Annotated in this window: 43 protein-coding genes (1 of these 43 only partly in view); 28 read left to right on the forward strand and 15 right to left on the reverse strand. The window is 75.0% G+C overall.

The genetic code is table 11. The annotated features are described in order from the left end of the window. Positions 1–748: 748 nt before the first annotated feature. The gene (locus ACZ6KO_RS19025) at positions 749–2,239 is read left to right on the forward strand and encodes a M16 family metallopeptidase (protein ID WP_469305138.1); all 1,491 of its coding nucleotides are present in this window, start codon (positions 749–751) and stop codon (positions 2,237–2,239) included. Positions 2,240–2,405: 166 nt separating this feature from the next. Here the strand turns inward: ACZ6KO_RS19025 and ACZ6KO_RS19030 are convergent, their stop codons facing one another. Next, positions 2,406–2,879: a MarR family winged helix-turn-helix transcriptional regulator gene (locus ACZ6KO_RS19030; RefSeq protein WP_469305139.1), complete on the reverse strand. Its 474-nt coding sequence runs from the start codon at positions 2,877–2,879 to the stop codon at positions 2,406–2,408. A 134-nt stretch (positions 2,880–3,013) separates the two neighbouring features. Here ACZ6KO_RS19030 and ACZ6KO_RS19035 point away from each other — a divergent pair, with 134 nt between their 5' ends. From ACZ6KO_RS19035 to ACZ6KO_RS19065, 7 genes are all read left to right on the forward strand, one after another. Further along, positions 3,014–3,427 carry an organic hydroperoxide resistance protein gene (locus ACZ6KO_RS19035; RefSeq protein WP_469305140.1) on the forward strand — a complete coding sequence of 138 codons (414 nt, stop codon included), beginning with the start codon at positions 3,014–3,016 and terminating at the stop codon, positions 3,425–3,427. A 48-nt stretch (positions 3,428–3,475) separates the two neighbouring features. Next, positions 3,476–4,489: a phosphotransferase family protein gene (locus tag ACZ6KO_RS19040; RefSeq protein WP_469305141.1), complete on the forward strand. Its 1,014-nt coding sequence runs from the start codon at positions 3,476–3,478 to the stop codon at positions 4,487–4,489. After that, complete coding sequence (locus ACZ6KO_RS19045) at positions 4,486–5,427, forward strand: nucleoside hydrolase (protein WP_469305142.1); 942 nt, start codon at positions 4,486–4,488, stop codon at positions 5,425–5,427. The genes ACZ6KO_RS19040 and ACZ6KO_RS19045 overlap by 4 nt, the downstream gene beginning before the upstream one ends. 215 nt (positions 5,428–5,642) lie before the next feature. Then, positions 5,643–6,347: a hypothetical protein gene (locus tag ACZ6KO_RS19050; protein ID WP_469305143.1), complete on the forward strand. Its 705-nt coding sequence runs from the start codon at positions 5,643–5,645 to the stop codon at positions 6,345–6,347. 65 nt (positions 6,348–6,412) lie between these two features. Continuing rightward, positions 6,413–6,940 (forward strand): toxin-antitoxin system, toxin component, encoded by a 528-nt coding sequence (locus ACZ6KO_RS19055; RefSeq protein WP_469305144.1) that lies wholly within the window; start codon positions 6,413–6,415, stop codon positions 6,938–6,940. A 24-nt stretch (positions 6,941–6,964) separates the two neighbouring features. Next, entirely contained in the window at positions 6,965–8,155 is a 1,191-nt protein-coding gene (locus ACZ6KO_RS19060) for an MAB_1171c family putative transporter (RefSeq protein WP_469305145.1), read from the forward strand. Next, complete coding sequence (locus ACZ6KO_RS19065; protein WP_469305146.1) at positions 8,152–9,621, forward strand: NAD(P)/FAD-dependent oxidoreductase; 1,470 nt, start codon at positions 8,152–8,154, stop codon at positions 9,619–9,621. The genes ACZ6KO_RS19060 and ACZ6KO_RS19065 overlap by 4 nt, the downstream gene beginning before the upstream one ends. A gap of 61 nt (positions 9,622–9,682) precedes the next feature. Here the strand turns inward: ACZ6KO_RS19065 and ACZ6KO_RS19070 are convergent, their stop codons facing one another. The 3 genes from ACZ6KO_RS19070 to ACZ6KO_RS19080 form a co-directional block, all read right to left on the reverse strand. After that, a complete protein-coding gene (locus tag ACZ6KO_RS19070; RefSeq protein WP_469305147.1) occupies positions 9,683–10,597 on the reverse strand; it encodes a phosphatase domain-containing protein in 915 nt (304 codons plus the stop codon). Positions 10,598–10,602: 5 nt separating this feature from the next. Continuing rightward, entirely contained in the window at positions 10,603–11,811 is a 1,209-nt protein-coding gene (locus ACZ6KO_RS19075; protein WP_469305148.1) for an RNA ligase, read from the reverse strand. Positions 11,812–12,098: 287 nt separating this feature from the next. Then, a complete protein-coding gene (locus tag ACZ6KO_RS19080) occupies positions 12,099–13,313 on the reverse strand; it encodes a threonine synthase (protein ID WP_469305149.1) in 1,215 nt (404 codons plus the stop codon). A gap of 81 nt (positions 13,314–13,394) precedes the next feature. Here ACZ6KO_RS19080 and ACZ6KO_RS19085 point away from each other — a divergent pair, with 81 nt between their 5' ends. The 13 genes from ACZ6KO_RS19085 to ACZ6KO_RS19145 all read left to right on the forward strand — a co-directional run bounded on the left by ACZ6KO_RS19085 (position 13,395) and on the right by ACZ6KO_RS19145 (position 32,764). After that, on the forward strand, positions 13,395–14,387 hold the full coding sequence (locus tag ACZ6KO_RS19085; protein WP_469305150.1) for a DUF1996 domain-containing protein: 993 nt from the start codon (positions 13,395–13,397) through the stop codon (positions 14,385–14,387). A gap of 97 nt (positions 14,388–14,484) precedes the next feature. Then, complete coding sequence (locus ACZ6KO_RS19090) at positions 14,485–15,066, forward strand: sigma-70 family RNA polymerase sigma factor (RefSeq protein WP_401447079.1); 582 nt, start codon at positions 14,485–14,487, stop codon at positions 15,064–15,066. Then, positions 15,063–15,779: an anti-sigma factor family protein gene (locus ACZ6KO_RS19095; protein WP_469305151.1), complete on the forward strand. Its 717-nt coding sequence runs from the start codon at positions 15,063–15,065 to the stop codon at positions 15,777–15,779. The genes ACZ6KO_RS19090 and ACZ6KO_RS19095 overlap by 4 nt, the downstream gene beginning before the upstream one ends. A gap of 364 nt (positions 15,780–16,143) precedes the next feature. Then, positions 16,144–18,072, forward strand: a complete 1,929-nt coding sequence (locus ACZ6KO_RS19100) for an AfsR/SARP family transcriptional regulator (RefSeq protein ID WP_469305152.1) — start codon at positions 16,144–16,146, stop codon at positions 18,070–18,072. A gap of 168 nt (positions 18,073–18,240) precedes the next feature. Further along, positions 18,241–20,487 (forward strand): TOMM precursor leader peptide-binding protein, encoded by a 2,247-nt coding sequence (locus ACZ6KO_RS19105; protein ID WP_469305153.1) that lies wholly within the window; start codon positions 18,241–18,243, stop codon positions 20,485–20,487. After that, positions 20,477–22,375 carry a TOMM precursor leader peptide-binding protein gene (locus ACZ6KO_RS19110; RefSeq protein ID WP_469305154.1) on the forward strand — a complete coding sequence of 633 codons (1,899 nt, stop codon included), beginning with the start codon at positions 20,477–20,479 and terminating at the stop codon, positions 22,373–22,375. Before ACZ6KO_RS19105 ends, ACZ6KO_RS19110 begins: the two co-directional genes overlap by 11 nt. Before the next feature lie 41 nt (positions 22,376–22,416). After that, positions 22,417–24,027 (forward strand): SagB family peptide dehydrogenase, encoded by a 1,611-nt coding sequence (locus tag ACZ6KO_RS19115; protein ID WP_469305155.1) that lies wholly within the window; start codon positions 22,417–22,419, stop codon positions 24,025–24,027. Between the two features lie 17 nt (positions 24,028–24,044). Continuing rightward, on the forward strand, positions 24,045–26,825 hold the full coding sequence (locus tag ACZ6KO_RS19120; RefSeq protein WP_469305156.1) for a lantibiotic dehydratase: 2,781 nt from the start codon (positions 24,045–24,047) through the stop codon (positions 26,823–26,825). After that, positions 26,813–27,904 (forward strand): lantibiotic dehydratase C-terminal domain-containing protein, encoded by a 1,092-nt coding sequence (locus tag ACZ6KO_RS19125; protein ID WP_469305157.1) that lies wholly within the window; start codon positions 26,813–26,815, stop codon positions 27,902–27,904. Before ACZ6KO_RS19120 ends, ACZ6KO_RS19125 begins: the two co-directional genes overlap by 13 nt. After that, a complete protein-coding gene (locus tag ACZ6KO_RS19130; protein WP_469305158.1) occupies positions 27,901–29,004 on the forward strand; it encodes a peptidase M50 in 1,104 nt (367 codons plus the stop codon). Before ACZ6KO_RS19125 ends, ACZ6KO_RS19130 begins: the two co-directional genes overlap by 4 nt. A 108-nt stretch (positions 29,005–29,112) precedes the next feature. Then, a complete protein-coding gene (locus tag ACZ6KO_RS19135) occupies positions 29,113–30,075 on the forward strand; it encodes an ABC transporter ATP-binding protein (RefSeq protein WP_469305159.1) in 963 nt (320 codons plus the stop codon). Continuing rightward, positions 30,072–30,827, forward strand: coding sequence for an ABC transporter permease (locus ACZ6KO_RS19140; protein WP_469305160.1), 756 nt, complete (start codon positions 30,072–30,074; stop codon positions 30,825–30,827). Before ACZ6KO_RS19135 ends, ACZ6KO_RS19140 begins: the two co-directional genes overlap by 4 nt. Further along, a complete protein-coding gene (locus ACZ6KO_RS19145; protein ID WP_469305161.1) occupies positions 30,824–32,764 on the forward strand; it encodes a TOMM precursor leader peptide-binding protein in 1,941 nt (646 codons plus the stop codon). Before ACZ6KO_RS19140 ends, ACZ6KO_RS19145 begins: the two co-directional genes overlap by 4 nt. Positions 32,765–32,841: 77 nt before the next feature. Here ACZ6KO_RS19145 and ACZ6KO_RS19150 read toward each other — a convergent pair whose 3' ends face one another. Continuing rightward, complete coding sequence (locus ACZ6KO_RS19150) at positions 32,842–33,015, reverse strand: thiazolylpeptide-type bacteriocin (protein WP_007268044.1); 174 nt, start codon at positions 33,013–33,015, stop codon at positions 32,842–32,844. Positions 33,016–33,171: 156 nt separating this feature from the next. On the opposite strand from ACZ6KO_RS19150, the gene ACZ6KO_RS19155 reads away from it, so the two are divergent. The 5 genes from ACZ6KO_RS19155 (at position 33,172) to ACZ6KO_RS19175 (ending at position 38,894) form a co-directional block, all read left to right on the forward strand. Beyond that, a complete protein-coding gene (locus ACZ6KO_RS19155; protein ID WP_469305162.1) occupies positions 33,172–34,413 on the forward strand; it encodes an amidohydrolase in 1,242 nt (413 codons plus the stop codon). A gap of 155 nt (positions 34,414–34,568) precedes the next feature. Next, the gene (locus ACZ6KO_RS19160) at positions 34,569–35,318 is read left to right on the forward strand and encodes a 3-hydroxybutyrate dehydrogenase (protein WP_469305163.1); all 750 of its coding nucleotides are present in this window, start codon (positions 34,569–34,571) and stop codon (positions 35,316–35,318) included. A gap of 130 nt (positions 35,319–35,448) precedes the next feature. After that, positions 35,449–36,795 carry a ricin-type beta-trefoil lectin domain protein gene (locus ACZ6KO_RS19165; RefSeq protein ID WP_469305164.1) on the forward strand — a complete coding sequence of 449 codons (1,347 nt, stop codon included), beginning with the start codon at positions 35,449–35,451 and terminating at the stop codon, positions 36,793–36,795. A 163-nt stretch (positions 36,796–36,958) separates the two neighbouring features. Then, on the forward strand, positions 36,959–37,789 hold the full coding sequence (locus ACZ6KO_RS19170) for a helix-turn-helix transcriptional regulator (protein WP_469305165.1): 831 nt from the start codon (positions 36,959–36,961) through the stop codon (positions 37,787–37,789). Positions 37,790–37,847: 58 nt separating this feature from the next. Next, a complete protein-coding gene (locus ACZ6KO_RS19175) occupies positions 37,848–38,894 on the forward strand; it encodes a methyltransferase (RefSeq protein ID WP_469305166.1) in 1,047 nt (348 codons plus the stop codon). A 2-nt stretch (positions 38,895–38,896) separates the two neighbouring features. Here the strand turns inward: ACZ6KO_RS19175 and ACZ6KO_RS19180 are convergent, their stop codons facing one another. Both ACZ6KO_RS19180 and ACZ6KO_RS19185 read right to left on the reverse strand, forming a co-directional pair. Then, positions 38,897–39,400, reverse strand: coding sequence for a hypothetical protein (locus ACZ6KO_RS19180; protein WP_469305167.1), 504 nt, complete (start codon positions 39,398–39,400; stop codon positions 38,897–38,899). Between the two features lie 129 nt (positions 39,401–39,529). Next, on the reverse strand, positions 39,530–40,537 hold the full coding sequence (locus ACZ6KO_RS19185) for an NAD-dependent epimerase/dehydratase family protein (RefSeq protein WP_469305168.1): 1,008 nt from the start codon (positions 40,535–40,537) through the stop codon (positions 39,530–39,532). Between the two features lie 160 nt (positions 40,538–40,697). Between ACZ6KO_RS19185 and ACZ6KO_RS19190 the strand changes: the two genes are divergently transcribed. Beyond that, positions 40,698–43,391, forward strand: a complete 2,694-nt coding sequence (locus ACZ6KO_RS19190; RefSeq protein ID WP_469305169.1) for a SpoIIE family protein phosphatase — start codon at positions 40,698–40,700, stop codon at positions 43,389–43,391. Between the two features lie 30 nt (positions 43,392–43,421). Here ACZ6KO_RS19190 and ACZ6KO_RS19195 read toward each other — a convergent pair whose 3' ends face one another. After that, a complete protein-coding gene (locus ACZ6KO_RS19195; RefSeq protein WP_469305170.1) occupies positions 43,422–44,384 on the reverse strand; it encodes an aldo/keto reductase in 963 nt (320 codons plus the stop codon). A gap of 151 nt (positions 44,385–44,535) precedes the next feature. Between ACZ6KO_RS19195 and ACZ6KO_RS19200 the strand changes: the two genes are divergently transcribed. Then, entirely contained in the window at positions 44,536–47,034 is a 2,499-nt protein-coding gene (locus ACZ6KO_RS19200; protein WP_469305171.1) for a SpoIIE family protein phosphatase, read from the forward strand. 16 nt (positions 47,035–47,050) lie between these two features. On the opposite strand, the gene ACZ6KO_RS19205 is transcribed toward ACZ6KO_RS19200, so the two are convergent. The 7 genes from ACZ6KO_RS19205 to ACZ6KO_RS19235 form a co-directional block, all read right to left on the reverse strand. Next, complete coding sequence (locus ACZ6KO_RS19205) at positions 47,051–48,553, reverse strand: serine/threonine-protein kinase (protein WP_469305172.1); 1,503 nt, start codon at positions 48,551–48,553, stop codon at positions 47,051–47,053. 105 nt (positions 48,554–48,658) lie between these two features. Continuing rightward, a complete protein-coding gene (locus ACZ6KO_RS19210) occupies positions 48,659–50,593 on the reverse strand; it encodes an ABC transporter ATP-binding protein (protein WP_469305173.1) in 1,935 nt (644 codons plus the stop codon). Further along, positions 50,590–52,275 (reverse strand): ABC transporter transmembrane domain-containing protein, encoded by a 1,686-nt coding sequence (locus ACZ6KO_RS19215; RefSeq protein ID WP_469305174.1) that lies wholly within the window; start codon positions 52,273–52,275, stop codon positions 50,590–50,592. Before ACZ6KO_RS19215 ends, ACZ6KO_RS19210 begins: the two co-directional genes overlap by 4 nt. 72 nt (positions 52,276–52,347) lie before the next feature. Then, the gene (locus tag ACZ6KO_RS19220) at positions 52,348–53,865 is read right to left on the reverse strand and encodes an AMP-binding protein (RefSeq protein ID WP_469305175.1); all 1,518 of its coding nucleotides are present in this window, start codon (positions 53,863–53,865) and stop codon (positions 52,348–52,350) included. A 99-nt stretch (positions 53,866–53,964) separates the two neighbouring features. Then, positions 53,965–55,758, reverse strand: a complete 1,794-nt coding sequence (locus ACZ6KO_RS19225; protein ID WP_469305176.1) for a condensation domain-containing protein — start codon at positions 55,756–55,758, stop codon at positions 53,965–53,967. After that, positions 55,755–57,488 carry a carbamoyltransferase family protein gene (locus tag ACZ6KO_RS19230; RefSeq protein WP_469305177.1) on the reverse strand — a complete coding sequence of 578 codons (1,734 nt, stop codon included), beginning with the start codon at positions 57,486–57,488 and terminating at the stop codon, positions 55,755–55,757. Before ACZ6KO_RS19230 ends, ACZ6KO_RS19225 begins: the two co-directional genes overlap by 4 nt. A 94-nt stretch (positions 57,489–57,582) precedes the next feature. Further along, positions 57,583–57,671: the 3' end of an XRE family transcriptional regulator gene (locus tag ACZ6KO_RS19235; RefSeq protein WP_469305178.1), read on the reverse strand. It continues 436 nt past the right edge of the window; 89 of the gene's 525 nt are visible here — the last part of the coding sequence; its start codon lies off the right edge, out of view; it ends in the stop codon at positions 57,583–57,585.

Genomic DNA, 57,671 nt, shown 5'->3' on the forward strand with positions numbered 1-57,671 from the left:
CGCGGGCCCGGCAGCGCCCGCGTCCCGCCTCGCCGCCAGCCCCGGCGGCACGGGCACCGCGGACACCGCGGGCAGCACGGACGGCACCGGAACCGCGGGTACCGCACGCGGCTATGCCGACGCGAGCGAGGCACCGGTCGCGGCCATCGCAGCCAGCATGGCCGGCACAGCCGCCACAGGCGGCGCGGCCAGCACGGGCACCTCGGACGGCACCGGAACCGCAGGCCCCGCACGCGGCTGTGCCGGCTCGGGCACTGCAGCCGACGCAGCCGGGGCAGCGGTCGCAGCCGGCACGGCCGGCACGGCCGCTACAGGCCGGCGCGGGCACCGCGGGCAGCACGGCCTGCCCGGGCACCTCGGAAGCCAGGTGAACCGCAGGCACCGCACGCGGCTGTCCCAGCTCGGGCACTGCGGCCGACGCGGCCGGGGCAGCGGCCGGGCCGTCGCAGCCAACAGGGCCGGCACGGCCGGCAGAGACAGCGCGGGCGGCGCGGCCGCCAGAGGCGGTGCGGGCGGCGCGGGCAGCACGGACACGCCAGCAGTGCCGCCGGGTGCCGGTGGCGCCGCGGCCGGTGTGGGCACCCGTGGCCTGCGGGCAGGCGGGCCGATGCAGGCGCCGCCGCCTGCACACGCGGCGTGGGCGGTGTGGGCCGTGGGGGGTGGGTGCTCGCCTGCCGGGGCGGTGTCGTGGCAGGGCTCGGGGGACCCCGGCTTCGGGGGCGGGGGTGCCGTAGGTAGGGTCTGCCGCATGCAGCGCACCCTCGTCGACGGCGTCACCGTTCTCTGGGCCCCCGGCCCGGCTCCGCTCCGTGCCGAGCTGGTCTTCGGATGCGGGGTCCGGGACGAGACGTTCCGTACGCTCGGCGTCACCCATCTCATCGAGCACCTCGCGATGAGCACGCTGCCCCGGCTGCACCACGAGCACAACGCCTCCGTCGACCTGGAGGCCACCCGTTTCGCGGCCTCCGGCCGTCCCGAGCAGATCGTCGCCTTCCTCGCCACGGTCTGCGCGGCTCTCTCCGACCTGCCCCTCGACCGCATCGAGCACGAGGCCGGGGTGCTGACCGCCGAGGCCTCCTCCCCCACCTTCATGGCCGCCGCCGTGCTGCTCAACCAGCGGCTCGGTGCCCAGGGGGCGGGCCTGGCGCCGTACGTGGGGCCCGGGTACGACCGGCTCGACGCGGACATCGTGCGCCGGCACGCCGCCGCCCACTTCACCCGCGGCAACGCCGTCCTGGTGCTCACCGGCCCGCCGCCCGAGGGCCTGCGGCTCCCGCTGCCGGAGGGCCGGCCGCCCCGCCGTACGGCCCCGGCCGTGACCGTCGGCCCCGACGGCGCGTCCTGGGACGAGGCGCCGATCGAGGGCGCCGCCCTCGCGCTGGCGGGTCCCGTGGACTCGGCGGCCGCCGCCCTCGGCTACGCCGTCCTGGAGCACCGGCTCACCGAACTCGCCCGCCACCGCCGCGGCCTGAGCTACGCCGTGCAGTTCGACTCCAGCCTGCGCCACGACCTGGTGACCGACACCGTGGTCTGGCTCGACGCCCGCCCCGGCCGGCACGCGGAGATCGCGGAGCTGCTGTGGACGGAGGCCCTGCGCCTGAGCCGTGAGGTGCCCTCCGCCGAGGAGCTCGCCGAGGAGATCGAGGGCTTCCGGGAGGCATTCGAGGATCCGCGCGCCGTCGAGGCCGAGCTGGACCGGGCCGCCGCGGCCGAGCTGTTCGGGCTGCCCTTCCGCGACCACGCGGCCCGGCTGCGGGCCCTGCGGGCCGTGACGCCCGAGGATGTGCGCGACGCCTTCGCGCGGGCCATGGCCTCGGCACGGCTGGCGGTGGCTCCGGAGGTCGAGCCGCGGCTGACCGGTCCGGACGGGAACCCTCTGCCGCGGGGCGGCTGCTGCGCGGACGCCGCGCTGCCGGCCGGCGAGGTGTTCCGCCCGCCGCTGCTGGCCCGCGCCCTGTACGGCGGGGCACGCCGGTCCCGGCTGGTCCTGACCGCGTCCGGGATCGCGGAGACCGACGGTGACGGACGGCTGCACGTCATACCGTTCGACGAGGTCGTGGGCGTGGAGCGGGACGGGACGGACCGGACGCTGTTCGGGGCGTCCGGCTGCGTGATCGCGCTCTCGCCGGAGAAGTACAGCGGATGCGACCGGGTCGTCCGGGCCGTGGACACCACGGTCCCGGCCGCCCTCGCGTACGAGGTCTCGGCGCTCACGCCGAAGGACGGCGACGACGACTGAGGGCCGCCGCCCTCGCCCCGCCCGGGCCGTCCGCCGGACCCACCGGCCCGGTCCGACCCACCGGCCCGGTCCTACCCGTAGGCCCGGCCAGGTCCGCCGGACCACCGGCCCGGCCACTCCGTCGAACCCACCGGCCCGGTCGAACCCACCGCCCCCGCCAGCCCCCTCAGAGCTCGGCCGCCGCCGCGTCCAGGGCTGCCGTCAGGCGGTCCAGCCGTGTCTGGAGGTCGCGGATCTCCTCCAGCTCGTAGCCGGTGGCCGCCGCGATGCGGCGCGGGACCCGGGCGGCCCGCTCGCGCAGGGCCACGCCCTCCTCGGTCAGCCGGGCGTGCACCGACCGCTCGTCCTCGGTGCTGCGCTCACGGCGGACCAGGCCGGCCGTCTCCAGGCGCTTGAGCAGCGGGGACAGGGTGCCGGAGTCGAGCCGCAGGTGGCCGCCGATGTCCTTGACCGGCAGCTCGCCGTGCTCCCAGAGCACCAGCATCACCAGGTACTGCGGGTAGGTGAGCCCGAGGTCCTTCAGCACGATCCGGTACAGACCCCCGAAGGCGCGTCCCGCCGCGTTCAGCGAGAAGCAGATCTGCCGGTCGAGGCGCAGGAGGTCCTGGTCGGTGAGGGGGATGGTCCGCTGCTCGGTCATGCGCTCCAGTCTACCTCGAGCACACTGCGAGCCATTCAATTGCGCACAACTCAATTGTGTGCTCTTATTGAGGAGCGGCAGCCGACCGGCCGCCGCCGGAACCCCCGGCTCCCCCTGCGAGAGGAACACCTCCGATGGACGCGCTGTACACCGCTGTCGCCACCGCCAACGGCCGCGAGGGCCGCGCCGTCAGCTCCGACGGCCAGATCGACCTCGCCCTCGCCATGCCCCCGGCCCTCGGCGGCAACGGTCAGGGCACCAACCCCGAGCAGCTCTTCGCCGCCGGCTACGCGGCCTGCTTCGCCAGCGCGCTCGGCCTGGTCGGCCGGCAGGCCAAGGTCGACACCAGCGAGGTCTCGGTCACCGCGGAGACCTCCATCGGCAAGGACGCCACCGGCGGCTTCGCGCTCGCCGTCACCCTGCGCGTCGAGCTCCCCGAGTCCCTCGCGGGCGAGACCGGCGCCCTGCTGGTCAAGCAGGCCCACGAGGTCTGCCCCTACTCCAAGGCCACCCGCGGCAACATCCCCGTCGAGCTGGTGATCGAGTAGTCGGCGGTACGCCCGTGAATCCGCCCGGCCGCCCGGTATGTTCGCCCCATGGAATCCAACGGATTACTGGACGCGCGACCTACGGAAGCGGACGGCTGGGCGGACACGCTCGCCTGGGCCGGGACCCGGCTCCGGCCCGGTGAGCGGATCGTGGCGGCCGAGCCGCTGCGCGGCGGCTGGACCTCACGGATGCGCCGGCTGCGCCTGACCGGCCCCGACGGCCCGCGCGCGCTGGTCCTGCGCTCCTTCGTCAAACCCTTCTACGCCGCGCACGCGCCCGCGATGCTCGGCCGCGAGATGGCCGTCCTGGACCTGCTGCACCGCACGCCGGCGGGCATACCCGCCGCCCGTCCGGTGGCCCTCGACGCCCACGCCGCGCACTGCGACCACCCGTCGCTGCTGATGACCGAACTGCCCGGCTCCGTACGTCTGGACGCCGCGGACGCCGAGCGGCGCGCCGGGCTGCTGGCCCGCCAGCTGGTCCGCGTCCACTCGCTGGACGTCGCACCGCCGGACCGGCCGCGGGCGTACGAGGCGTGGACCGCGCCCGATCGCGTACGGATCCCCGCGGGGACCGACCGGCCCGGGACATGGCGGCGTGCCGTGGACGTGATCCGGCGCGAACCGCCCGCCCACCGCCCGCAGTTCCTGCACCGTGACTTCCACCCCGGCAACGTGCTGTTCACCGGCGCCGGCGCGGACCTGGCGATCAGCGGGGTCGTGGACTGGGTCGAGACCTCCTGGGGCCCGGCCGACCTCGACGTGGCGCACTGCGCGACCACCCTGGCCCTGCTGCACGGCGTCCCGGCGGGCCTGGCCTTCGCGGACACCTACCGGGCGGCCGGCGGACAGCTGTCCGCACGTGCCCGCGACCACCTCCACTGGCGGCTGCTGGACGCGCTCGCCTTCGCGCCGGACGCCGAGAAGGTGGCCGTGCCATGGCGGGAACTGGGGCGCACGGACCTGACCCCCGCGGTGCTCACGGCCCGCCTGGAGGACTACCTCGCGGCGCTCCTCGACCGCTACGACCACGACGGCGCCACCACCGGAGGCGGGCGGTGAACGCACCCGTCCCGGTCGTCATCGACTGCGACCCCGGCCACGACGACGCGCTCGCGATCATGCTGGCCGCCGGCGATCCGGCCGTCGACCTGCTCGCCATCACCACCGTCGCGGGCAACCAGACCCTGGCGAAGACCACGCTGAACGCCCGCCGGGTGTGCACCGTCGCCGGCATCACCGGGGTGCCGATCGCGGCCGGCTGCGACCGGCCGCTGGTGCAGCCGCTGCGCGTGGCGGACGACGTGCACGGCGAGAGCGGCCTGGACGGCCCGGGGTTCCCGGAGCCGACGGTGGACGTGGTGCCCGAGCACGCCGTCGACCTGATCCACCGGATCCTCACCCGGCACCCCGAACCGGTCACCCTGGTGCCGACCGCGCCGCTGACCAACATCGCGCTGCTGCTGACGCGCTATCCCGAGGACGCGGCCCGGATCCGCGAGATCGTCCTCATGGGCGGCTCCACGGAGCGGGGCAACCGGACCCCGGCCGCCGAGTTCAACATCTACGCGGACCCGGAGGCCGCGGACATCGTCTTCCGCAGCGACGTCCCGGTCACCATGTGCGGGCTCAACGTCACCCACCAGGCGCTGGCCACCCCCGAGGTGGTCGCCCGCCTGGAGGGGCTCGGTACGGAACTGGGCCGCACGTGCGCCGGGCTGCTGACGTACTTCGGGTCGACGTACCGCCGGCTGTGGGGCTTCGAGCACCCGCCGCTGCACGATCCGGTCGCCGTGGCCCGGGTCATCGATTCGGCGATCGTGACCTGTGTCCCGGCGAACGTGGTGGTGGAACTGCGCGGGGAGTACACCCGCGGAGCCACCGTCGTGGACCCCCACCGCTACCTGGACCGGCCGGTGAACGCGCAGGTCGCCGTCACCCTGGACACCGGGCTCTTCTGGGACCGGCTGGTGGCCGCCGTCGCCCGCCTGGGCGGCTGACGTCCCTTCCCCGGCGGCCGCCGCGGATCCGTCGGCCGTCCGCGCCCGGTTCGGGTACGGACGGTCGACGGATGATCCACGCTCGGCGACGGACACCCGACGTACCGTCAAGTATGCAGGCGTCCACGTCGTATTTTCTTGACCTCCCCTAGCTAAAGCCCTGGTCAGGGCGCTAAGCTCCGCACGCTCGACGTGCAGTCGACGAAGGGGGCAGCGTGCGGGGAGCAGGGCAGGGGCAGGGCCAGGCCGACGGCCGGGAGGCCGACGCCGCCGAACTCGCCGGGCTGGTGGCCCGCGTCGAGGAGCTCGCGGCGCGGGCGGAGGTGGACCCGTCGTCGATCCTGGACGCCGCGGCCCTCTCGGCGGCCACCGCGGTGCCGCCCGAGCAGGTACGCAGACTGCTGGCGGGCCGGCGGGTCGCGGAGTGGCCGAAGGAGTGGCTGGCCGCGGGCGAGGACGATCCGCAGGAACAGGCCATCAAGCTGCGGGTGATGTACCGCCTGAAGTGGCTGCGGGAGAACCGCCGCAAGGACAACGGCGACCCGCACGGCATCGAGGAGATCGCGGCCGCCGTCGGACTCAGCCGGCAGCGCATCAGCTCGCTGTTCCACCAGGTCGACCACACCAAGATCCAGATCCCCAATCTGCTGCACGCCCTCGCCCTCGAGGACCTCTTCAAGGTCGGCGGCAGCGGTTTCCTGACCAGGACCCCGGAACGGGCCCTGATCGACTGCCTGGAACCGAGGGTGAAGGAGCTCGAGAGCGGCGGGGCGGACCCGCTCGCCGCCCGGCTGCAGTTCCTCGGCGACCGGCCGTTCGCGCTGCGGTCGATGGCGAAGCTCTCGGACGAGAACCTGCGTACGGCGCTGGCGGTTCTCGACGCGTTCGTGGCGCAGGTACTCAAGGACGAAGAGGAGTAGCGGCCGTGCGAAGGACTGGCTGGGCAGTCGTGAGGGCTGCCGGGATCCGTGCGCAGAACAGGAAGATGCGGGCTCTGAACAGGAAGCTCGCGGCGCGGGTCGCGCTGCCGCCGGGACCGGCGGAGACGACCGATCTCTTCCGGGAGATGGAACGGATCCTGTCCTCCGAGGAGTTCCGGGGCCGCCCCGTGCAGATCATCGAGGCGGCCTTCCCCGCGGGCGTGGCCAGCGGGGTCTGGCTGGACATGACCGACCGCGACCTGATCGTGGTGGAGCGCAACACCGCGCCCCAGCACAAGCTGCACATCCTCGGTCACGAACTGGGGCACATGTTCTTCGCCCCGTGCCAGGACCACAGCGACCCGGCGGCGATCGCCGCCGCCCAGGTGATCGGCGGTGGCACGGACGTCGACGAGGCCGTACGCAGCGCCGCGGCGCGCACCGGCTTCGACGAGCTGGCGGAGCAGCGCGCGGAGCACTTCGGCGCGCTGTTCGGGCGGCAGTTCCACCGGTTCGTCGAGGCCGATCCGCACCGGGCGCCCGCCGAGGGCCTGGCAGGGCGCATCGACGCGGCCTTCCGTGGCAAGAACTGACGCGGAAGGACCCCGAAACCCCCGATGAACGAGGATCTGACCTTCTACGCCATGGGCCTGGTGCTGCTCGCGGCGTTCGTCCTGAAGGTGCCCGCCCTGCTGCGGAACTGGAACGACATGCTCCAGCGCACCGTGTGCGCCCTGCTGTTCGTGGCGAGCCTGGTGTTCTTCACGGCCTCACCGCCCAGCATCGCCGCCGTCAACCGCTGGACCGGCATCCCCAACGTCGCCGCGCCGCTGGTGTACTGCGTGCTCAGCTCGTTCTCGGGCTGCTGCCTGGTGCTGCTGATCCAGTGGCGCGGCAACCGCGACGAGCGGGTCACGCGGCGCCAGGTGCGTTCCTGCATCGCGGCGTACGCCGCCGTCAACGTGGCGCTGATCGCGCTGTTCGTGCTGGCCGACGCGTCGGAGGAGCGGCTGCGCGACCTCGACACGTTCTACGCGAACACCCCGTACATGCGCGAGATGATCGTGCTGTACCTCCTCGCCCACATGGTCGCGGCCCTCACCATGACGGTGCTGTGCGCGCGCTGGTCGGTGCGGGTGCGCGGCTCGCTGCGGGCCGGTCTGGTGATCATCGTGGTGGGCTATCTGCTCAACATCGGGTACGACATCGTGAAGTTCAGCGCGGTCGGCGCCCGCTGGGCGGGCCACGACTGGGACGACCTGAGCACCGTGGTGGCCCCGGACCTGGCGTCCACCTCCGCGCTCCTGGTCGGCATCGGCTTCATGACCCCGCTGGTCGGCCAGCGGCTCGGGGACCGGTGGCGCAGCCTGCGCCAGTACCGGCGGCTGGCGTTCCTGTGGCGGGAGATGCAGGCCGTGGGCGACGGTCAGCCGCACGCCCTGCCCGGCGGCTGGACCCCGCTGGACATGCGGATCATCCAGCGGGTGCGCGACATCCACGACGGGATCCTCGCCCTGGCCCCGTACTACGACCTGGGCCTGCGCGAGCGGACCCACGCCACCGCGCTCGGGCAGGGCCGCACCCCGGCCGAGGCCGACGCCGTCGCCGACGCGGCGATGCTCGCGGCCGCCGGGGAACTGCGGCGGACCTGTGGAGCCGAGGGCCCGCCGCGGAGCGGTGACACACAAGTGGTCGTGTCGTCCCGGACCTCCGCCGGCCTGGTGCTGATGTCCCACGCCCTGGCCCACTCACCCCTGGTTGCCGCCGCCCGCCGGGGCGCGGCGCTCACAGAGAGCAGACCTTCATGACGCACGACCAGCCCCGCGCACCGCGCTCCGCCGTCACCCGCGCCGTCGTCCTCGGCGGCGGACTGGCGGGGCTGCTCACCGCGGCGGCCGTGCTCGGCCACGTCGACGAGGTCGTGGTCGTCGAGCGGCACCCCTTCCCCGAGGGACCTGAGCCGCACCGCGGGGTGCCGCAGGCCCGGCACGGGCACGTGCTGTGGTCGGGCGGCGCCGACGCCATGGAGGCCCTGCTGCCGGGCGTGCAGGAGCGCTGGAAGGCGGGCGGCGCGCACCGCATCGGCATTCCGACCGGGATGGTGTCCTACTCCACGCGGGGCTGGTACCGCCGCTGGGACACCGCGACGCACTACCTGATCGGCGCCAGCCGGGCGCTGCTCGACCACGGGGTGCGCGCCCAGCTGCTGGAGGCTCCCGGGCGCGGGACCACCGTCCGGTTCCTGGAGGGTGCCGAGCCGCTGCGGCTGCTCGGTGACGCCCGCCGGGTCGACGGGGTGCTGCTGCGCCGCTCCGACGGGACGGAGGAGGTCCTGGCGGCCCAGCTGGTGGTGGACGCGACCGGGCGCGGCTCGCGGGCCCCGCAGTGGCTGGCCAGGCTCGGGATACCGTCGGTGCCGGAGACGGTGGTCGACGCCGGCGTCACGTACGCCACCCGCGACTACCGGCCCCCGGCCGGCGCGGAGGTGGACTTCCCCGTCATCAACGTGCAGGCCGATCCGCGGGCGCCGCATCCCGGCCGGGTCTCCACGATCATCCCGATCGAGGGCGGCCGCTGGCGGGTCTGCCTGTCGGCCACCCGGGGCGCCGCGCTCGACGCCGACCCGGACGCCTTCGAGACGGCGGCCAGGGCGGCCCGGGCGGACCTGGTGGGCGAGTTCCTGGCGCGCGCCGAGCCGGTCTCCGACGTGTCGGTCGCGAAGAACACCGTCAACCGGCGCCGGCACTTCGAACGTCTCAGACGCACGCCGGACGGGTTCGTCGTGGTGGGCGACGCGCTGGCGGCGTTCAACCCCGTGTACGGACACGGGATGTCCGTGGCCGCGCTGGGGCCGCTGGCGCTGCGCGGTGTGCTGGAGAAGTCCGGCGACGTGCGCAGCCCCGGCTTCACGCGGCGGGCCCAGAAGGCGGTGGCCGGCTGGGCGGACGCCGCCTGGATCCTGTCGGCCGGGCAGGACGTCTTCTTCCCCGGCGCGACCGGGCGCCGGCCGAACGCCGTGGACCGGCTGCTGTCCCGGTACGTCGACCGGCTCATCCTCACGGCCACCGGTGACTACGTCGTCGTCGAGGCCCTCACCGACGTGATGACGCTGCAGAAGAAGGGGCAGCGGCTGGTACGGCCCACGGTGATGTGGCACGCGCTGCGGGGGCCGGGGATGCGGCCGCCGGCCGGCCCGGTCCTCACCTCGCGCGAGCGGGACCTGCTGCGCGGTGTGGGCGGCCCGGTGACCGACGCGCAGCCCGAGTCCGTCTGAGGCCGCGGCGCCGTCGCCCGGAGCCGCGGCCCCGGACGGCGGCCACGGCCACGGCCACGGCTCAGAAGTTGCCGTAGTTGACCTGCCAGGTGGGCAGGCCCATCCGCCGCCAGATGGCGACCACCCGGTCGCGGTCGTCGAGCGAGACCCGGACCGCGTAGCGGTGGCGTACGTGCCGGTCGAAGAGCTCGGCCTTGACGATGTCGTCGCGGCGGCCGTCGGAGGCGGCGCGCATCCACAGCTCGTCGTAGGGCACCTCGTGGCGCCGCAGCCACTCCTCCGTCTTCGCGCGGTGCTCCTCGCCGCGGCCCGACAGCAGCACGACGATGTCGCCGTCGGCGCGCCGGAAGGCGGACAGCGCCCGGCTCACCGACTCGTTGAGGACGTCCTCGTCGCAGCGGCTGAAGTCGTACGGGCCGCGGTCCCCGCGGATGGCCAGGGTGCCGTCGATGTCGCACATCACGGCGGAGGGCAGCGCCGGGTCCGCGACGTACGGCTCCACGGGGACCTCGTCGTTGAGCCACTCGGCGGTGAGCCGCCAGCCGCCCTTGGTGGCCTTGGCGTGCTTCTCGGCGAGGATACGGATGATCTCCTCGCCGACGGCGTGCGGGCGGGCGGCGTCGCGGCGCACGCACTCCTCCACGGGCACGTCGGTGAAGTCGTGCACGACGAAGGTGGCCAGGCCCGCGACGGCCGCCTTCAGCCGCTTGGGGATGTGCGGCGTCAGGTGGGTGTTGTCGACGACCACGTCGAAGCCGTCCTCGACGGCGGCCCGGACGGCGGCGTCCTGGATGGCGAGCACGGTCTGCTCGTGGGTGTAGGAGTGCCGGCGTTCGGGTGCCGGGATGTCGAGCATGCTCCGCAGGTCGTCGAGGTTGACGCGGCGTATCCGCCCCTCGGATCCGGCCTGGAGCCGCCGGGCGGCGGTGGTCTTGCCGGAGGCGGGCAGCCCGGTCATGACGTGGACGACGGGCACGGCTATCAGTTCTCCTCGTCGGTGGCGAACGGGTCGGACGCTTCCGGCCGTACGGACCGGTACGTCAGGAATGCGGTGGAGCGCCCGTCCAGGCGCAGGAACAGGGTGGCGCGCAGGCTCGCGTCGGGCAGGGCGCGCGCCGCGCGGGCGAACGCGCCGCGGTCGGCGCCGAGGTGCGCCAGCGGTGCGTACGCCTCGTCGATGGCCCGCTCGCGCGCGGCGAAGGCCTGCTCGATGCGGTCGATGACCCCGCGCACCCAGGTGTCGAACTCGTCGGGGACCAGCTCCAGCAGCGCGTCCAGCGGCTTGCCGCCCGAGGCCAGGACGTCCTCGGCGGAGCAGCCCAGTGCCTGGGCGACCTGCTGGGGCGGCAGGCCGGCGAAGCGCTGGATGCCGTGGCTGCGCCAGATGTCGCGCTCGGTGACGCCGGTGAGCACCTTGTGCAGGCGCACGTACTCGGCGAGCTTGGCCTTGGCGCGCACGCCGGACGCGAAGCGCAGCACGAAGCCCTCGGCGTCGGTGCCGGTGGCGGCCGCACCGCCGGGCAGGGTGTTGGACTCGGCCAGCGCGAGCAGGTCGGCGATCGGCATGGCGGGCCAGACGCGCACGACGGAGCCGATGCCGGTCCACGCGGCGGCGGCCTCGGCGAGCGGGACCTCGGTGCCGTCGGGGCCGAACGCGGCGAGCAGGACGAGGTCGCGGCGGTCGCCGTAGTCGACGACGATGCGGTTCTGCGGGTAGAGGATCTCCGCCAGGTAGGTCACGCCGGGGGTGAGGGCGCCGGTGTCCTTGCCGTCGAGCCGGCGCTGGGCCCAGGTCGCCTGGGTGCTGATGAAGGAACCCTTGGAGGCCACGCGCCACCGGCCCGCGTAGTGGAAGACCACCGCCAGGCTGCCGTCGACCTTGTCGTAGACCTCGAACGGCTCGTCGGGCAGGGCCGGGGCGTACGGCTGTCCGGACTCGTGCTCGCCGACGTTGAAGAACTTCGGCAGCGGCAGGGCGACGATCTCGCCGGTGGAGTCGTCGGCGACGAGGCCGCGGCAGCGCGTGGTGACCTGGTTCCAGACCCGCTCGTACTGCGCCGCCCGCGTGTAGGTGTAGATGGACAGCGGCAGGTCCGGGTGCGACTTGCGGGTGACGTGGCCGGCCTCGACGGCGGCGGCCAGCTCCTGCGGCGGCAGCAGGTCATGCAGAGTCAGGGTCGCCTGGCTCATGGGTTTCCTCCCGGTTGGTGGTGCTTCGATTCTCGTCGGCGGGAGGTGGTGACCGACAGCCAATTAAGGAGCGAGTGTACGCACGGCCCCCGCCTCGCTCCGTGGCGGGGGCTCCCGGCGCCGCTAGGCCGTCTCTTCCGGATCTTTCCTGACCCGCGCCGCCCGGCACCGCACCTCGCCGCGTTGTCGAGGCACCCGAGGACGTCCAGTAATCGGGAGCCTCTCCGCCTTGCGATGCACGGCACCGGACGACGCGGGCTTAACCGGCAAGATCCGAAAGAGACGACCTAGAGGACCCCGGCCTCGCGCAGGGCCCGCGCCACCGACGGCCAGGTCGGGTCGACCGGGTCGAGACCCGTGGTGGCCGTGTGGCGGTCCTTGAAGCCGCTGGAGGTGGACAGGCACACGACCGGGCCGTCGAAGCGGGTGCCGGTGGCCGCCAGGTGGTGGTGGCCCGCCAGACCCGCCGCCGCGGAGAGCTCGGGCCACAGGCCCTGGCCAGCCAGGGTGTCGCGGGCGGCGGCCAGTTCGGTGTCGGTGAGCAGCAGGGCGCCGCCCCCGCTGTCGAGGACCGCGCGGACCGCCCGGTGGCCGCTGACCGCGCAGTCGATGGCGTACGCGTCGGTCGCGCCGACCCGGACCACCGCCGCCGGGACGCCCGTGCGCAGCGCCGCGGCCAGGGGGCCGCCGGCGGCGGGCTCGCAGCCGTACATGCGGGGCACCCGGTCGGTGACGCCGAGGTCGCGCAGTTCGCGGAAGCCCTTCCAGACGCCGAAGAGCAGTTCGCCGTACCCGGTGGGGGCGAACACGGCCGCCGGGACGCCGAGGTCGGCGTGGATCTCGTACGCGATCGTCTTGTAGCCCTCGGGGCCGAAGGCGTGGCCGGTGTGGGTCGGGGTGAGGTTGCTGACCGTGTGGAAGCCGAGCCGGTCGGCGATCTCGTTCAGCAGCGGCCAGCGGCGCTCGGCCGGGACGGGCAGCACCGCGGCCCCGTAGGCCTGGAGGAACGAGGCGACCGCCGGGGGCGCGCCCGCCGAGGCGAGCACGATGCAGCGCAGGCCCGCCCGGGCGGCGTACGCGGCCGCGGAGGCACCGTGGTTGCCGGAGGAGGCGACCGCGATGCCCTCGGCGCCCAGGTGGACGGCGGCGCTGACGGCGACCCGGTTGAGGCGGTCCTTGTGGCTCCACGTGGGGTTGCGCGACTCGTCCTTGATCCACACCTCGTCGCCGAGGGCGATCAGCGGGGTGCCGCCCTCCCCCAGCCCCGGGGCGTCGAGCGGCGGCAGCAGCGGGGCCCAGCGGTCCAGGCCGCCGGGCGCGGGGTCCCCGTGCGGGAAGAAGCCGGCCGGCAGGTCGGCGTAGGCGTAGTCCACCTCGACGGGGAAGACCAGGCCGGGCCCCGCCGTCTTCGGGCAGCCGCGCGGCAGCGGGGGCCACAGGGGGTAGTGGATCCCCGGGTCCCCCATCGACCGCTGCGTCCGTGCCAGCGAACCGGCGCTCATGAGCCGTCCCCTCTCGTCATCCGGACTCCCGACATCCAGTCAGGTTGACGATTGTGGCAGGCAGCGGCGACCGTGACCGGCATGGGGAAAGAACGCCGACTGCTCACTGTGATCATCTGCCTGGTGCTGGGTGGCGGTCTGGTCGCGGCCGTGCTCGGCGCCACCGTGGTGGACGGGCGTCACCAGGCCTCCCCCGGCGGCCCCGTACCGGCCCGGGAGTACGTGGACATCGCCGACGTCGCCCCCGGCCCGCAGGACCCGCGTCCCGGCCCGGACGCGGCCACGGGGACGGCGGTCGTGGAGTGCGGCCGTAACGAGGAGGCGCACTACAACCAGGACAACCTGGTCGTTTCACCCGGTCTGCCGGGCGGGGCGCACCACACCCACGCGTACGTCGGCAACCTGTCCACCGACGCCCTGTCGACCGACGCGAGCCTGGCGGCGGCGGCCACGACCTGCCGCGGGGGCGACCGGTCGACGTACTACTGGCCGGTGCTGCGCCGGACCGACCGGCAGGGCACCCGCCCGTTCGAGCACGCGGCCGGGCACGGGAACGCCGGTGAGATCCTGGCTCCGGCGGCGGTGACGGTGCGCTTCCGGGGCAATCCGGTCGGCAAGGTGGTGCCGATGCCCCGCTTCCTGCGCGCCATCACCGGTGACGCGGTGGCGTTCACCGCGCGCAGCGATGCCGACGTGCGGGCCCGGTGGGGGTGTTCTGGCAGTCCGGACCGCTTCACCACGAAATACCCCAAGTGCCCACGGAGTGAGCGCCTGACGCGCACCCTGGACTTCCCCAGCTGCTGGAACGGCCTGGACACGGCACACGAGGACCGCACCCATCTGCGCTTCCCGGCCGCCAACGGGGTCTGCCCGCGGGGCACGTTCGCAGTGCCGCAGCTGCGGATCTCCCTCGCCTACGACCTCGCCCCGGGGGTACCGATCGCCCTGGACTCCTTCCCCGAGCAGCGGCACAGCCCGAAGACCGACCACGCGATGTTCGTCAACGTGATGACGGACGAGCAGATGGCGGGGATCGTCGGCTGCCTCAACGAGGGCCGCGACTGCCGCGACTGACCGCGGCCGGGTGTGAGCCGCGTCACGTGAACTCCTGCCGCCGAGGTGACGTGTACCGGGCGACGCAGGCGTCGAAGCACGAAGCAAAGAGGGTGAGATGGCCGGACCACTGTGGCCCCGCAGTAGGCGGGGCTCGACCGATGAAGCGCTGATCAGGTCGGTGTACGAGGAGCACGGCAACGCCCTGCTCGGCTACGCCACCCGGCTGACCGGTGACCGCGCGGTCGCCGAGGACGTCGTCCAGGAGACCCTCATCCGTGCCTGGCGACACTCGGAGGTGCTGGTCAACGGCAAGGGTTCGGTGCGCGGCTGGCTGCTGACGGTCGCCCGCAACATCATCACCGACCGCTACCGTGCCAGGGCGGCCCGCCCGGCGGAGGTGGCGGGCTCCCCCGCCACGGTGCCGGTGGAGGTGGACCACGCCGACGCGGTGGTGGACGCCATGACGGTGCTGGGCGCCCTCGACCAGCTCTCCCCGGAGCACCGCAACGTCCTGACGGAGTTGTACTACCGCCAGCACAGCGTGGCCGAGGCGGCCGACAGCCTCGGCATCCCCGAGGGCACGGTCAAGTCGCGCTCGCACTACGCGCTCAAGGCCCTGCGCGAGGTGTTCAGAGAACAGAGCAGCAGCCCGAGCAGGCCCAAGCAGCCCGCCGGACTCAGGGAGGTGGTCGCATGAACCGGCAGCAGCACGAGGAGGAACTCCTCGGTCCGTACGTCCTCGGCGTACTCGACGAGGACGAGGCCCGACGGGTGGCGGAGCACGTGAGCGAGTGCGTCCACTGCCGGCGGGAGGTGGAGGCATTGCGGGAGATGGAGGCCGCACTCGGCGAGGTGCCCGACGAGGCGTTCTGGGACGGCCCGCCCGAGGGCGGGGACCTGCTGCTCCAGCGCACGCTGCGGCAGATGCGGAGCGAGCGCAGCGGCGCGCGGCGCCGCCAGTGGGCGGTCGCGGGACTGGCGGCGGCGGCCTCGCTCGCGGCCGTGTTCTGGGCCGGCACACAGACGGCCGGCGGCGACGACCGGGACGTGGCGCTGCCCCCGCCGCCCTCGGCGTCGGCTCCGGCGCCCCCGCCGGCGGGGACGAAGACGGCCTCGGCCACCGACGCGACCACGGGCGCGCGGATGACCCTGACGATGACACCGGCCAAGCAGTGGATCCGCGTGCACGCGGCCGTGACCGGGATCGCGCCGGGCGAGCGCTGCCGCATCGTCGTGGTCGGGCGGGACGGCAGCCGGACCACGGCCGGCGGCTGGGTCGTGGGCAGCCAGGAGAACGGCGAGGCCAAGGGCGCCTCGCTGGACGGATCCGCGGCGGTCGACCCCAAGAACGTCAAGGAGATCGTGATCGAGAACGAGGCGGGCAGGAAGTTCGTCGCCGTCCCCGTGTAGGCGCACGCGCCCCAACGGCCCCGCACCCTCAGGGTGCGGGGCTTTTCTTTCGGCCACCGCCTTCCACCAATGGCCGGATACAGGCCTTGAATTCAATTCAGGGGGTGGGCTTGGATGGCGCCGCCACCCCAATTCGTTTACGCCTGAACAGTTTTGACGGACCGACGGTAACTGCGCGAAACGCGCAGGTTACGGAGAAGCGAGAAAACCCCAAGAAGGCACAAATAAGCACCCTCCAGCTCGACTTCCACAAGATCCGCTAGGTAAGGTTCCAGTTATTCACCGCCCAACGGGGGGCGGAACGTCGACCATTGACCTTGGTCCGGACCATAACCCCGGCACGCCTGTCGGGGGATCCATCATCATGCGGTTCCAGCTCCTGGGGCCTTTGAGCATTGCGCACGGCCCCGAAACCGTCGTCCTCAAACCCTCGAAACCCACGAATCTGCTCGCCACCCTCCTGTTGCACCCCGGTACGGTCGTCTCGGCCACCCATCTCCTGCACGCCGTGTGGGACGAGGAACCCCCCGCCACCGCGCGGGCGGCTCTGCAGACGTGCGTCCTGCGGCTGCGCAGGCTGTTCGCCAAGTACGGCATCTCGGCCACCACCATCGAGGCCGTGCCCGGTGGTTACCGCATGCGCGCCGACGCCCGCACGCTCGACCTCGTGGCGTTCCGCTCGCTCGCGGCCGGCGCCGCGAGCGCCACCGGCCGCGGCGAGGAGCTGTACCGGCTGCGCGAGGCGCTGTCCCTGTGGCAGGGACCGCCGCTCGCGAACGTGGCCTCGCGGCTGCTGCACCGGGACGCCGTGCCCGCGCTCGAGCAGGAGCGGCTACGGGTGCTGGAGCGGGTCTGCGACCTCGAACTGGCCGCCGGGAACTGCCATCAGGTCCTGGTCGACCTCTACGACACCGCGCGCCGGCACCCCGTGCGCGAGCGGTTCACCGAGCAGCTCATCGAGGCGCTCTACCGCACCGGCCGCCAGGCGGAGGCCCTCGCCGAGTACCGGACCGTACGGGACCGGCTGCGCGAGGAGCTCGGCATCGATCCCGGGGCAGGGCTGCAACGGCTGGAACTGGCCATCCTGCGCGCGGAGGAACTCGGCGGCGGACCCCGGCGGCCGCGGCTCCCGCGTGCGGACGCCCCCGGGACCGCCGACGCCCCCGGTGCGGGCGGGGCGGGCAGCACGGGTGGTCCCGGCGGTCCGGACGGCACGGGTGGGACCGGCACTCCCGCCCTGCCGGCCGCCCCGGTCCCGTCCGCCCTGCCCGCCGTGCCCGCCCTGCCCGCACCGGGGGCGTCGGCGGCCGGCGCGGCCCCGGTCCACCCCGTCCAGCCGCCGCCCGGCTTCGTGGGGCGCACGGCCGACCGCAGGGCCATGACGGCCCAGCTCGCGGCCGCCGACGGGCCCCGGCTGGTCGTGGTGTCCGGCGCGCCCGGCATCGGCAAGTCCGCGCTGGCCCGCGCCTGCGCGTACGACGTACGGGACGGCTACCCCGGCGGGGTGTACGTGGTGCCGCTGGCCCGGCCGGACGGCACGTCCGTCACCGTCGAGGAGGCCCTCGGGCTGCTGCCCGGACCCGGCGGCGACGGGCGGCGGCTGATCGTCCTCGACGACGCCGCGGGCGCCTGGCAGGTCCTGCCGCTCCTGCCCGCGGCCACCACTGGCGACACCCGGGTGGTGATCACCAGCCGGCGCGGGCTGGCCGCCGTGGTCGCCACCCACGGCGGCGCCGTGCACCGGCTGGGCGTGCTGGAGGCCGGCGAGGCGTACGAGCTGCTGACCGGGCTGGTCGGCACCGCGCGGATCGCGTCCGAGCCGGAGGCGTCGGCCGAACTCGCCTCCGTGTGCGGCCACTTCCCGCTGGCGCTGCGCATCGCCGCCGGGCGGCTGCTGACCCGGCCTGGGCTGTCGGTGGCCGACTTCACCACCTGGCTGGCGCAGGACCCGCCGGCCCGGCTGGCGCTGGCGGAGGATCCCCGGCTGTCGGTGCCCGGGGTGTTCGGGCAGGCCGTGGCCGCGCTCGCCCCCGAGCTGCGCGAGGCGTTCCGGCGGCTGGGCGAGGGCGGGCCGGAGCAGGACCCCGGCACGGTCGTGGACGAGTCCGTACTCGAACAGCTCGTGGAGGCCGGGCTGCTGGAGGACGGGCCGCCCGGGCCGTACCGGCTGCACGCCCTGCTGCGGCTCTACGCGCGTCGGTACGCGGATCCGGACGCGCCCGGACGGACCCCGGACCGGACCCCCGCCCGGACCCCGGACCGGGACCGCGTGCCTCCCGCCGCCGTGCGCTAGCGCCGCACAACCCGCCGCCCCGATAGTCCCCGTGTCCCGGCCGCCACCGGCCCGCCGCGTCCCGCCCCTCGTCGCTCCCCTCAGCCCGCTCCCCTCCCCCGCCCCCCTCCGCCGTTCCCCTCCGCCCGTTCCTCCCCCTTCCCTCCCGACCGCACCCAGGGGTGTCCCATGGCCCGAACGACCTATGAAGCCCTCGCCGCGACCCGGCCCCGGATCCGCCGGGACGTGCTGTTCACGCGCACTCCGGACGGGGTGCTGTTCCACAACTCCGACGGCGGCTTCCGGCTCACCGCCGGCTCGGCGTACCGCTTCGCCACGCTGATCGTCCCGCACCTGACCGGTGAGCACACGGTCGCCGAACTCTGCACCGGGCTCGGCGAGAAGCAGCGCGCCATGGTCTGCGATCTCGTCAAGACCCTCTACGAACGGGACTTCGCCCGCCCGGCGGCCGCACCGGAGCCCTCCGCCGCCCCGGCCCTGCCCGCCGCCGTGGCCCGCCGGTTCGCCCCGCAGATCGCCTACGCCGACCACTACGCCGACGACGCCGAGGCCCGGTTCCGTGCCTTCCGCGAGGCCCGCGTCGCCGTCCTCGGCGAGGACCTCGTGGCCCGCTGGTGCGTGCTCGGCCTGATACGCAACGGCTCCGCGGCCGTCGGCGTGCTGCCCGGCCTGGACACCGCGGAGGCACGCGCCGAGGCGGCCGAGGCCGCGGCCGACGGCTGCCCCGCCGAGATCCGTGAACTGACCCGTGGAGCGGACACGCCGGACTGGGCCGCGCTCGACGGCTACGACGTCGTCGTGGTCACCGGTGGCACGGCGGCGCCCGCACGGCTGCTGCCGCTGCTGCGGGCGGGCGTACCCGAGGGCCGCACCCTGCTGGCGGCCTGGTCCTACGGCTCCCACGCCGTCATCGGTCCGCTGATGCGCCACGGCACCGCCGCCTGCTGGGCCTGCGCCGCGCTGCGGCTCGGCGCCGGAGCGGCCGCGGACGGCGCGGGCGCGGCGGCCGACCTGTGGAGCGCGCTGGCGCTGCCGGGCACCACCCCGGCGGCCGGGGCCGAACCTGGCCGCCCGCTGGCCGCGATGATCGGCAACCAGCTCGCGTACGAGGTCTTCCGGGCCGCCTCGGGCGCGCTGCCCGCCGAGACCGCCGGGCAGATCATCGTCCAGGACATGGAGTCCCTGGACGTCTCCGCCGAACCGCTCCTGCCCCACCCGCGCTGCCCGCTGTGCGCCGGGCACGGCCCCGCGGCCGAGGAGGAGGCGGCACGGGCCGCCGCGCGCCCGGTGCGGCTGACGGAGGCCGGTACCTCCGGCGCGCCCGCCCTGCCCACCCTCGCCACCGCCCGTGACGCCGACGCGCTCGTCGAGGAACTGAACCGGCGCTCGGTGCTGGTACGGCCGTACGCGGGGGTGTTCACCCGGTACGCGGACGAACCGCTGACCCAGATCCCGCTGAAGCTGAGCGTGGTCGAGCTGGGCATCGGGCACGCGGGCCCCCGCAGGATCGCCGCCTTCGACGTGCACCACGTCGCGGGTGCCCGGATGCGGGCCCTGGACGCCGCCGCCCTCGCATACGCCGAGCACGTGGTGCCCGCGCGGGGGCTGGTGGACGCCGGCCGCGGACGGCCCGCCGGGGCCCTGGCCCTCGCCTCCGGGGTGCCGGGGGAGGTCGCCGCCCATGTGCAGGGCGTCTCGCTGGTGACCAAGGAGCCGGTGCTCGTCCCGGCCGGTGCGGTCCGCCCGTTCGGGCCGCACAACACCGGACGGCTCTTCGAGCGCACCCGCGCCGGTGCGGGCGCGGGCCCCGCCCTTCCCGACGCGGCCGCCGCCGGGCTGCTCTCCGCCCTGGCCCACGACGCGCTGCTGCGGGCCGTGCGCGGCGCGGCGGCCCGTACGGTGCCGCTCGGAGAGGGGAGGGACTGCGAGGGTGCCGAGGGTACCGACGCCGAACTCACCTTCCTGATCCGGTCGGCGGACCGCCTGCGGACCCCCGTCGAGCTGCTGGACCTGGGCGAGGACCGGGTGAGCGGCGTCCACGTGCTGCTGGCCCGCTCCGGCGCCCGCTGGGCGGTCGGCGCCGACCTGGACCGCGCCGCCGCCGCCGTGGCCGCGCTGCGGGACCTGCTGGGCGCGGTGCAGTACGAGGCGGACGCGGCGGCCGGGACCACGGCGGCCGACACCGGCGACCCGCTGCTGGGCGACCTGGACCCGCGGACACTGACCGTCGACGGGCCGGCCCCGGACCCGGCCGGGGCGGACGTGCCGGGCTGGACCGAGGTGCTGGAGCGGCTGGCGGCGGCCGGACGCGACGCCTACGTGGTGCCGACCGGCTCGGCGGACCTGGCCTCGGCCGGGCTGCACACGGTCCGCGTGCTGCTCACGGCGGTGCGGGAGCCCGGCGATGACGCCTGATCTCGAGGCGGGGCTGGGGGCGGGGGCCGCCGCGCGGTTCGGCGCGCTGCTGGGCCGGTCCCTGGACGCCCTGGGCGCGGCGCCGGTACGGCTGTCGGTGCTGGGCCTGCACGACGCGTTCACCGCCCCGGTCCCCGCCCCGGACGCGGCGGACGACGCCGCGGTGTCCGTCCATCTGTACGGCCACCAGGCGGTGGTCGGGGCGCCCGGCGGGTGCCCGCGCTGCCTGGAGCGGCGCTGGCAGGCGGTCCGGTCGGTGGCCCTGCGCGACGCGCTGGAGCTCGGCGGCGGCACCCGGCCGGCGGGTCGGTGGCCGTACGCGCACGCCTTCGCCGCGCAGGCGCTGGCCGCCCTGGTGGCCGCCGTCGCGGCCGCCCCGGCCGCCACCGGGGTGTTCGGCGACGTACGGCTGATGGACCTGCGCGACGGCACGGTCCGGCGCTACCCGCTGGTCCCGGACCCCGAGTGCCCCCGGTGCGCCGCTCCGGAGGCGGACGGGCCGGGCGCGCCGGCCATCGGGGCCGCCCCCAAGTACCGGCCGGGGGTGTTCCGTACCCGGCCGATCGAGTCGTACGGGATCGACGTGGCGGCCTTCGCGAACCCGCTGTGCGGTGCGCTGGGGCCGTCGCTGGTGCAGGACGTCTCCTCCACGTCCACGTCGGCGACCATCGGCTGCTTCTCGATGCGCTCGGGGGAATACCTGCGCGAGACGTTCTGGGGCGGGCACACCGACTCCTTCGGCCGCAGTGCGCGGGTCGGGGTGCTGGAGGGCCTGGAGCGGTACGCCGGCATGCGCGCCCGCTCGCGCACGACCAGTGTCCGGGCCTCGCTGACCGCCCTGGGCTCCGCGGCCGTGGACCCGCGCGAGGTCGGGCTGTACGACGAGGCGTTCCACCGGGCCAACCCGCGGGTGCGGCCCTTCGACCCGGACCGCGAGATCCCCTGGGTGTGGGGCTGGTCGCTGCGCGACGAGGAACCGCGGCTGGTGCCGGAGATCCTGACGTACTATCACGCGCCGGGCCTGGAGAACCGGTTCGTGCAGGAGAGCTCCAACGGCTGTGCGTCGGGCGGGAGTCTGGCCGAGGCCTGCTACTTCGGGCTGATGGAGGTCGTGGAGCGGGACGCGTTCCTGCTCACCTGGTACGGGCGGCAGGCGCTGCCCGAGATCGACGCGTCCAGCAGCGCGCGGCCGGCCACCCGGGCCATGGTCGACCGGCTGGCGATGTACGGCTACCGGGCGCGGTTCTTCGACACCCGGATCACCTTCCCGATCCCCGTGGTGACGGCGGTCGCGGAGCGGTTCGACGGCGGACCGGGGCGGATGTGCTTCGGCGCGGGGGCCGGGCTCGACCCGGAGTCGGCGCTCGACTCCGCGCTGTGCGAGATCGCGACCGACGCCGTGAACCTGCCCGGGCGCACCGAGCGCGACGAGGCGCGGCTGCGCGCCATGGCCGCCGATTTCGACCTGGTGACGGCGCTGCACGACCATCCCCTGGTGTACGGGGTCCCGGAGATGGGCCGGCACGCCGACTTCCTGTTGCGGGCGCCGCAGGGCCGGCTCCGCGAGGTGGCGGACCTGCGGTGGCCCGACGCGTCGGGCGCGGCCGCCTCGGACGACGTCCGCGAGGACCTGCGCCGCTGCGTGGCGGCGGTGGGCGGGGCCGGGTTCGACGTGGTGGTGGTCGACCAGAGCCTGCCCGAGCAGCGGGCGCTGGGCCTGCACACGGTGAGCGTGCTGGTCCCCGGGCTGCTGCCGATCGACTTCGGCCGCTCGCGGCAGCGGGCGCTGGGCATGCCCCGGCTGCGGACCGCACTGCGCGCGGCCGGACTGCGCTCGCGCGACCTGGAACCGGGCGACTTCAACCCGGCGCCGCACCCCTTCCCGTGACCCGGCCGCCAGCGGCTTCCCAGACGAACGCAGGAGGAACCGTGGGCTACGCCCATGCTTACGCCAACGACATCATGTACCGCGGCCGGATACCGATGGAGCCCGCGGACTTCGTGCCGGACTGGGCCGACCGGCCCCGGAAGGCGAAGTTCTACCCGGGTGCGGACACCTTCCCGCTGCCGGCGGCGGCCGCCGCGGCTCCCGGAGCGGGCGGGCGGCAGGGTTTCACGCTGCCGCTGCTCGGCGGGATGCTCCAGGACTCGTACGGGTTCACCGGGCGCCGGCTGGCCGTGCAGGCCAACACCGACCTGGCGGCCCTGCCCCACTACACGCACGCCAACTGGTCGCGGGGCACGGCCTCGGGCGGCGGGCTGTACCCGGTCAGCGTCTACTGGGCGGCCGGGGCGGGCGGACCGTTCACGCCCGGGCTGTACCACTACACCCCGCACCACCACGCGATGCGCAGGCTGCTGACGGGCGATGTCACCGGTGAGGTGCGCGCGGCGCTCGGTGAGGGGGCGGGCGGAGCGGGCGGCGGCACCGGCCAGTACCTGATCCTGGGGGTGAAGTACTGGCAGAACGCCTTCAAGTACAACAGCTTCTCCTTCCACGCCGTGAGCATGGACGTCGGGGCGCTGCTGCAGACCTGGCGGCTGTGGGCGCACGGGCAGGGCTTGCGGATCGCGCCCGCGCTCTGGTTCGACGAGGAGCGGCTGGCGGCCCTGCTGGGCGTCGAGTCCCGGGACGAAGGGGTCTTCGCGGTCCTGCCGCTGGAGTGGGCGGGCACCGCCCCCGCCCCGGCCGCCCCGGCCGCCCCCGCCTCTGCGGCCCCCTCCCCGGCCGCCTCGGCCGTCCCGCCGCACGCCGCGCCCGCCGTACGCCGCCGGGATCGCGAACGCTCCCGTACGGTCCTGGAGTTCGAGACCCTGCACCGCATCCACGAGGCCACCCTCGGCCGGGCCGCCGACCGCCCGGCACCGCACGCGCTGGACGCGGCCGCCGCCTTCCCGGTGCGCGGAACCGCCCCGCTGGCGCTGCCCGCCGTCCCCGACGCGCCGCTGGACACCGCGGCCGCTCTGCGGGCCCGGCGCAGCAGCTTCGGCCGCTTCGAGGCGAGCCGTCCCCTCGGCGCGCCGGAGCTCGCGGCCACCCTGGCGGCGTGCGCGCGGACCTCGGTCGGCTGCGAGGCCGAGCGCCCGGACGGGCCCCGGCTGACCGCCCTGTACGCCTTCGTCAACCATGTGGAGGGGATCGAGCCGGGGACGTACGCCTACGATCCTGGGGCCCACACGCTGCGCCTGGTGGCCGCCGGCCCGCCCGGACCGTTCCTCCAGCGCACCTACTTCCTCTCCAACTACAACCTGGAGCAGGCGGCCGCGGTCGTCGTCCCGACGGTGCGCACCACCGCGGTCCTCGACGCCGTCGGCGACCGGGGCTACCGGCTGGTCAACGCGACGATCGGCGCGGTCGCGCAGACCTTCTACACCACCGCGGCCGCCCACGGCCTCGGCGCCGGCGTGGCCCTCGGCTTCGACAACGTCGCCTACGTGGAGGAGCTCGGGCTGTCCGGGACCGACGAGGCCCCGCTGCTGATCATGCTGCTCGGTCACGAGCGGCCGCGGCCCGCCGACTTCCGGCACGAGATCGCCTGAGGGGAGCGGACACCACCATGAACGACATCGACGACCCCACCACGCGCTGGCACGCGGGCGAGCGCTTCATGCTGCGCGTGGCCGGACTGCCGCTGGCCCGCGTCGACGCCCTGCGCTGCCCGGACACCGCGAGCTGGGCGGCGGAGGTCCTGGCGGCCGAGGAGGAGCTGGGCGCGGACGCGGAGCGGCTCGGCGAGCTGCTGCACCGGGCGGTGGGCGCCACCGATCCCGCGCCCGACGGCCCGGGCTCCGTGCAGCGGCGGGAGCTGCTGCGGCTGCGGCGCCAGATCCACAACGGCCGGCCGCCGTCGCGGCCCGAGGACGCGGTGACGGCCCTGGCGGCCGTCGACGCGGCGGCCGGTGAGGAGCTGGCCGGCTGGCTGCGCCGGCGCCGCCACCTGGAGAAGCTGCTGGCGGACGGGCCGGCGCTGCTGACCGGCGAGCTGGCCCGGGGCCGGGCCGCGCTGCGCGGCCTGCTGACGGACGACCGGCTGCGGCTGGGGCTGCTGCTGGCCTCGCCGGTGCTGGAGGGCCAGCTCGACGGGTACCTGGCCGCGACCGGGACACCGGCCGGGACTCAGCCCGGGACGCCGATCGGGACGCCGACCGGGCGGGCCCGCAAGGCGGAGCGCTCGGCGCTGAGTTACGTCTACCGCACGGCGTGCAAGACCAGCCCGTTCAGTACGTTCACCGCCGTCGCCACCGGCCGGTTCACCGGGGACGGCGGCCAGAACCCGCCCGTCCTGCGGGTGGCGGACGACTGGGAAAGCCATGTGCGTCTCAACGTCGTGGTGCTGGCGCGGCTGGCCGAGCTGATCCTGGCCGACCCGGTCCGGCGCCGGGACCTGCCGCTGCGGCTCGCCTCCGGCTGGGGCCACGAGGAGGACCGGATCCGCTACGTGCGGCGCTCGGTCACGGCCGGCGACGACTCGGCGGCGGTCACCTTCGACGCCGTCCGGGACCGGCTGTTCTTCCTGCGCCGCAGCGGGACCCTGGACCGGCTGCTGGCGCTGTTCGCCGACCGCGCCGAGCTGCGCCACCAGGAACTCGCCGGCTGGCTGGCCGCCGAGCACGGCGCCGGCGAGGAGGACTGCGAGGCGTACATCGCCGCGCTGCTGGAGCTCGGCATGGTCCGGGTGCCGTGCCTGGACACCGAGGTGCACAGCGGCGACCCGCTGCGCTCCTTCCAGCGCGCGCTGACCGGGCTGGACGCCCCGTGGGCACGGCGGCTGGCGGCCCTGCTCGACGCGCCCGCCGCGGCCCTGGAGCGCTACCCGGACGCCGGCCACGGCGAACGCCTCGACCTGCTGGGGGCCGTGCGCTCCGGGCTGCGCCGGGCGCAGGAGGAACTGGGCGCGCCGGACGCGGCCCTGCCGCAGACGCTGCTGTACGAGGACGTGAGCGCGGGCCGCGACCTGGCCTTCCCGGCGCCCGACTGGGCCGGGCTGCGCTCGGTCGAGCGGATCCTGCCCGCCTTCGACCTCACCCTGGCGCAGCGGATCACCTTCGAGGGGTTCTTCACGGCCCGCTACGGGGCCGGCGGGCGCTGCGAGGACCTGCTGGGCCTGGTCCACGACTTCCACGAGGACTTCTTCGACCAGTACCTGTCGTTCACCGCCCGCCGCAGGCCGTTCGACGAGCGCGGCGAGTACGTGGCCGAGGAGAACTGGCTGGGGCTGGCGGGCATCCGGGCCCTGGATGCCTCCCGCCGGACGTTCGTCGCCCGGATGCGGGCGGCCTGGTCGGCGTACGGGGACGGCACCGGCGAACGGGGAACCGGCGAACTGCGGCTGACCAACGCCGACATCGACGCGGTCGCCACCGAACTCGCCCCCGTGGCACCCGGGTTCGCCCCGCGCTGTCACCACCTCCAGCTGGCGAGCGATCCGGGGACGGGCACCCCGCTGACGGTGCTCAACCGCGCGTACGGCGGACTGGCCTTCCCCTTCAGCCGGTTCACGCACGTGTACGACGGCGCCGGAGCCCCGCCCCTCTCCGAGGAGCTGCGGGCGACGGCCGCCGATGTGACCCCGGAGGGCGCGGTGTTCGCGGAGGTCACCGGCGGGCCGGTGACCACCAATCTGAACCTGCACGGCCGGCTGACGGAGTACGAGATCGTCTGCCCCGGCGAGAGCGGCACCCTGCCCGAGGACCGGCGGCTGCACCTGGACGACCTGTACGCCGCGCACGACGTGACGACCGGCCGGGTGTCCTTGCGCTCGCACCGGCTCGGCCGCCAGGTGATCCCCGTCTACCTGGGCTACCTGGTGCCGCTGGCGCTGCCGGCGATCCCGCGCACCCTGCTGCTGCTCTCGCCGTCGTCGATGTCCCCGCTGGACGTGTGGGCGGGCGTGCCGGAGGGTCCCGCCCGGGACGGGGTGACGACGCGCCCGCGCGTGGTCCACGGCGACGTGGTGCTCAGCCGCCGCAGCTGGACCACCACCGCCGGCGACCTGCCCGTCCGCGGCGCCCTGGAGGCGGACCACTTCCTCCGGTGGCAGCGGTGGCGGCGTACGCACGGCGTGCCGGAGCGGGTGTTCGCGACCGTGTCGGCGGGAGCCTCGGCCGCCGGCGCGAAGCCGGCGTACGTGGACTTCGCCAGTCTGCTCTCGCTCTCGGCGTTCGAGACGCTGCTGCGCGATCCCTCCCACCGGGTCGTGTTCCGCGAGATGCTCCCGGACCCCGGCTCCCTGCACACCTCGTCGGCGCGCGGCGCGCACGTCGCCGAGCTGGCGGTGGAGACCTTCACGACCACGACCGTCCGAGCCCAGGAGGGCGACGCCCGATGTCGAAGCTGACCACCCCGACCGCGGCCGCCGGTCAGGCGGCATCCGCCGTACCGGACGGGACGCGCGGTGCCTGGCAGGCGCTGCACGTCTTCTACGCCGCCAATCCGCAGCCGCTGCTGGTGAACTGCGTCCGCCCGCTGATCGCGGAGCTGTCCGCCGAGGGGCTGCTGGCGGGGCATTTCTTCATCAACTACTGGCTGGAGGGCCCGCACGTGCGGCTGCGGCTGCGGCCGGCGACGCCCGCGGCGGAGCCTGAGGTCCGGCGGCGCGCCGAGGAGGCCCTGACCGCCTTCCTGCGGACCCGGCCGGCCCTCTACGAGGTGGATTCCGGATTCCTCAACGAGTTCTACAACACCCTTTTCGACATCGAGTTCCCGGAGGGCGACCGGGCCGCGTTCATGGGACCGGACGGCCGGATGAATCTGCGGCCCAACAATTCCTTCTCCTGCGAACCGTACGAGCCGGAATTCGGGAAATACGGCGGACCGGCCGGAGTCGAGCTCGCGGAATGGCATTTCGCGCACTCCAGCGACCTGGTGATCGACGCCCTGCGCCGGATGAACCTGCACCTGCGCACCGTGCTGCTGGGCACGTCGGCGCAGCTGATGATGGTGATGGCCGGGGTGTTCCTGCCCGACCGCGAGGAACTCGGCGACTACCTGGACCGCTACTACACGTTCTGGCACCAGGCGTTCCCGGGCACCGGGTTCATCGGCTCCAGCGAGTACGACCGTACGTACGCGCAGACCGCTCCGGGGCTGGCGCGCCGCTTCGCCGCCGTGCGCGAGGCCCTCGCCGGGCAGGACACCGGGCGGCTGCCCGCGTTCCTGGCGGGCTGGGCCGAGCACTGCCGTGAGCTGCGGGAGCGGGCCGAGGCCCTGGCCGTCGGCGGGGAGCTGGTCTTCCGGTCCTGGGACGGCACCCGCGACGAGCGGGTGACCGATCCGGCGGAGGCCCTGCCGCGGCTGCTCTCCCCGTACATGCACATGACCAACAACCGGCTGCACGTGACGATCCGGGACGAGGCCTACCTGGCGCACCTGCTGGGCCGGGTGCTGCGCGAGGGCCCGGCGGGGAGCGCGCCGTGACCGGCGGCCGGGCCCCCTCGCTGCTGGAGCACCGGCCGGCGCTGCGCCCGGAGGTGCTGCTCTCGCCGCCGCTCCTGAACGGTCCGGCCACCGTGCACCTGGTCAAGGACCCGGTGTCGGGGGCGGCCTTCGAGATCGGGCCGAAGGAGTACTTCCTGATCTCGCGGCTCGACGGCTCGCGCAGCCTCGGCGAGATCGGCGGCGCGTACGGCCGGGCCTTCGGCCGCCGGCTCGACGAGCGCAACTGGCAGCAGCTGCTGGCGCTGCTCGGCAGCCGGCGGCTGCTGTCGGGCGGCCCGCCGCCGGAGCCGGCCGCCCCGCGGACGCGCCAGCTGGAGGGCGGGCTGCTGCGCGGCAGCCTGCGGCTGGTGGCGGACGCCGACGCGGCCACCACGCGCCTGCACCGGGGCTTGCGGCCCCTGCTGCACCCGGTGGTGCTGGGCGCGCTGCTGCTGGTCTGCCTGGCCATGGAGGCGGTGCTGGTGGCCGGGGCCGGGCGGCTGGCCGGTGACCTGCTGTGGCTGCTGGGCCATCCCGTGGGGATCCTGGCCGTGGCCACGCTGCTGTGGCTGAGCACGGCGCTGCACGAGTTCGCGCACGGGGTGGCGGCCACCCATGTCGGGGGCACGGTCGGCGAGATCGGGCTGCGCTGGCGGCTGCCGGTGGCGATCATGTACTGCCGGGTCGACAACTACCGGTACCTGCCGCGCCGCCGGGACCAGCTGGCGGTGGCCGGCGCGGGCGCCTTCGCCAACCTGCTGTTCCTGCTGCCGTTCTGCGCGTGGTGGGCGGCCCTGCCCGCCGACGACCCCACCGGCCGCACACTCTCCGCGCTGCTGCTGCTCGGCAGTGCGCAGGCCCTGGTCAACCTGGTGCCGCTGCCCCCGCTCGACGGCTACACGCTGCTCGGTCACGCGCTGCGGGTGACCCGGCTCGCGCCGGCCTCCGCCGCGTACGTACGGCTGCGTACGCCCGACCGGGCCGCGTACCCGGCGCGGGCCCGCCGGGTCTACCTCGGCTACGCCGTCGGATCGGCGCTGACCGTGGCCCTGCTGGCGGCCGCGCTCACCGGGGCGGTCTGGTACGCGCTGACCCGCTGACCGGCTGACCCGGCGACCCCGCCGACCCCGCAAGCCCACCACCCACCGACCCATCCCGACCCCAGACCGAACACCACCCCGACCACCACACCGAGGGACGCACCACCCATGACAACTGACAGCACCCGGTCGCCCGGATCCGCGGCGATCTCCGTACAGGACGTGACCAAACGCTACGGCGACCGCCAGGCCGTGGCGGGGGTGTCCCTCGACGTGCGCCGCGGCGAGTTCCTGGGCCTCCTCGGCCCGAACGGCGCGGGCAAGACCACCCTCATCGAGATCATGGAGGGCCTGCGGGAGGCGGACTCCGGCACCGTGCGCGTGCTCGGCCAGAGCCCGTGGCCGCGCAACACCGCGCTGCTGCCGCGGATCGGCGTACAGACCCAGGCCTCGGCCTTCTTCGTCCGGCAGACCGCGCGCGAGCACCTGGTGACCGTGGCCGGGCTCTACCGGACGGAGCCGGCGGCCGCGGACCGCACCCTGGCGCTGGTCGGCCTGACCGAGCAGCGCGACGTCCTGGTCGAGAACCTCTCCGGCGGGCAGCGCCAGCGGCTCGCGATCGCCTCCGCGCTGGTCCACGGCCCCGAGCTGATCTTCCTGGACGAGCCGACCGCGGCGCTCGACCCGCAGGCGCGCCGCGACCTGTGGGAGGTGCTGCGCACGCTCAAGGGCGAGGGGCGCACCATCGTCTACACCACCCACCACCTCGACGAGGCCGAGGCGCTGTGCGACCGGGTCGCCATCCTCGTCGCGGGCCGGATCGCCGCCCTGGACTCCCCGCACCAGCTGGTGACCGCGGCCGGAGCACCGTCCCGGCTGCTGCTGCCGGCCGGCCGGATCGACGTCGAGCGGGCCGCGGGCCTGCCCGGCGTCGACCGGGCGAGCGTCCAGGGCGGTTCGCTGGTCCTGGAGACCGCCTCCCCCGGCCGGGTGCTGCAGGCCGTCGACGCCCTGACCGGACTCGACGGCGTGCTGACCCGTACCGCCACCCTCGAGGACGTCTACCTCGAGCTCACCGGCGCCGCCCACGCGCCCGACCACACCCCCACCGCCACGGAGTACCAGGCATGAGCGCGTACACGGCCCTGACCGCGGCCGGCTACCGGGCGCAGGTCCGGGACAAGGCCACCCTCTTCTTCACCTTCGCCTTCCCTCTCCTCTTCCTCGTCGTCTTCGGCCTGATCTTCAGCGGCCAGGACGTCGAGGAGTCCGGCCGCCCGTACATCTCCTACATAGCCCCCGGCGTGATGTCGTGGGGTGTCGCCAACGCGGCCGTCTTCGGCATCGCGTTCACCCTGATGCAGTGGCGGCGCGACGACCTGCTGCGGCTGATCCGGCTGACGCCGACGCCGCTGACCACGGTGCTGGCCTCGCGGTACGTGCTGGCCGTGGCCGTCGGGGTGGTGCAGGCGGCGGTGTTCGTCGCGGTGGCGATGCTGCCCGGGTTCGGCCTGGAACTGGACGCGCGGTGGCCGCTGGTGCTGCCCGCACTGGTGCTGGGCATCACGGCGTTCATGGCGATCGGCGTGATCGTCGGGACGTACGCGAACACGCCGGAGGCGGTCGCCGCCATCGCCAACTGCATGATGGTGCCGATGGCGTTCCTGTCCGGGTCCTTCCTGCCGCTGGACCTGATGCCCGACTGGCTCCAGCAGGTCTCGCGGGTCCTGCCGCTGCGCTACCTCAACGACGCGGCGAGCGCGGCGCTGACCGGCAGCGGGTCGGTCGGCACGATCGGCATCGGGTGCGCGGCGCTGCTCGGGTTCGCGCTGCTGTTCGGCGCGATCGGGCTGAAGACCTTCCGCTGGAGCAACCGGACATGACGGCCTCCACGCCCATGCCCGCCGCCGCCCCTCCCGCGGCGCGCGCCGACGTGACCCCGCTGGAGGCGGCCCGCGGGCAGCTGGCGCGGGCCCTGGCCGACCGGGGCGCGGACGTGGTGACCCTGGGCGTCCACGACGCCCTCGGGCCGCGCGCCGCCGACCCGTTCGCCGCGACGCGGCCCGCAGCGACCGTGCACCTGAGCGCCGGGGCCGTGCTCGTCGGCCCGTGGGGCGGCGACGGCGGCGCGCCCGCGTGCGGGCAGTGCCTGGCCATGCGCTGGCAGCGGCTGCGCAGCCGCAGCGAGCGCGACGCCCTGGAGACCGGCACCGGGGAGGTCACGGCGGCCGGCGGTCCCTGGCCGCGGCTCTCGCCGTTCGCCCTGGACGCGGCGTACGCGCTGCACGCCGCCGTCTTCGGCGGGTCGGTGCGGGCGCCGGGACCCGAGGACGCCGACCGGGCCCTGCCCCAGGTGTCCCGGCTGGACCTGAAGACGTTCCAGGTGCGGACGTATCCGCTGCTCGCCGATCCGCTGTGTCCCGACTGCGGGCCGCGGGCCGCGGACGTCCCGGAGCCGTTCACCCCGCGGGCCCGGCCCAAACCGGCGCCGGGCGCCCAGCGGCTGCGGGCGGCCTCCTCGTACCCGATGCCGTACGCGGCGCTCGCCAACCCGGTGTCGGGGGTGCTGGGCGGCGGAACCTGGATCAACGTCACCTCGCCGACGACGGCGCCGGTCGCGGGCAGCGTGTTCATGCGCGGCTACGCGGGCCTGACCGACGTGACGTGGAGCGGGCAGGCCAACAGCTTCACGGCCAGCCGGGACCTGGCGTACCTGGAGGGGCTGGAGCGGTACGCGGGCACCCACCGGCGCACCGGGAGCACCCTGCTGACGGCCTCGTTCGCGGAGCTGGGCGAGCGGGCGCTGGACCCGGCCGCGTGCGGGTTCTACCCGCCGCAGACCTACCGGGACGATCCGCTGGTCTCGCCGTTCGATCCCGAGCGGCCCATTCCGTGGGTGTACGGGCACTCGCTGCGCGACGACCGGCCGGTGCTGGTGCCGGCCCGGCTGGTGCACTACAGCGCGGGGCTCGCGGCGGACAACTTCGTCTTCGAGTGCTCCAACGGCTGCGCCATCGGCAGCTGCCCGGAGGAGGCTTTGCTGGGGGCGCTGCTCGAACTCGTCGAGCGGGACGCGTTCCTGCTGGCCTGGTACGGCGGCCTGCCGCTGACCGGGATCGACCTGGCGTCCGTGCCGGGCCCTGCGGTGCGCACGATGGCGGACCGGGCGGCCCTGCAGGGGTACGACGTGCACGCCTTCGACAACCGGATCGACCTGGGTATCCCGGTCGTGACGGCGCTGGCGGTACGGCGCGACGGCGGGCCGGGGCTGTTCTCCTTCGGGGCGGGCGCCGCGCTGGACCCGGCGGCGGCCGTGGAGGCCGCGCTGTCGGAGGTGCTGACGTACATTCCGCACCTGCCGGGGCAGGTGGCCGGGCGGCGCGCCGAACTGGAGGCGATGGCCGCCGACTTCGGCCGGGTCCGCCATCTGAAGGACCACGCCCAGCTGTACGGCCTGCCGGAGATGGCGAAGCACGTCCGTCCGTACCTGGAGCCGGTGGCGGTGCGGCCCCTGGAGGCGGTCTTCGGCCGGCGGCCGGTGACGGACGACCTGCGCGAGGATCTGGGCCTGGTCGTCGGCGAGTTGACGGGGGCCGGGCACGACGTGATCGTCGTGGACCAGACGACGCCCGAGCAGCGCCGGATCGGGCTGCACACCGTGTGCGCGGTGGTCCCGGGGCTGCTGCCGATCGACTTCGGCTGGTCACGGCAGCGGGCGCCGTACATGCCGCGGCTGCGGACGGCGGCCCGGCGGGCGGGGCTGCGCGAGCACGACCTGACGGACGCCGAGATCCGGATGGTGCCGCACCCGTTCCCGTAGCCGCGGCCGTTGCCGCGGCGTGCCGATGCCCCCGTTTCCCCGGTGTCCACCGGGGAAACGGGGGCATCGGCGACTGCTCAGGCCGAGCAGGACGTGGTGCTCGTGGTGGAGGAGCACGTCGAGGTGGAGCTGCAGCTGGTGGAACCGGCGAGCACGACCTCGCTGGCGTCCGAGTAGTCGGAGATCTCGAAGGTCTCGGACTCCAGCTCCAGGATCTCGTCGGCGAGCGAGGCCAGCGGCGACTTCTCCATGATGACTCCCAAGGGGTCGAAGGCGGTTGCGGCGCCGGACCGGCGCCGGGACCCATCACAACCCCTGTCCGTGTCAGCCGACCCCACGATCCGCTGACAGAAAGTGTCAGCGGGGTGCCGGGGCCGCCGGACCGCGCCCGGGCGACCATGGGTGCCATGACCCCCGCCGCTCGCAGCACCCCCGGTCTCGACGCCCTCCTGCGCCCGTTGACCACGTTCTACCTGGACCTGCACCGCCACCCGGAGCTGTCGGGCGCGGAGCGGCGGACGGCGGGGCGGTACGCGGCGTGGCTGACGGAGGCCGGGTACGAGGTGACCGGCGACGTCGGCGGGCACGGGGTGGTGGGCGTCCTGCGCAACGGGGACGGACCCACGGTGCTGCTGCGGGCCGAACTCGACGCGCTGCCCGTGCGCGAGGCCACCGGGCTGCCGTACGCGAGCGAGGGCGGGGCGGCGCACGCGTGCGGGCACGATCTGCACCTGGCCGCGGCGGCGGGCGCGGCCTCGCTGCTGGCCGCGGCGCGCGCGCAGTGGCGGGGCACGCTGATGGTGATCGGCCAGCCCGCCGAGGAGAACCTCACCGGGGCCCGCGCCATGCTGGAGGACGGTCTGTACGAGCGCTTCGGCCGCCCGGACGACGTCCTGGCCCAGCACGCGGCGCCGCTGCCGGCGGGCATGGTGGCGCACGGATACGGCCCGATGACGGCGGGCAGCGTCACCTTGCGGGTGGTGGTGCACGGGCGGGGCGGCCACGCGGGGGCCCCGCACCTGGCCGTCGACCCGGTGGTGGCCGCCGCGCACGTGGTGACCCGGCTGCAGACCGTCGTCTCGCGGGAGGCGGCGCCCGCGGAGCAGGTGGCGGTGACGGTCGGCTCGTTCCACGCCGGGGAGCGGGCCAACGTGATCCCCGACCGGGCGGAACTCGACATCACCGTACGGGCGGTGGGCGAAGCCTCGCTGGCGCGGGCCACCGCGGCCGTGGAGCGGGTGGTGCGCGCCGAGTGCGCGGCCGCCGGCTGCCCCCGGGACCCGGACGTCGAGCGGGTCTCGTCCTCCCCGGTCACCCACCCCGACCCGGCGGCGACGGCCGCCGTCCGGGCCGCCCACGTGGCGGAGTTCGGCGCGGAACGGGTGACGATGTGGCCGCCGTCCCTGGCCACGGAGGACTTCGCCCACTTCGGCGGGGACGGCATCCGGACGGCGTACTGGATGCTGGGTGTGGTCGGCCCGGGGACCTGGGCGCGCACCCCGGGCGCGTCGGCCGCCGACAAGCTCGCGGCGCTGCCCGCCAACCACGCCCCGGACTTCGCCCCCGACCCGCGCACCGCCCTCCCGGCCGGCGTCCGTGCCCTGGTGTCGGCGGCCCGGGCCCGGCTGGCGGTGACCGTGGCACCGTGACCGGCGGGGCCGCGTACCTGGAGCGCTCCGCCGGACCGGTCCCCCGGGTCCGACCGTCGGTGCGGTCCGTCCTGTGTTCCGCAGCCATGGCGGTGGGCCCCGATGTGGTGTCCGCGCCTATGGGTGGGGGCCCGTACCCGCCCTAGGTTGTCGGCATGAGCAACGGACTGCGGGGCAGGACCGCCCTGGTCACGGGCGGCGGCAGCGGGATCGGACGGGCCTGCGCCGGGGCGCTGGCCGCCGCCGGGGCCGAGGTCCATGTGGTGGACATCGACGCCGGGGCGGCCCGGACCGCGGCCCGGGAGGTGGGGGGCGTCGCGCACGTGGCCGACCTCGCCGACCCGGACGCCGTCGCGGCCCTGCCGGCCGCCGTCGACATCCTCGTCAACAACGCCGGGCTGCAACACGTCGCGCCGATCACCGAGTTCCCGCCGGAGCGGTTCGTCCGCATCCAGCAGGTCATGGTGACCGCGCCGTTCCTGCTGATGCGCCGGACCCTGCCGTACATGCGCGAGCGCGGCTGGGGGCGCGTGGTGAACATCTCCAGCGTGCACGGGCTGCGGGCCAGTGCGTACAAGTCCGCCTACGTCGCGGCGAAGCACGCGCTGGAGGGGCTGAGCAAGGTCGCCGCGATCGAGGGCGCCGCGCACGGCATCACCAGCAACTGCGTCAGTCCCGGCTACGTCCGTACGCCCCTGGTGGAGGGGCAGATCCAGGACCAGGCCGCCGCGCACGGCCTCGCGCCCGAGGCCGTCGTGGACGACGTCCTGCTCGCCCGCTCCCCGGTGAAGCGGCTGATCGAGCCGGCCGAGGTGGCGGCCGCCGTCCTGTGGCTGTGCGGGCCCCACTCCGGCTACGTCACCGGCATCTCCCTGCCCGTGGACGGGGGCTGGACCGCCGGCTGACGCCGCCGCGCACACCCCCACCGGGTATCCGGTCCCTCCGGTCCTCGGCACTATGTCATCCGCCTCGACTCCCGTCCTGTGAGAGGGCGTTGGAGGGGCGAGGCGGACGCGACGAGAGGGCACCAGGAACGTGCGGTTGACAGGCAAGCGTCGAATATCCGTGGTCGCGGCATGTGCCGTGGCGGCGATCGTGGGGGGACTCCAGCTCCAGTCCACGGCCTTCGGCACCGAGGACGCGCAGGGCACCGAGCCGGACCAGGAGGTGAGCGCGGCCCCGGTACCGGGTGGGGACGTGGACGGGGAGGGCGCCCACGCCGACGCCGTGGTCCTCGGCAGTGACAGCACCGGCTTCGTGAACGGAAGGATGTCCCTCGAAGGCCGGCCGGCGGCGGCCGCGGCCACCCGCGCCGGGGCCGTGGCGGCCCCGGCGCCGGCGCCGCCCCAGGGCGAGGGGTGGAAGCTGAGCGGCGCCACGAAGTGGCTGGCGACCGGCTACACGATCAAGTTCCGCGACCAGAAGTCCGTGGACTGGCTGGGCGGTTACGTGAAGTCCACGGCGGCGGACCTCCAGCGCATCACCAACCTCCCGGTCACCGTGAACACCACGCCCGTGGGCTGGGACTACGTCCGGCCCAAGGGCGAGGTGATCATCGGGGTGGCGCACCGCCCGTGCGTGCCCCCGGCCGGTGAGGGCAGTATGGGCAGCACCGGCTGGACGGTGGTACGCGACGGATCGGGCAGCGCCAACCTCAGCTGCGGGTTCACCAGTTCCTCCGTACCGGAGACCGTCACCAGCGGACACGCCTACATCGACGACGAGTTCTTCACTCCGGACGGCAAGCCCACGGCCGCGATGGGCGAGTGGTACATGCGCAACCACATCAGCCACGAGATCGGGCACACGCTCGGGCTGACGCACGCCAACCGCAGCCTGACGCGCGGCGACTGCGTCAAGGGCACCGACTCCGGCCAGTTCCCGGTGATGTGCGTGCCGTCCAGCGCCTACCAGGACAAGCGGGCGGGCGCGTACGTCCAGCAGTTCGACGTGCAGGGGCTGCGGCTGCTCGCGGCCGGCGCCGGCGCCGCGCTGTCGCCGCAGGGGAGGGTGACCGGCATCGCGGGCAAGTGCCTGGACGTCAAGGGCGGCAAGGCCGTCACCGGTACGCCGATCCAGCTCTACACCTGCAACGGCACGGCCGCGCAGTCGTGGATCCTGGGCAAGGACGGCACGTTCCGCGCGCTCGGCAAGTGCCTGGACAACGCACGCAACGCGGCCACCAACGGCAATGTGATCAGCCTGTACGACTGCAACGGCACCGCGGCGCAGCGCTGGTCGGTCAACGCCAAGGGCCAGATCGTGCACGTCGCCTCGGGCAAGGTGCTCGACGCGAAGGGCGGCGCGTCCGCCAACGGCACCGTGATCCAGCTGTACTCGGCGAACACGGGCAAGGGCCAGATCTGGACCGCCCCGAAGTAGCCCGCCTCCCCGGCCCCGGCGCGGCACCGCACCGCGCCGGGGCCCGGGAGCGGTGCGGTACGGCACCGCGCCCGGCCCGGCCCGGCACGGCACGGCCCGGTAGGACGAGCGCTGGGGAACTTTCGTCCAAGACACGGTCTGCGGCTTCGGCCATCGTGGAGGCATGACCGGACACGACGCGGGGCTGCGCCCCTCGAAGCGCACCGCCGACGACGGCTGGGAGGTCGCCCGACCCCCGGGCGGCGTCTCTCTCGACGGCGTACAGATGGCCGGGTTCCGTGACCGGATGGCCGCCGGGCTGGACATGCGGGTGCTGCCGCAGCCCGCGGTGATCGTCGTCATCGGGCTCGGAGCCAGCCCGGTCAGGGTGGAGAGCGCCTCCGGGCACCGGCCGCTGAGGGGGCTGGTCGCCTCCTTGTCCCCGGGTCCCGCCCGTATCCGCGGCGAGGGCGTCGAATGCATCGAGGTGGCGTTGTCGCCCCGGGCCGCATACGCGCTGCTGGGTGTTTCCCCGCTCGAACTGGACGGCTCCATCACCGGTCTGGAGGACCTGTGGGGGCGGCATGCCCGGCTGCTGCGCGAGCAGTTGGAGGACACCGCGTCGTGGCAGGACCGCTTCGCGCTCACGGACGGCTTCCTCGGGCAGCGGGCCGCGGGAACCCCGCCCATGGCACCCGAGGTCGCCGCCGCCTGGGACGCGATCGTGGCCGGCCGGGGCCGGGTTCGGGTCGGCGCCCTCGCCGCGGCCTGCGGATGGAGCCGCAAGCGGCTCCGGACCAGGTTCAGCTCGCAGATCGGCCTGACCCCCAAGCGCGCCGCCATGCTGGTCCGCTTCGATCACGCCGCCCGGGCGCTCCGTGCGGGCGAGCGCGTCGGCGACGTCGCCGCGGCGTGCGGGTACGCCGACCAGCCCCATCTCCACCGCGACGTCCAGTCCCTCGCCGGATGCACGCCCGGCGCACTGGCCGGCCTGCCCGCGTCCACCCCACCCTGACAGCCCGTACCCGGACCGAACGGTGATTCGGTCGACTTCGAGGAAGGAAGCAGGACCTGTGATGAACACCGATGTCCGAGCAGCGCAGACGGCGGCAGGCCGGGAGCTCGTCGTCCGGCTCGCGTTCGGGAGCATGGCCGCGCACACCCTGCGCGCGGCGGTCCGCCTGGGGGTCGTGGAACTGATCGGCGACGGTCCGCGCACAGCCGCCGAGGTGGCTGCCGGAGCCGGGACCGTCCACCAGCCCATGACGCGTCTGCTGCGTGCCCTGACCGCCCTCGGCCTGCTCGTGGAACACACCCCCGACACGTTCTCGGCGACCCCCGCGGGCGCACTCCTCGGCCCCGGCCACCCCGACTCCCTCGCGGCGTTCGTCCGGATGTTCACCGATCCGGCGATCACCCGCGCATGGGAGCACCTGGACAGCAGTGTCCGTACGGGGCACATCGCGTTCGACTCCGTCTTCGGCACGGACTTCTTCAGCCACCTCGCCCGGCACCCCGAGCTCTCCGCGGACTTCAACGCGGCGATGAGCCAGGTCGTCTCCGAGACCGCCGCCGTGCTGCCGCACGCGTTCGACTTCGGCCGGTACGCGTCGGTCACGGACGTCGGTGGAGGCAGCGGCACCCTCCTGGCCGGCGTCCTCGCAGCGCACCCGGGCCTCACCGGCGTGGTCTTCGACACCGCCGACGGCCTGGCGGCGGCGCCGAAGACGCTGGCGCGGCACGGGCTGGAAGAGCGCTGCTCCCTCATCGCCGGGGACTTCTTCCAAGCGGTCCCGCACGGCTCGGACGTGTACCTGGTGAAGAGCATCCTGCACGACTGGACGGACGACCAGGCGGTCACGATCCTGCGCCACTGCCACCAGGTGCTGCCGTCCCACGGCGTCGTACTGATCGTGGAGCCGGTGCTTCCCGAGGTGGTCGGCGCCGAGGACGACGGTACCTACCTGAGCGACCTCAACATGATGCTGAACGTGGGCGGCAGGGAACGCACCCGCAGAGACTTCGAAGAGCTGTGCGGCCGGGCGGGCCTGCGCGTCCGGTCCATCGCCCCGCTCGCGGAGGCCGCCCCGTACTCCCTGATCGAGGCCGTGACCGGGTGAGGCTAGGCGGGGGACTGCGCGGCGGTCGTCCGGCCGATGGCGCCCGGCGTGCGGAACTGGGCGGGGTCCGGGTAGGTGGCCTCCGCCGCGTCCAGGACGGCCCGGATGCGCCCGCGGAACTCCTGGCCGAGCACCTCCAGGCCCTCGAGGAGTTCGAGGGCCTCCACGGTCGGCCGCGGCAGCGGCCGGGCCATGCGGTCGCCGCCGCCGATCCCGATGAACCCCTTCCGGGCCCGCTCCCGGTGGCGGACGGCCCGCTCGGACAGACCGGCCGTCGCGTAGCCCAGGGTCAGGGCGAGGTCGTCCAGGAACCGGCAGGCGCCCCGGTACATGTCATCGGCGCCCTGGAGCGTCTGCACCGGGCTGCCCGCCGTCATCCACTGGTCCTGGTCCCGCGACATGCCCGTGCCGCCGAGCAGTTCCCGGGCCTCTCCCAGCAGAGCGCGCGCCCGGTCGACGACGGCGATGGCGGCGGCGAGCTCAGCGGTGTCCACGTGCGGGGTCATTCAGGTCCTCCAGGTGGTGGGTGCTGGTGCGAACCGTAGAAGACGGGGTGTCCTCCGCACCATGCCTGTGCGGCCGCAATCCCGCGGCGGCCCGCCGGCCGCCGTCAGCCCGGCGTGGCGCCCGCCTCCTCACCCGTCCTCACCCGGCCCGTCACCGAGCGCGGCCAGGAGCTCACGTTCGCGCGCGGCGCTCAGGCCCGCGCGCCGGGGCCGGTCCAGGCCCTGGGCGCGCTCCCACTCCAGGGTGTCGGCGAGCAGCCGCACGCGCGGGCGGTGGCGCAGCCCCGCGGCGCGGGCCGCCGCGCCGGTCCGGGCCGACCAGCCCTCCCAGCCGGGTTCGGCCAGCCACATGGGGAGCGATCCGGGGCCCATGTACGGGGCGACCCCCTGCGCGGTCAGCCAGTCCGACCCGGCGGTGACCACCGGGCCGGTGTGCCCGCCCACGGCCCGGGACAGCGCGATCCAGTCGTCGAAGGCGGTGACGGGGCCGACCGCGTCGAAGGTCCCCGTGGTCCCGGCCTCGGCACGGTCCAGCAGCCACGCGGCCAGGTCGCGGACGTCGATCACCTGGGTCGGCAGGTCCGGCGTACGGGGCACCAGCAGGGGCTCCTGGGGGCCGCGTGCCGCGCGGGTCACCCAGTAGCCGGAGCGGCCGGTGTGGTCCCCGGGGCCGCCGATCAGGCCGGCGCGCGCGATGAGGAGGCGGTCGCCCACGGCCCGGCTCGACGCCTGCTCGCAGGCGGCCTTCGCCTCGCCGTACAGGTCGCGGTCGACCTCCTCCCGGTCGGTGGGGGCGTGCAGCGGGGCGGACTCGTCCACGTCGGGCGTGGCGTGGGAGGCGTACGCGCTGACGGAGGAGACGTAGCTCCAGTGCCGGGCCCGGGCGCCCAGCGCGCGCAGGGCGCCGCGGACGAAGCCGGGCTGCCAGGACACCTCGACGACCGCGTCCCAGTCACGGCCGCCCAGGGCGTCGTACGCCGCGGGGTCGCGCCGGTCGGCGGCCACCAGGGCCGCACCCGGCGCCACCGCCCCGCTCTCGCCGCGCGCCAGACAGGTGACGTCGTGGCCGCGCTCGACGGCCTGCCGGGACACTTCACGGCCCACCCACGCGGTACCGCCCAGAACCAAGATTTCCATCCGCCCACTCAAGCACCATGGGCACAACCGGTCACCGTGGTTTCGCCGAGGGCGAGCGGCGTCCGTCCGGCGGACCACGCGGGACGGACCGGGATGTAAACACGCCACGTCGGCCCGGTAGCCGCGTGCAGCCTCCCCGGGGCGACCAGCAGTGCTACAAATGGTTCGTGACCCATCCTTGCAACCCGTGCCGGGGACGTCGGTGCGGTCACTGAAGAGAAGCCGCCCGCGCAGCGTCGCCCGGCAGGTATTCCTGCTCCAGGTGGCGATCGTGGTGCTGCTCACCGCCGGTGCCGTGCTGGCACTGGTGCTGCAGTCGCGCCACGACGTCGAACGCGACGCCGTCGCCCGGTCCGTGGCGGTCGCCGAGACCTTCGCCCACTCGCCCGGCCTGCACGTGGCGCTCCAGGCGCCCGATCCCTCCCGGATCCTCCAGCCGCTCACCGAGAAGACCCGCAAGGTGGCCGGGGTGGACTTCCTCGTGGTGATGGACACCGAGGGCAAGCGCTACACCCATCCGCTCCCCGACCGCATCGGAAAACGTTTCGTCGGCACGATCGGGCCCTCGCTGGCGGGCCAGGTGCACACCGAGAGCGTGGACGGCCCGCTGGGCAAGGAGATCCAGGCCGTGGTGCCGGTCTTCGACCCCGAGGGCAAGGTCGAGGCGCTGGTGTCGGCCGGTCTCACGGTCGAGAACGTCACCGGTGTGGTCGACCGGCAGCTCCCCGTGATCGTGGGGGCCAGCGCGGCGGCCCTGGGCCTGGCCACGGTCGGCGCGGCGCTGATCAGCCGGCGCCTGGACCGCCAGACCCACGGGCTGGGCCCGCTCGAGATGACCCGGATGTACGAGCACCACGACGCGGTGCTGCACACCGTCCGCGAGGGGGTGCTGATCGTCGACGGCGGCGGCCGGCTGCTGCTCGCGAACGACGAGGCGAAACGGCTGCTCAAGCTGCCGTCGGATGCCGAGGGGCAGCATCTGAGGGAGGTCCCGGGCCTGGACCGGAACGTCGCCGACCTGCTGCTGTCCGGCCGGGAGGCCACCGACGAGGTGCACGAGGCCGGGGACCGGCTGCTGGTGATCAACCAGCGGCGGACCCGGCCCCGCGGCCGGCCCGAGGAGGGGACGGCCGTGACCATCCGCGACTCCACCGAGATGCGCGTGCTCAGCGCCCGGGCGGAGGCGGCCCGCAAGCGGCTGCGGCTGCTCTACGACGCCGGTGTGGGCGTGGGCACCACCCTGGACGTGGAACAGACCGCCCAGGAGCTGGCGGACGTCGCCGTCCCGCGGTTCGCGGACTTCGTGACCGTCGACCTGGCGGAGTCCGTCCTGCACGGCGACGAGCCCACCGCCTCGTCGCCGGACCTGCGCCGCACGGGGGTCAGCGGGGTCCGCGACGACGCCCCGCTGTACCCGCTGGGGCGGCTGATCGACTTCCTGCCCTCGACCCCGCAGGCGCGCGGCCTGGGCAGCGGCCGCGCCGAGGTGATCGTCGACCTGGCCGACGCGCCCGGCTGGCACGCCCAGGACCCGCCGCGGGCCCAGGCCATCGTCGACTACGGCATCCACTCGCTGATCACGGCACCCCTCAAGACGAGCGGCGGGGTGCTGGGCGTGGTCAACTTCTGGCGGTCGCGCAAACCCGAGCCGTTCGACGACGAGGACCTGTCGCTCGCGGAGGAGCTGGTGGCACGGGCCGCGGTGACCATCGACAACGCCCGCCGGTACACGCGCGAACACGCCCTGGCGGTGACCCTGCAGCGCAGCCTGCTGCCGCGCGACCTGCCCGAGCAGAGCGCCGTGGAGGTGGCCCACTACTACCTGCCCGCGCAGTCCGGGGTGGGCGGGGACTGGTTCGACGTGATCCCGCTGGCGGGCAGCCGGGTGGCCCTCGTGGTCGGGGACGTCGTCGGCCACGGGCTGCACGCCGCGGCCACCATGGGCCGGCTGCGCACGGCCGTACTGAACTTCTCCTCCCTGGACCTGCCGCCCGACGAGCTGCTGGGCCATCTCGACGACCTCGTCCAGTACATCGACCAGAGCCGGGAGGGCAGCGACGGAGACGGCGGGCTGCTCGGCGCCACCTGCCTGTACGCCGTGTACGACGCGGTGACCCAGCGCTGCACGGTGGCCCGGGCCGGTCACGTGCCACCGGCGCTGGTGCGCCCGGACGGCACCGTGGAGATCCCGGAGCTGCCGGCGGGCGCTCCGCTGGGCCTGGGCGGCTTCCCCTTCGAGGCGGCGGAGCTCGACCTCAGCGAGGGCACCCAGCTGGTGCTGTACACGGACGGGCTGATCGAGGACCGCACCCGTGACATCGACGAGGGGCTCGACCTGCTCCGTTCGGCGCTGGGCCAGGCCGGGGACCGGCCGGAGGAGACCTGCCGGGCGATCCTCAAGGAGATGCTCCCGGTGCGTCCGCGCGACGACGTGGCCCTGCTCGTCGCGCGGACGTCGGCGCTGGCGCCGGACCGCATCGCCGAGTGGGAGGTGCCCTTCGAGCCGAGCGCGGTGGGTGAGATGCGGGCCGCCGCGCTGGCGAAGCTCGAGGAGTGGGGGCTGGACGCCCTGGCGTTCGGCACCGAGCTCGTGCTGAGCGAGCTGGTCACGAACGCGATCCGGCACGGCGCGGCGCCGGTCCGTGTACGCCTGCTGTACGACCGGATCCTGACCTGCGAGGTCTTCGACGGCAGCAGCACCTCGCCGCACCTGCGCTACGCCACCACCCTGGACGAGGGCGGGCGCGGGCTCTTCCTGGTGGCCCAGCTCAGCCGCCGGTGGGGGGCCCGGTACACGCCGGACGGCAAGGTCATCTGGTCGGAGCAGGCCCTGCCGGGACCCGAGGAGGGCTGAGCGGGACGAGCGGGCCGAGCGGGAACACCGCTACGGCAGAGGGGTCCCCCGGGCCGTGATCCACAGGTCGTACCACTCCTCGTGCGTGAGCGCGGGGGCGCGCAGCGCCGCGTCCCGGCAGGCGCGGACGCGTTCGGGGCGGGCGGTGCCGATGACCGGCGCGATGCCCGCCGGGTGGCGCGTCAGCCACCACAGCAGGACCGTCTCGGGCGTGGTGCCCTTCTCCTCGGCCAGCCGGGCCAGGAGGGCCGCGGTCGCCTTCTCGGCGGGGCTCTCCTGACGTCCCGTGAAGCGGCCCTGGGCGAGCGCGCCCCAGGCCTGCAGGCGGACGCCGTGGTCGCGGCAGTACTCCAGCGTGCCGACGGGAAAGCCGTTGGCGGCGGCGTGCGGGGTGTTCAGCAGGACGCCGGCCTCCACCCAGTCGCGGCTGTGCAGGCTCATCTCCAGCTGGTCGGCGACCAGTGGCACGTCGAGGTGGGCCTGGAGGGCGGCGAGCTGGGCGGCCCCCATGTTGGACACGCCGAAGTGCCGTACGAGCCCCTGCCGGTGCAGGGTGGCCAGCGCGGCCGCGACCGCCTCGGGGTCCGCCAGCGGGTCGGGGCGGTGCAGGAGCAGGACGTCGATGACGTCGGTGCGCAGCCGGGTCAGGCTCTCCTCCACACGCCGCAGGATGCTCTCGCCGCGCAGGTCGTACCGGCCGGGCCGGTCGCCGTCGGCGAGCCGGATGCCGCACTTGGTCTGGAGGGTGATCCGCCCGCGCAGCCCGGGGGTCCGGGCGAGCACCTCGCCGAAGACGGCCTCGGCCTTGCCGTGGCGGTAGATGTCGGCGTGGTCGAAGGCGGTGATCCCGCTGTCGAGGGCGGCGTCGATCACCGCTTCGGCGGTGTCGATGTCGGCGGGGCCGTACGCGTCCGTGCCCCAGCTCCCGCCCAGGCCCATGCACCCGTACAGCACCCGGTCGGTGCTCGTGTCCGCAGTCGCGTTCCTCGTCACGCCCCCAGCCTAGGGCCGGACAGGCCCTGGGGCCGCCATGGCCCACGCTGCACCAGCGGTGACGCAGAGCGATAATTGCAGCAGCACGCAGAACCCGCTGGACAACGCCATGGAATCGCTGCGGCGATCCGGAAGTGGGGCGGAGTGAGTGATGCACGACCCCGTATTCCACGATGCCTCCGGCATTCTTCCGGAACCGGGCGACGAGACCTACGCCCTCCTGGACGCGCACGGCGTCGTGATCGGCTGGAGCCCGGGGGCGGAGCGCCTGCTCGGGTACACGACGCAGGAGGTGCGCGGCCGACGGGGGGTCGATCTGCTGGACGCGCGCGCCGAGGACGGCCTCGCGGTCCTGCGCCACCGCGACGGGCACGGCATCGAGGTCGCGCTGCACGCGCGCCGGCTGGATTCCACCACCGGCGAGCGGCAGTGGCTGATCCAGGCGACCGACGCGGAGGCCACCCGGCGGCAGGAACTGAGCGAGGCCCTGATCAGGGGGCTGTTCACCGAGTCCCCCTTCCTCATCGACGTCTTCGACACGCAGCTGCGCTTCATCGCGCAGAACGACGCCCTGCGGCGCGGCGAGGGCTTCGCCAACGAGGAGTTCGTGGGGCGCACCATGTCGGAGGTGGCGCCGCCCGACCTGATGGACATGGCAGCCCTGGAGGCCCGCCAGCGCCGGGTCCTGTCGACCGGGGAGGCCATGGTCCAGACGGAGGTGCGCGGCCTGATCCGGGGCGATCCCGACCGTCAGAAGGTGTGGTCCGAGACCATCCTGCCGCTGCGCAGCAGCTCGGGCGAGGTGATCGCGCTGGCGCACACCGTGGCCGACGTGACCGAAGGCGCCCGGGCCCGGGAGCGGTTGGCGGTGGTGAACGAGGCGAGCACGCGCATCGGTACCTCGCTGGACGTCCTGCACACGGCGCGGGAGCTGGTCGACGTGGCCGTGCCGGAGTTCGCCGACCACGCGTACGTCAACCTGCTGGCCCCGGTCTTCCTCGGCGACGAGCCCGTCCCGGGCCCGGTGTCCGAGGCCGTTCCCCTGCTGCGGGCGGCGAGCTCCTCGATCACCGGCGGGCCCGTGGAGACCCCGGAGGCGGTGGTCCCGACGGGCCAGGCGGACCCGTTCACCTCGGGCCCGGGGTCGCTGTTCACGCGGGCGCTGGCCAGCGGCGAGCCGCTGCTGCTGACGGGTGAGGAGCTGCTGACGGAGCTCGCCCCGGTCGATCCCCGGCGGGCGGTGCTGGTCGAGTCCTACGGGGTGCACTCGTGGATGCTGGTCCCGATGTCCGCGCGCGGCGCGGCCCTCGGCGCGGCCTGTTTCGTACGGTACGCACGCGCCCGCGCCTTCGAGGCGGACGACGTGCTGCTGGCCGAGGAGATCGTGGCGCGGGCGGCCGTGTGCATCGACAACGCGCGCCGCTACACGCGCGAGCGCACCGCCGCCCTGGCCCTGCGGCGCAGTCTGCTGCCCCAGGAGCTGCCCGTGCTCGGCGCGGTGGAGGCGGTGTGCCGCTACCTCCCCGCGCACGGGCACGCGGAGCTGGGCGGGGCCTGGTACGACGTGATCCCGCTGTCGGGAGCGCGGGTGGCGCTGGTGGCGGGCGACGCGCAGGGGCGCGGCCTGAACGCGGCGGTGACGATGGGGCGGCTGCGCACGGTGGTCCGCACGCTCGCGGACCTCGACCTCTCCCCCGACGAGCTGCTCGCGTACATGAACGACCAGATCAACCGCTTCCCCGACGAGCACACCCGGGACGAGGACGCCGGGGACGGCCCGGGCGGCGGCGGGCGCGAGGGTGCGGGCGGGGCGGCGGGGACCACCTGCGTGTACGTGGTCTTCGACCCGGTCACCCGGCGGTGCGCGCTGGCCCGCGCCGGCCATCCGCCGCCGGTGCACGCGCCCCGCTCGGGGAGACCGGTGCTCCTCGACGTGCCGGGCGGGCCCCCGCTGGGCCGGCCCGGCACCCCCCTGGAGAGCGGCGAGCTGACGCTGGAGGACGGGGACGTGCTGGTGCTGTACACGCACGGCCTGGTGGGCTCGCCGGAGCGCGGCGTGGACCTGGGCCTGCAGCGCCTGCCCGAGGCGCTGTCGGGCATTCCGCTGGACCTGCCGCGGGGGCGCTCGCGCGACGGGGCGGGCCTCGACGACGCCTGCGACATGATGATCGGCCGGCTGCTGCCCGTACCGGCGCAGGACGACGTGGCGCTGCTGATGGTGCGGGTGCACGAACTGGACGCCGGCCACCATGTCACCTGGGACCTGCCGGCCGAGCCCGAGGTCGTCGGGCGCGCCCGTGCGCTCGCGACCCGGAAGCTGGCGGAATGGGGCCTGGAGGAACTGGAGTTCAGCACGGAGCTGGTGGTCAGCGAACTGGTCACCAACGCCATCCGGTACGGCACCGGGCCGATCCAGCTGCGGATGATCCGCGACCGCGAGCTGATCTGCGAGGTCTCCGACGGCAGCAGCACCTCCCCGCACGTGCGGCACGCGGAGGACACCGACGAGGGCGGGCGCGGGCTGTTCCTGGTGGCGCAGCTCGCGGCGCTGTGGGGCACCCGCTACCACGCGCGGGGCAAGACGATCTGGGCGGAACAGCCCTTCCCCGAGGGGTACCTGGAGGCGGCGGACGCGGCGGCCGACCGCTGACCGCTGGCCGCCGGGCTCACTGGCAGGTGGTCGCGGGGCCCTTCTGGCGGGTCAGCCTGTCGTTGGACATCCAGCCGGCGATGTCCGTGTCGGCCACGCTCACATAGGTCCACCGGTTGCCGTGCGCGTTGACGACGGAGCAGTGGAACAGCAGCTTCGTGCCGGTCTTCGCCATGGCCACGGTGGGACACGTCTGGTACGGGCCGGTGACGATGGGGAAGTCACCGGCCGTGAAGGCGTAGCTGCCCGGCTTGCGGTCCTGGTGGGCCCATCCGGTGCACGTCGCCGGGGCGGGGGTGGGGGCGGGGTCTGCCGGGGCGGTGGTCCTGCCGCCGGGTGTCGGCTTCGCCTTCGGTTTCGGCGTCGCGGCGGGCGGCGCGGCCTGCGCCCCGCCGGTGCCGCGTGCGCCGGCGTTCTTGCTCATCAGGGCGTAGGCGATGCCACCGCCGCCCAGGAGCACGGCGACGGCCGCCGCGACGACGGCGCGGGCACCTCGGCCGTACCCGGGCGGCGGCGGGGCGGCGGCTCCCGTGGACGGCGAGGGCGGGGGCGGGACCGGAGCGAGCATCGTGGCCGGGGCGGGCGTGGCGGCCGGGTCGGGCGGGCTCGCCGGAGCCGGGGAGGGCGTCGTGGCCGGCATCACGGCCGGGGCCGCGGGTCCGCCCGCGGCCACCCGCTCCAGCAGCTCGCGCGCCTCTCCGGCCGCCGGCCGGGCCTCGGGGTCCTTCGCCAGCAGCGCCCGCAGCACCGGCGCCAGCGGGCCCGCCCGCCGGAGCTCCGGCAGCGGCTCCCCCACGATCGCCGCCAGCGTGGACCAGGCGGCGGAACGGCGGAACGGCGAGGCGCCGCCCTCCACGGCCTGGTACAGCGTCATGCCCAGCGACCAGATGTCCGACGCGGGACCGGGCTCGCGGCCCTGCGCCCGCTCGGGCGCGAGATAGTCGAGGGAGCCGACGATCTCACCGCTGCGGGTCAGCTTGGCCGCGGCCTCGTCGCCGGAGTCCTCCAGGGTGGCGATCCCGAAGTCGGTGAGCACGACGCGGCCGCCCTGCTCCAGCAGCACGTTCGCCGGTTTGACGTCCCGGTGCAGCACCCCGGCCCGGTGCGCGGCGTCGAGCGCGTCCATCAGCTGCGCGCCGATCGCTGCGGCCTCGCGCGGATCGAGCGGGCCGTGCGAGGCCAGCACGTCGTCGAGCGAGGGCCCGTCGACCAGTTCCATGACGATGACCGGGAGACCGTCCTGGGCGGTGACGTCGTGCACCGTGACCACTCCGGGGTGCCGGATCCGGGCGGCGGCCTGCGCCTCCCGCCGCATCCGCGAGCGCAGAGCGGCCAGTTCGGTCTCCGAGGCGTCGGTGTAGGCCCGCATGACCTTGACGGCGACCTCCCGGTCCAGGAGTTCGTCCACGGCGCGGGCGACCACGCCCATGCCGCCGCGTCCGATGGTCGTGGTCACCCGGTAGCGCCCACCGAGCACCTTGCCGGCCAGCTCGCCGCCGATCGCCTCCCCCGCCGTCACCGCACGCTCCGTTCCGTCACCGTTCACCACGTCATGTACAGGACGGGCTCCAGCGTAGAGGTCCGCGCGGACAGAGGGGTGCGGGGGCCCGCCCGAGCGCCCCCGTCAGCCGCGCACCGAGCTCCAGGAGTGCCACAGGGCGGCGTACGCCCCGCCGGCCGCGAGGAGTTCGTCGTGGCTGCCCAGTTCCACGATCCGGCCGCGGTCCATCACCGCGATCCGGTCGGCCTCCCGTACGGAGTCCAGCCGGTGGACGATCGAGACGACGGTGCGTCCCTCGATCAGCGCGGCCAGGGAGCGTTCGACCTGCCGGGAGGCGGAGGAGTCCAGCAGTGCGGTGGCCTCGTCCAGCACCAGGGTGTGCGGGTCGGACAGCAGCAGCCGGGCGAGGGCGAGTTGCTGGGCGGCGGACGGCGAGACGGGGGCGGCGCCGGAGCCGATCTCGCTGTCGAGGCCGTCGGGCAGCGACCGCGCCCAGTCGGCCAGGCGTACGGTCTCCAGCGCCTCCCACAGTTCCCGGTCCGCCCAGTCGTCGTCGCCGGCGAGGGTGAGGTTGTCGCGCACGGTTCCGGTGAAGACGTGCTGTTCCTGGGTGACCAGGACGATCTCGCGGCGCAGTTGGCCGACCGGGAGCGAGGTGAGGTCGGCTCCGCCGATACGGACGGTGCCGCGCGTGGGGTGGTGCACGCCGGCCAGCAGTTTGCCCAGCGTGGACTTGCCCGCGCCGGACGCGCCGACCACGGCGAGCCGTTCGCCCGGGGCGAGTTCGAGGTCGATGCCGCTGAGCACCTCCCGCTCGGGCCCGGTGTCGTGGTCCGCCCCGCCCACGGGTCCGTAGCCGAAGCCGACGCCTTCGAGGCGGATCCCGTGGCCGTTCAGGGCCGCGGCGGGCCGGGGTTCTTCGCGCGGCAGCCGCTCGGCGCCCAGGATCCGGCGCAGCGCCGCGTTGCCGATCTGCAGTTCGTCGGTCCAGGTGAGCAGGTCGTTGAGGGGTTCGCCGAGGGCCTGGACGTAGAGCACCACGGCGGTGAGTTCACCGAGCCCGACCTCGCCGCGCTGGTAGGCGAGTCCGCCGATGAGCAGGGTCAGCGCCATCGGGACCATCGTGGCCAGGTCCAGGCTCGGGAACCAGATGGTCTGGAGCCAGGTGGTGTGCTGCCGGGTGCGCACGACCTCGTCGACGGCCCGGCCGTGCCGCAGCCGCTGGCGTGGCCCCAGGCCCAGGGCCTCCACGGTGGAGCAGCCGCGGGTGGTCTCGTGGGTGACCGCCAGGACGTCGGCCTCCTGGGCCAGGAGCCGCTCGTATGCGCGGGTGGCGCGGGGCCGGTACCACCGGGTGGACAGCGCCGCGAAGGGGACGCCGGCGAGCAGGCCCAGGGCCAGGACGGGCGAGGTGAGCAGGATGGCGCCGACCGTGAAGACCAGGGTGACGGCGGCCAGCGCGATACGGGGGACGGCCTGCCGGATGCTCTCCCCCAGCCGGTCGGCGTCGGTGGTGGCGCGGCTGAGCAGGTCGCCGGTGCCGACGCTCTCCACCTCGGACAGCGGCAGGCCGAGGATCCGGCGGACGAACGTCTCGCGGGTGCCGGCCAGGACGCGTTCGCCGAGCAGGGTGGCCTGGACCTTGGCGGCGCGCGCCAGCAGGGCGTGCACGACGAGGGTGGCGACGAAGGCGAGGGCGAGGAGGTCGACGCGGGCGGTGGTGGTGCCGTCCTTGACCGACTCGACGAGGTGGCCGAGCAGCCGGGGGCCGGTCAGGCCCGCGACGAGCGCGATGCCGAAGAGGACCAGGGTGAGGGCCAGCCGGCCGGCGTTGCCGCGGACGAAGGCACGGATCCAGCGGCGTACGTCGGCCCGTCCGGCCAGGGGCAGCCGGCCCCGGCCGTGGGCCGGGCCGTCCGGTGCGCCGTCCGCCGGGCCGGGTGCGGTCCCCGCCGTGCCCTCGCCGGGGGCCGGGTCGGGGTCCGGGCCGGGTGCGCCGCCGCGCCGCGCGGCCGGGTGACCGGTGGCGTCGGTGCCGGTGGTGGTGGGGGGCTTCATGTGCGGGCTGCTCCTTCGGCGCGGGCGGGTCGGCCGTCGGCGTCGAGACGGTGGACGCGGTCGGCGACGCCCATCCACAGCGGGCTGTCGCTGAGGACCACGGTGGTGCGGCCGGCGCGCAGGGCGGCCACCCGCTCGGCCACCCGGGCCTCGGTCTGGGCGTCCACCGAGGCCGTGGGGTCCTCCAGGACCAGGACGTCGGGGGCGGCGAGCAGGGCGCGGGCGAGCACCAGACGCTGGCGCTGGCCGCCGGACAGTGCCCGGCCGCCCTCGCCCAGGTACGCGTCCAGGCCGTCGGGCAGGCCCTCCACCACGTCGGTGGCGTCGGCCGCGAAGAGCGCGTCGGCGAGCGCGCCGCGGGGACGGGCGAGACCCGCGGTGAGCTCCTCCCGCACGGTGCCGCTGAACAGGGTGTCGGCGGGGCCCGAGCGCAGTACCCGGCCGCGCAGTTCGGCGAGGTCGACGCGGTCCAGCGGGATCCCGCCGAGCAGGACGGCCGAGGGGTCGGGCCGCTCGCCGTACCGGGTGAGCCGGTCGGCGAGGGCGCCGGCCCGCTCGGCGGGGGCGGCGACCACGGTGAGCCGCCCGGCCTCGGCGGTGATCCCGGTGGCCGCGTCGGTCAGGGTGAGCGGGCCGGCGGGCAGCGGGGCGGGGTCGGCGGGCTGCCCGGGCACCGGGGTGATGCGCAGCAGGACGCAGACCCGGCCGGCCGCGACCCTGGCGAGGCTGAGGGTCTCGGCGGCCTCGGTGGCGGTGCTCACGGGGAGCGTGAGGAAGGCGGACGCGCCGTAGAAGGCGACGAGTTCGCCGGGGGTGATGGTGCCGTTCAGGGCCAGGCGGGCGCCGAGCCAGGCGATGCCGACGGTGACCAGGCCGGGCAGGAACACCCCGGCGGCCTGCAGCCACGCCTCCATCCGGCCGGCCGACTCTCCGGCCCGGCGGACCTGCTGACTGGTGGCACGGAAACGCGCCGCGAAGCGCTCCTCACCGCCGATGCCGCGCAGGATGCGCAGGCCCGCGACGATGTCCCCGGCCTGCGAGGTGGCGATGCCCATGTGTTCGCGCTGCTCCTCGTCGCGCTCCTGGAGGGGGCGCAGCAGCGGTCCGATGCCGAGGACGGCGGCCGGTACGCCGATGAGCACCGCGAGGCCGAGGACGGGCGAGGTGACGGTGAGCGCGACGGCGACGAGGACGGCGGCGACCACCGCACCGATGGAACGGCCCACGACCTCGAAGGAGTTGCCGATGCTCTCGACGTCGGCGGCGGCCGAGGCGGCCACGTCGCCGGCGCGGGCCTTGGCGCGCAGCGTGCCGCCGAGGCGCGTCACCTGCCGCATCAGCACCCGGTGGGTGTACGACACGGCGTGCGCCTCGGCGCCGACGGCGGCCTGGATCAGGCCGGCGCCGGCCACGGCCTGGACGATGCCGAGGCCGAGGGCCAGCAGCGACCACACGTACAGGGCGGCCGGGTCGTCGGCCCGGCCGGCCTCGTCGATGGCCCGGCCGATGACCAGGGGCAGCAGGGCCAGCGGCACCATCCAGGCCATGCCGAGGACGGCGCTGAGCACCAGCGGCCAGGGCCGCACGCGCACCAGCCACCACAGGTAGGCCCAGGGCCCCCGGGCGTCGGCTTCCGGCAGGGCCGCGGGGGACACCGAGGCGTCGAACAGTCTGTTGGCCACAGGCGGGGCTCCAGGACTCCAGGCAGGCGTGGGGCGGGTCGGACGGTCAGGGATGACGGTCAGAGGCGGCGGTCAGAGATGGCGGTCGCGGGTGGCGGCGCGGTCGACCTTCCCGGTGCGGGTGTGCACGAGCTCGGGCACCACGACGATCCGGTCGGGGACCATGAACGCCGGCAACGCGGCGCGGAGTTCCTCGCGCAGCGCCGGTCCGTCCTGGGGTGCGTCCGGCGCCAGGACCACGAAGGCGACCAGGGCGGTGTGCTCGCCCTTGGTGTGCGGGGCCGCGGCGACCGCGTGCACGCCGGGCCGGCCGCCGAGCTGGTGCTCGACGTCGAGCAGGTCCACCCGGTGCCCGCGGATCTTGACCTGGTGGTCGACGCGCCCGTGGAAGACCAGACTGCCGTCGGCGGCCTCGTGGACGAGGTCGCCGGTGCGGTACCAGCGGGTACGGCTGCCGGAGCCGTCGAGGTCGGCCTCGACGAACCGGGCGGCCGTCCGCTCGGGATCGTCGAGGTAGCCGAGGGCGAGCTGGGGTCCCGCCACGTACAGCTCGCCGGGGTGGCCGGGGCCGGGGGCCGCGTCCTCGCGGGGGACGACGGCCTGCCGTACGGAGGGGAGCGGGCGTCCGATGGGCACGCCCTCGGGGAACGGGCCTCGCGCGGCCGGGCCCGCGAGTTCGGCGGTGTGGGTGACCAGCGCGGTCTCGGTGGAGCCGTACGTGTTGAGCAGCCGTACGCCGTCGGCGCCGAGCCGGTGCCAGCGCTCCAGCATGTCGGGCCGGACGGCCTCGCCGCCGATGACGACCGTGTCGAGGCCGGCGGGGAGCTCCAGCCCGTACTCCAGGAGGTGGCCGGTGAAGACGTGCCAGTAGTCGACGGGCAGGTTGACGAGGGTGATCCCGGCCTCGTGCAGCAGCCGGCCGAGGGACGATTCGGCGTCCTCGTCGATGACCAGGAGGCCGCCCGCGCAGAGGGTGGGCAGGATCTCCTCCAGGCTGGTGTCGCCGTCGGCGCGGTGGAAGGCCAGCGCCACGGTGTCGGGGCCGACGCCGTAGCGGGCGCGCAGTTCGGGGACCACGGCGTGCAGGGCGCCGTGCGGTACGGCGGCCGCCTTGGGCGCGCCGGTGGAGCCCGAGGTGAACAGGACGTACGCCGGGTCCTCGGCGCGCACCGGCTCGCCGGTCTCGCGCAGCGGCGCCCGGGAGGTGCCGCGGGTGCCCCAGTTGGGGCGCAGCAGCCGGTCCACGTCCGGCAGCCGGCCGGTCTCGGCGGTGGTGACCGCCTCGCGGCAGCCCAGGGCCCGGAGGGACTGGTCCGTATGGGCGGCGGCGTCGCCGGGGACGGGCACGTACGCGCGGCCGGCGGCGAGCACGCCGAGGAGGGCGGCGACGTCGCGGGCGCTGTGGTGGGTGACGATGCCGACGGGCGGGTGCGGGCCGGGCCGGCGGGTGGCCACCAGATCGGCCACCGCGCCCGCCCAGCGGGCCAGTTGGCCGTAGCCGACGGTGACTCCGTTGTCGAGGATCGCGGGGCGGTCGGGGTCCGAGCGGGCGATGGCGAAGAAGGGGTCGAGCACATTGGGCAGGGTCATGGAAGGGGTGTCCCGGGGTCTGGCGCGGAGGGTGCGGACGGGATGTCACGGGCGGACGCCGCGCGCGCCGCTGCGCGCGACGGTGTCCGCCGGCGGTGCTCAGCCGACGGCCGCGGACCCGGCCGGCGCGGAGGGGCCGGCGGGGGTGGTGGCGAGGGCGAGGACCGCGGCGCGGTGGCGGGCGGCGAGCCGCCGTACGGTGGCGGGATCGTGCAGCGCGGTCGAGTACCACCACTCGACGCGCAGCACGTCGTCGTGGGTGGTGGCGATCACCTCGATCAGGTGCGGGCGCACCCAGTCCGGCCCGGTGATGTCGCCGACGGGCTCGTCGGCGATGTCCATGAGCAGTCCGCCGAGGGGGAGTTCGTCGGCGTCGTCGCCCTCGAAGTCGAAGGAGACGTCGCTGGGCGGGGCCCCGCGCAGGGCGGCCGCGAGCCGCGGCCGGCCGTGCTGGCGCAGCGCCCCGTACCCCACTCCTCCGCCGGGCAGGGCGGCGAGGTGGCCGACGGTCCGGGCCAGGCGTGCGGCCGGCGGATCACCGGCGGCCAGGTCCACCCGGACCGGGACGGTGGTGGTGAACCAGCCGGTGGTACGGGCCAGATCGGTGTCGCCGACGGTCTCCTCGCGGCCGTGGCGCAGCACGTCCACCCGGACCGCGTCCGGCGCCGCGCCGCCGCCGGACGCCCCGCCGAGCACCTCGCCGAGCGTCTCGCCCAGGGCGTGCAGCAGGAGTTCGCCGGGATGGCAGCGGTGGGTGCGCGAGGCCGCGGTGAGGCGCTCGGTGAACTCCGGGGGGAATTCCTCGGTATGGGTGGCGGCCGTGGCCGCGGTGTTCGCCGCCCGGGGGTCCTCGGGCGCGTGGTCGAGCGGGACCGACGCCGGGGTGCGGGCCACCTCGGTCCACCACTCGGCCTCCGCCTCGGCCGCGGGGGTACGGGCGTACGCGGCGAGGGCCTGCGCCCACTCGGGGTAGGAGGTGCCCTCGGCGCACCCGGCGCCGGGCCGGCCGGCGGCGAGGTCCGCGTACAGCCGTTCCAGGTCGGCGAGCAGGATCGACCAGGACACCATGTCGAACGCGAGCTGGTGGACGGCGATCAGCAGCCGGCCCGGGCGGGCCGGGCCGGCGTCGAAGCGGACGAAGCGGACCACCCGGCCGGCCTGCGGGTCGAGTGAACGCTGCTCCACCGCGCACCGCAGGGTGATCGCCGCCGCGAGCTCGGCGCCGTCGAGCTCGCGGACGTCCACCACGTCGAGGACCGCGTCCAGGAGTCCGCCGGGCGGGCCGTCCGGGGCGAGCGCCTCGGCGCGCTGGCGGGGCCGGCGCGCGGGCGGGGCCTCGAAGGCCAGGCGCAGCGAGGCGTGTCCGGCGACCAGGTGCCGGACGGTCTCGGCGAACACCGCGGGGTCCAGGCCGGGTCGGGTGGTGAACAGCAGCGCCTGGTTCCAGTGGGCGCGGCCACCGGTCTGCTCCTCCCAGGCCTGTTCCTGGGAGGGGGTGAGCAGGACGGGGGCGTGGGCGGCGCCGGGTGCGGCGCCGCCGGTGGTCCGCCGCCGGGCGGCCCGGTCGGCGACCAGCGCGGCGAGCCCGTCGAGGGCGAGGTCTTCCGCGAACAGCTCGCGCAGCTGGACCCGGACGCCGAAGGCGGCCTCGATCCGGCGGGCGGCGCGGATCAGGTCGAGGGAGTCCACGCCGAGGTCGCGCAGGGGCGCGGCGAGGTCGGCGTCCGGTTCGAGGGCGGCCTCGGCCAGCCATCCGGCGAGCTGCGCCCGTACGTCGGCGGCGGCGACCGGCGCCGTCGTGCCGTCGGCCGGTTCCGGAGCGGACGCCGCGGTGGGGGTCCCGGCCGGGTCCGCGGCGGGGACGGCGGCGGGGACTTCGGCGGGGGCGGTCACGCGTCCGCCCCGCCGAGCGCGCCGTCGGGGCGGCGGACCAGGAAGGGGCCGAGCGCGAGGGCGTCCATCGGCAGCCGGTGGAAGGTGGCGAGGGCGTCGCGCGGGCTGCACACGACCGGTTCGTCCCGGCCGTTGAAGGAGGTGTTGAGGACCACGGCGGTGCCGGTGTGCCGGCCGACCTCCCCGATCAGCCGGTGGTAGAGCGGGTCGACGGCCCGTGAGACGGTCTGCGGGCGGGTGGTGCGGTCGCTGTGCACGACGGCGGGCATGGCGGCGGCGCCGGCCTCGGTCACCGGGGTGGTGACGATCATGTACGGGAGCGGGGTGTCCGTGCCGATCAGGGCGGGGGCCGCCTCTTCCTGCATGCTGGGGGCGAACGGCCGCCAGGCCTCCCGGTCCTTGATGCGGACGTTGACCCGGTCGCGGGTGCTCTCGGGCGAGGGCACGGCCAGCATGCTGCGGTGCCCGAGGGCGCGCGGACCGCCTTCGGCGCGGCCCTGGAACCAGCCGACGACTCCGCCACCGGCGAGGGCGCCGGCGGTGGCGGCGGCGATGTCCTCGTGCTCGGTGTAGGCGGTGCCGGAGGCGTCCAGGACCTGCCGTATCGCGCCGGGGGACCACTGCGGGCCCCAGGCGACCGAGCCGTCCATCGGGCGGATCCGGTCGCCCTCCTGGGCGGCCACCCAGACGGCCGCGCCGAGGGAGACGCCCTGGTCGCCGGCGAGCGGCTGGACGAACAGGTCCCCTACCTCGGGCAGGCGCATCAGCTTGCCGTTGAGGGTGGCGTTGAAGCCGACCCCGCCGGCGATCATCAGGGTGGTCTCGCCGGCCTCCCGCAGCAGGCCGCGCACCAGGGCGATGACGGCCCGTTCCAGGGCGGCCTGGGCGGTGGCGGCGATGTCGCGGTACTCGAAGGGGTCGTGGTCGGTGACCTTGGTGAAGCGGCCCAGGCGGGGATCGAAGCGGCGGGCGGAGCGGTTCGGGGCCTGCGGGAGGGTCTTCTCCAGGTGCTCCAGCCAGTGCCGGATGGTGGCGGTCTCCTCGTCGGTGGAGCCGGTGGAGCGCAGGTCCGGCGGGACGACGCCGATGGTGAAGTCCTCGTCGGCGAAGGCGAACGCGCCGCCGAAGGTGAGGTCCTGGGGGCGGCCGTAGGACGCCAGGCCCATCATCTTGCCGGCGGCGTCGGCGCCGAGGCCGGCGTACGCGCAGACGGCGGCGTAGAAGTAGCCGAGCGACCAGCCGGGGGTGTGGGCGCGGAGCGTCTTGATCTCGCCGTCGATGCCGACGGCGAGGGTGGTGCTCTCGTTCTCGCCCTGGCCGTCGAGGACCAGGATGGCGCCGCGGTCGCGTCCGGAGAGGTGGTAGGCGCTGGCCGCGTGGGCGAGGTGGTGGTTCACGAAGGTCAGGCGCGGGTCCCGGGTCCGCGGGAACAGGGCCTTGGGCAGCAGGTGTTCCAGGGCGTCCGCGTCGCTGGCGAACCAGTCGAGGCCGCGGTCGCGGAAGAGAGTGGGGAGGTCCCAGCCGTGGGCGACGACGTCGATGTCGCCGAGGGTGAGGCCGGCTTCGGCGAGGCAGTGGGCCGCCGCGTTCAGGGGGGCCTCACCGTAGGCGTGCTTGTTGCGGGTGAAGCGTTCCTCCTCCGCCATGGCGATCACCTCGCCGTCGATGACGAGGCAGGCGGCACCATCGTGGCTGGCACCGGGCCAGCCGTTGACTCCGAGCACACGCATGGTCAAGTCCCCAAAGGTCGGTCGGGATTCTCCGGTCCGGGCCGGCCGGGCGGCGGCGGGGTGGCCGCGGCCCGGCCCGGCCCGGTTGGTCCGGCTATGCCGACCGATCTTGTCGATCGGCGGAGTTGTACACGACCGGGGACGTTGTGCGGAGATCCGCCGCGAAGATGGCGGACGCGGCCT

It is taken from the genome of Streptomyces sp. NPDC042102 (assembly GCF_055582305.1).

Coding starts and splice junctions, on each gene's coding strand:
- ACZ6KO_RS19035 (WP_469305140.1), top strand. CDS start 3,014: ATGGACGCGCTGTACACCGCTGTCGCCACCGCCAACGGCCGCGAGGGC.
- ACZ6KO_RS19040 (WP_469305141.1), top strand. CDS start 3,476: ATGGAATCCAACGGATTACTGGACGCGCGACCTACGGAAGCGGACGGC.
- ACZ6KO_RS19200 (WP_469305171.1), top strand. CDS start 44,536: ATGCACGACCCCGTATTCCACGATGCCTCCGGCATTCTTCCGGAACCG.
- ACZ6KO_RS19075 (WP_469305148.1), bottom strand. CDS start 11,811: ATGAGCCAGGCGACCCTGACTCTGCATGACCTGCTGCCGCCGCAGGAG.
- ACZ6KO_RS19100 (WP_469305152.1), top strand. CDS start 16,144: ATGCGGTTCCAGCTCCTGGGGCCTTTGAGCATTGCGCACGGCCCCGAA.
- ACZ6KO_RS19210 (WP_469305173.1), bottom strand. CDS start 50,593: ATGAAGCCCCCCACCACCACCGGCACCGACGCCACCGGTCACCCGGCC.
- ACZ6KO_RS19120 (WP_469305156.1), top strand. CDS start 24,045: ATGAACGACATCGACGACCCCACCACGCGCTGGCACGCGGGCGAGCGC.
- ACZ6KO_RS19185 (WP_469305168.1), bottom strand. CDS start 40,537: ATGGAAATCTTGGTTCTGGGCGGTACCGCGTGGGTGGGCCGTGAAGTG.
- ACZ6KO_RS19150 (WP_007268044.1), bottom strand. CDS start 33,015: ATGGAGAAGTCGCCGCTGGCCTCGCTCGCCGACGAGATCCTGGAGCTG.
- ACZ6KO_RS19170 (WP_469305165.1), top strand. CDS start 36,959: ATGACCGGACACGACGCGGGGCTGCGCCCCTCGAAGCGCACCGCCGAC.
- ACZ6KO_RS19135 (WP_469305159.1), top strand. CDS start 29,113: ATGACAACTGACAGCACCCGGTCGCCCGGATCCGCGGCGATCTCCGTA.
- ACZ6KO_RS19030 (WP_469305139.1), bottom strand. CDS start 2,879: ATGACCGAGCAGCGGACCATCCCCCTCACCGACCAGGACCTCCTGCGC.
- ACZ6KO_RS19125 (WP_469305157.1), top strand. CDS start 26,813: ATGTCGAAGCTGACCACCCCGACCGCGGCCGCCGGTCAGGCGGCATCC.
- ACZ6KO_RS19155 (WP_469305162.1), top strand. CDS start 33,172: ATGACCCCCGCCGCTCGCAGCACCCCCGGTCTCGACGCCCTCCTGCGC.
- ACZ6KO_RS19080 (WP_469305149.1), bottom strand. CDS start 13,313: ATGAGCGCCGGTTCGCTGGCACGGACGCAGCGGTCGATGGGGGACCCG.
- ACZ6KO_RS19085 (WP_469305150.1), top strand. CDS start 13,395: ATGGGGAAAGAACGCCGACTGCTCACTGTGATCATCTGCCTGGTGCTG.
- ACZ6KO_RS19065 (WP_469305146.1), top strand. CDS start 8,152: ATGACGCACGACCAGCCCCGCGCACCGCGCTCCGCCGTCACCCGCGCC.
- ACZ6KO_RS19110 (WP_469305154.1), top strand. CDS start 20,477: ATGACGCCTGATCTCGAGGCGGGGCTGGGGGCGGGGGCCGCCGCGCGG.
- ACZ6KO_RS19220 (WP_469305175.1), bottom strand. CDS start 53,865: ATGACCCTGCCCAATGTGCTCGACCCCTTCTTCGCCATCGCCCGCTCG.
- ACZ6KO_RS19105 (WP_469305153.1), top strand. CDS start 18,241: ATGGCCCGAACGACCTATGAAGCCCTCGCCGCGACCCGGCCCCGGATC.
- ACZ6KO_RS19060 (WP_469305145.1), top strand. CDS start 6,965: ATGAACGAGGATCTGACCTTCTACGCCATGGGCCTGGTGCTGCTCGCG.
- ACZ6KO_RS19095 (WP_469305151.1), top strand. CDS start 15,063: ATGAACCGGCAGCAGCACGAGGAGGAACTCCTCGGTCCGTACGTCCTC.
- ACZ6KO_RS19145 (WP_469305161.1), top strand. CDS start 30,824: ATGACGGCCTCCACGCCCATGCCCGCCGCCGCCCCTCCCGCGGCGCGC.
- ACZ6KO_RS19055 (WP_469305144.1), top strand. CDS start 6,413: ATGCGGGCTCTGAACAGGAAGCTCGCGGCGCGGGTCGCGCTGCCGCCG.
- ACZ6KO_RS19090 (WP_401447079.1), top strand. CDS start 14,485: ATGGCCGGACCACTGTGGCCCCGCAGTAGGCGGGGCTCGACCGATGAA.
- ACZ6KO_RS19180 (WP_469305167.1), bottom strand. CDS start 39,400: ATGACCCCGCACGTGGACACCGCTGAGCTCGCCGCCGCCATCGCCGTC.
- ACZ6KO_RS19140 (WP_469305160.1), top strand. CDS start 30,072: ATGAGCGCGTACACGGCCCTGACCGCGGCCGGCTACCGGGCGCAGGTC.
- ACZ6KO_RS19230 (WP_469305177.1), bottom strand. CDS start 57,488: ATGCGTGTGCTCGGAGTCAACGGCTGGCCCGGTGCCAGCCACGATGGT.
- ACZ6KO_RS19025 (WP_469305138.1), top strand. CDS start 749: ATGCAGCGCACCCTCGTCGACGGCGTCACCGTTCTCTGGGCCCCCGGC.
- ACZ6KO_RS19190 (WP_469305169.1), top strand. CDS start 40,698: ATGGTTCGTGACCCATCCTTGCAACCCGTGCCGGGGACGTCGGTGCGG.
- ACZ6KO_RS19160 (WP_469305163.1), top strand. CDS start 34,569: ATGAGCAACGGACTGCGGGGCAGGACCGCCCTGGTCACGGGCGGCGGC.